Genomic DNA, 51,484 nt, shown 5'->3' with positions numbered 1-51,484 from the left:
CAGGGGGCCCTTGCCGATCAGGAACTCCGCGCTGTTTGTGAGCACGCCACGCAATGGGACCATCTGGCTGCCGGGTTGATCCAGCTGGCCGTTAACGAAAAGTGCGGGCGCCAATCCGTTGCTCCAGGCAAGCGTGAGTTGCTGCCAGCCGTTCGTGAAACGATTGCCGCTGCTGATGCGGCGCGTATCGCCGCGGTCCGACGCGAGCGTTGCCTCCATCGTATTTGTCGCTATTCCGCACGATGCCGCCGCGCGCATGGAGAGACTCAACGTGGGACTCGCGGCGCGATCTGCCGCGAATATTCCACGGTCAGCGACGGAACCAGTTGCGGAAATCCACATCGAAAGCGTGAATTGTTTCATCCCGTTGAACAGGCCTGATGCGACGGCTTCCTGGACAAAGTTGTTCGTTCCATTGAGGCGCAGCGCCCTTCCGGTCACGCCGTTCGTGGTCCAGCTTGCAGGGCCAACGATGACGCCGTGCCGCCCGTTCCCTGAGGCATCGGAAACGTTCGTGCCGCTGCCTTCGTCGAAACTCCAGCGCAGGACATTGCTGGACAGCACGCCCAACGTGTCCACCAGGACCGTGAGATCCACGTGGTTCGTCAGTTGATTCTCCTCCGCCATGAGTCGAAGCACATAGACGCCGCTATTGGTGAAGCTGGCGGTGGTGATCGCCTGGTCGGTGTTCGTGAAGGTCACGTCTGACGGTCCTGCCACATTGGTCCAAAGCAACGTCACGAGCGTATTGCTATCACCATCGTCGATGACTTCCGCTTCAAGGATGATGTTGGCATTTGTTCCGAGCAGAAATATCGGGCTGGCGGTCGGACTGGTTAATCGCACCTGCGGAGCGCGGAATGTCGCAGCGTCCGTAACGCTGATCACTGCATTGCTCGGTGAAAGGATGGTATAGCTGGCGTGCGGCAGGAGCCGTGCTGAAACCGTTTCGAGCGCTTCCACGGAAAGTTCATTGGTGGGATACACCGGCAGGTCCACGGCAATGACGCCACAGTTGAATAAAATGTTCGTGCCGAACGGAGGGTAATCAACGCCAAAGGTTGCCGTCCCTCCCAGTGCGATGCGTGCGGTCACATCGCGGAACGGATCCCCAGCGCGCAGGATTCGGAATGTTCCGGGTTCAGGTGCGCCCTCCGTCACGGATGAGTTTATCGCAACGATTGTGAATGCTGGCTCGTCATCCTGCACGGTGACGGTTGCTGACACAGGAGTGCCGAGTTGATAAGCCGCGTGGCTCTGGAGCGTCAACGTCACGGTTTCGGGACCTTCAACCAGGGCATCGTCCAACGGCAGGACCGGCAGTGTTGCGCTTAGGCTGCCAGCAGGGATGGTGACGGAGTTTCCGAGCGCCGAGTAGTCTGTTCCGCCACCCGCCGTTCCACCGATCGTGAAGAAAACCTGCACGGGCGTATTCGTGGTTCCAAAGCGTGTGAAGGTAAACGCCGCCGGGTCGGTGCCGGGTTCCGATCCTTCGAGGTCGCTTGGTTCCACCCGTACATTTTGTTCGTTATCCTGAAGTGTAATGGCTGCGCCGCCGGCGAAGGCGACCCGGTATTGCGGCTGGATGGTCAGGGTCAGAATCACGGATTCCTCGCCCTCCAGCAGATTGTCATCGATCGGCAGGACAGGAACGATCGCCGCCATCTGACCCGCGGGAATGGTAACTCCGTTGGTGAGAAGCTGAAAGTCACTGCCGTTTCCGGCCACGCCGCTCATCGTGAACGCGACGTTCAAGGGAGACGCGGTTGATCCTGTTCGCGAAATAATAAATTCGCCAATCGCGCCACCCTCCACGGCGTAAGGTTTGTTGGTCGACGACAAGGACACCACGGGCAAGGCGTTGGGGTCGTTGTCGATGATCTGCAGCGTCGCTGACCGCGGAGCCGCAATTCTGCAACCGCTTGCGCCAATGAGCGTAAATACCACAGTTTCATCGAGCTCCACCGTCCCATCATCAGCAGCGGCGACAGGAACATCCACGAACGTGAGTCCCGCTGGAATGACGACGTTGGTTCCGATGGGCGTGTAGTCACTCGGGGCGCTGGCGGTGCCGGTCACCTGGACCAAAATCGGCTGCGCGAGATTTGTGTTTCCCGTGCGTGTGATCCGGAATTTTCCAGCCACCCCGCCGGCTTCGAACGCATCACCCATACTGGTCACCGACAATGCGGCACCGTCGTTGTCCAGGATCGTTTGCGTATGAATCCTGTAGCCATCGTGCGTGGCACTCTCGGGATCGTAAAGCGTCAGGCGAATCGTTTCGTCGGCTTCCACGATGGTGTCATCGATGATTGACAGCGGAAGGGAAATCGCGCTCTCGCCGGGCTCAAACGTAATCTGCCCGCCACCCAGCGTGTAGTCGGCCGGCGTTGCTGTGCCTCCAAGAACGCGAAAGTTCACGGCGACAGGAACTGTCGAGGTGTAACTGAGAGCCACGCTGATGCCTGGTGATTCGTGTTCGAACGCCTGTGACGCAAGAAACGAGAAGCCAACCGCAGGAACGGCGAAGTCGTCGTTGTCCATGATCAGAACCTGGGCGCCCGTGTTCCCCACGTTGTAATTGGTGCCGGGCACAAGGGTGACAATCACCTGTTCTGTTTCCTCCCGATGCAGGTCGTCGAAGACAATCACGTCCAGGCCCACGGAACTGGAACCATTCGGAATCGTCACAACGCTGTCGAGTGGCACATAGTCGGTTCCAGGAATGGCCGATCCGCTTATCCTGATCGGCACGGCAAGATTCCCCGAAACGACAGAGCCCCGTGAGATCGTAAACGACGCGAAGTCGCTGCCGGGTTCGGACGCGGACGCAATGACAGTGTCGACCGTCACAGTCTGCTTCTCATTATCCATGATCAACACAGTGGCTGCAGCCGGGTTATCCACGTCGTACGACGGGCTTCCCGTAACCGTCAATGTGATCGACTCATCGCCCTCGACAAGCGCATCGTCGATGGTTGTGATTACAACGTCTGCCGTGGTCTGCCCCGCCGGAATCATCACGGCCCCAGTTGGGTTCTGATAATCCTCGCCCCCGTTTGCGCTGCCACTCAGGGTGTAGAACACAACAAGGTTTGCGGATTTGTCGCCATCGCGTTTAAGTGTGAAGCGGGCCGGCGTGGTGCCTTCCACGGCCCGAGACGCCGGGCTGGCGCTGACGACGAGCAGGTCATCGTCGATGATGGTCGTCGTTGCGGCAGCCCCGCCGCCCGTATAGGCGGGATTCGGAGACAATGTCACCGTGACGGTTTCGTCCGCCTCTACGTCCTTGTCATCATGTGGCTTGAACTCCAATCGCGCGCTGCTGCTGCCCGCGGGAATGACTAATACTCCAACGAGGGTGGGATAGTCCGTCCCGGCAGTTGCGCTGCCTGAGACGTTGTAGACGACCTGCAATGGGCTTGCAGTGGATCCGCTGCGCGAAAACACAAACGCGGCTGAATCGATGCCGTTTTCCACGATCTGGGAAACATGCACGCCAAGCGTCACCAGCGGAACAGCGGAGGAATCATCGTCGATGACGGTAATCCGCGCCTCGCCGGGCGCGGTCAGGGGGTAACTGGGATCCTCGATCAACGTGAAGCTCATCGTCTCGGTGGCTTCAGTGATGGTGTTGTTCACAGGCGAAACCGTGAAGGTGACATACTCCTCTCCCGCGGGAATGACGACAGAATTGCTGCCGGAGGTGAGTGCAGGATTGACGTTGATGTCGTTGCCCAGCTCGGCTGAGCCCGCCACCCACAGGGTCAAGGTTTGGTCCTCATTCGTGCTGCCGGTTCGCGCGATCCGCAACTCCGCATTGGTCTGCGCGTTCTCGATGAAGCGATTGGTTGTGACGGTGATGCGCAGCGTCGGCTGTGGGAGCGCCAGAAAGTTTACGTTGGTGTTCCCTTCCACGAACATGGGCCCGTCTCCATTCAAGTTCGTAAAGGAGTAACCGTATTTCGTTGCCGCCAGCATCAAATCTCCCGACAAGCCGGGCAGCACGAAATAGCCGTCACTGTCAGTGAACGAAAATTTGTCGCCAGGTTGCCCGTCGGCGCCGTTGTCAACGCGGACGCCTTCGATGGGATCGTCGTTGGCGTCCAGGATGATGCCGCTGACGCGGAAACCCTGGGGCTGGCCAACCGTCACCAAGGCATTGACGCTCGCGCGCCCGCCTTTCATGTCGCTGACTTCGCAGCGCACGACGTGTTCGCCCGGAGCTGACCACCCTTTGAGAATCCATGGCTGATTGTTCGTAGAAAACGTTCCGTCATCGAATCGCCAAAAATATGCCAGGGAATCGTTGTTCCGGTCTGTGGCGGTGGCATGGAACGAGACGGGTTGGTTGGGCGCCACGTTGGTCTGGCTGATCTCAACGGCAAGAAACGGCGGAAGGTTCAGCGGATCCGATCCAATCTGCACCCGAACATCGATCCACGGATCAACGTTCACCTGGCTGCGTCCAATTGGCGTGATGTGGACTTCACCCACAGGATCCGTGAACGTCCGGCCGATCACGACTGCGGAGTCGCCCAGGTTGGGAGTTTCGGGCGTGGTATCCAGCAGGTCCGTTCCGCCGTCGCTTCCCGACCACGGCGACCAATTCAACAACACGCCGTTGCGGATGGACACATTGTTGGTGAAGCGATGCCGCAATTCGAGCCAGTAATCCCGCTCGAAATCCTTGCGAATTCTCGCGGCATATTTCCGTCCGTTGATCCGCTCTGGAAGGTCGAGCGGGTACATTCGGAAAACGCCATTGGTGGTCACATCATGAACCGAGGAGGTGGAAAGCCAGTCCAGCTGGCCTTTGAACACTGCGTTGAAGTGGTTTGCAGGCGTTCCCGCGGCACCCATCGTATCGAACACGTTTCCATATTCACGGTTGGTACCCACGCCAACGACGCTGCTCAGGTTGGTCGTGGTGTCCCAGAAGTTCGCGTGCAGTATGCCGTAGTTGTGGCCAAGTTCATGCGCAGTCACGCGAAAATCGTAGGCCTGCAGCCAGGTGCCTTTTCCGCCCACAGCGCCCAATCCCGCCCAATCGTAGCCAGGCACACTGGTGTGGCTGACGATGTCGAGGTCGTAATTCGCCGTATCAAAGCCTGCCTTCCGCGCGGCGTCGCGTGCGTGGCTTAGCAGTGCCGACGGCCCGGCGGTGCTGTACCACGATCGTGTCTCCCGCACAGTGACCAGCGGCGTGACGGTTGTCGTGATCCACGTTTGATTGTAGGAACTCTCCGTGTAGAAATGGTTCACCGCATTCATCGTGTTGTAGGCGTCCGCCTCGGAAACCGGTTCCGTGAGGTCATCGGGGAAATTGACGCGAATGTAGAGAAGCGTTTTCCGGCCGAAGGTCCAGGAACTCCCACCGCCCGCAACGATCTGCGCGGCGCTTCGTCCGGCAAACGCCGCAGTTTTCCACTGTGAATTGACGACCTGCAGGTGTTCTGGACTGCAGAACCAGCCCACCTCGCCGCCCAGCTCAGCCGCGACACCGTCACCGGGGAACGTAAAGTACTCCAGGCAGACGCGGCAGCGTTTCACGCCAGAGGAAGAGTCGCGACGCGCCGCTTCTGAGGAGTCCAGCTTCCGCACAGGTTCGGAACTAACGGCCATCTTGTTGTCAAGAACGATGCCGTGCAGCGGCACGTTTGTTCGCGAAGGTTCAGTCCGAAGCCGGCCGTAAACGAAAGCGTCGTAGCGTTGCTCGCCGATGACGACCCAGCGATAGGTGCGGGTTCCGGTTTGCATTTGCGCCATTGCAACTTCGAAGGAACCCCGGCCATCCACCCACGTTTCCAGGTGCCGAGTGATCTGGGAGGGGAGTTGCTGCCGCCATGCGAACGGTGCGGCGTGAGCCAGTGCGCGTTCGGGATCGTTCTGGATCAACTGCAGCATTGCCTCGCGTCTTTTCCAGGCAAGCGCCTCGCCCTGGGCGTCTGTAGAGGCTGATGCGTTGGTCCGCCTCGTGGCCATCCAATCGTTAAAGACCGAAAACGCGTTTGTCTCGCGTGAACTGTTTGTGTTCAACGGCGGGGTTGCGACACGCGGCAGTGCAGAGGCGATGTGGGTTGGAGCGGAAGACGGTTGCTCCAGGTTGTCAGCAAGGGGCGCCGCGCTCGCGCGTGGCAATGCGGAAACAACCGGATTTCGTGGAGATCGCAGAGTCCATAGAACAGACAATCCGACGAGCAGAACGAGGGAGGTGACGAAGAGGATGCGTTTCATTGCAGATTGGGATCAATTGCGAACCTCTCAAAGGGTCGGAAGTCCGCCTCCATATTCATAATGATGAGTCTTACCGGGTCCGCCTGCTCTTGGGGCACAGGCCGTATTCGGGCAGGATAATGGCCTTCGATGGGAAACCTGTCGAGCGTGAAACGATCGGCGGGCTATTTTTCGGTGCAAGGATGGCGTCAGGCATCTTGCCTGACATAGTGGGCGTGCATCCCTGCCGCCAGGAAAACCGTTAAGCACGAGAGACACTCAGATCCTGTCAATTCTCACGGCTTGAGGTTCCTTCCACAGGGCTGGAAGCCCGGTTCCACCACGGGCAAGGATGCCTGCCGCCATGACATGGCCGTGGAAAAAAATCACCCGTTTGGGGGAAGCAATTTTCCTGCGTCTGTGATAGAACCGGTCCATTCAACAGCCACAACTTCCAGCCGAGGTCTGGAATTCGTCAGTCACGACAGGTTGAGCAACCCGCAATGCAGAAACAGCAGAACGTTTCAAGATTATGAAGCACTTATCCTGTTTGGAGTTTCCATCCCGCACCCTCCTGCCCATCGCTTTCGCACTTTGCCTGGGCGCGGCAGGGGTCGAAGCGCAGACGCACAATGTTGCAGCATGGGTTAACGATCCGTTCACACCAAACCCGAATTGGACTTTGACCGATGCGAACACCACGTCACCGATCTACACGCATACCGGAGCGGTGTTTAACGGGAATCTTTTCGGCAACAGCCCGTTCGGGACGACCATCACCCTCAACAATCCTGGAGACACCGCGATTGCCACGGGTCAGGTAAGCCTGACGGGTCCTGTCAATACGGCGGGTAACGTGCAGTTCCGGATCGGCCTCTTTCATAAGGGATCGAATCCTGCAGACACTGGCTGGGCCGGCTACATGATTGGCAATCCGACTGGCGGCGGCGGCGGAGGGCTTTATTTGCGGAGCATTCCAAACACGGGACTTTATGGTTCGGGAACCGGCACAACCCAGCCCGGGCTGGTTGGGACTTCGTTTGCAGCCGGCTGGGGCGAGGGCACCTACGATTTCTTCATCTCCGTAACCCGGCTCAGCGCGACTTCCACCTTGGTGCGCTGGAAACTGCAGGGGCTGGATCCCAGCACCTATTTGTTCGCGGGGCGTTACACCAACACGCAAGCCACAACCCAAGGCGGGTTCTCCTTTGATCAGGTGGGATTCCTGAGCGGCGGCAGCACCTGGACGGCTGCCGGCGGGGTTTTCACGTTCAGCAACGTCGCAGTAACCCTGGGACAGTTCTCAGATGGATCGTGGGTTGCCGATGCGGATGGCACGTGGAGTGTCACGAACAACTGGGCCGGTGGCCTGGCAGCCAATGGTGCCGGGTTTATCGCGGATTTCACGGGAGTCAACCTGACTGCCGATCGCACGGTGACATTGGATTCATCACGATCCATCGGACAACTGCGATTCGGCTCGCCGGCGGGATTGAACAACTGGAACTTGAACGCCAGCGGCGGGAGCATCCTGCGCCTGAACACCGGGATCACATCGCCTGCTGGAGCGCCCGTCCTTGCAGTAAACCAGAACAGCGTGACAATCAACGCACCTTTGGTGAGCTCGAATGGCCTCACGAAGACCGGTGGAGGCACTGCGCTCCTGCGCGGAAACAACACCATCATCGGAGCGCTGAATTTGAACGGCGGTGTTCTCGATTTTGCGTCGCTGGCAAACCTTCCGCTCGCTGTTGAAACCACGACCGCGGTGAATTTTGGCGGCGGCACATTGCGTTGGGGCAGCGGCAATACCTTCGATCTTTCTGGCCCGGGGATTCCGATCAATTTCAACGGCACAGCTGGAATCGATGTGGGTGCCAATAACGTGACGTTCGCAAACGGCTTCGGCAATGGCGGTACTGGCGGATTCATCAAGCTTGGCGCCGGCACTCTCACTCTCAACAGCGCCGTCTCATACACGGGTTCGACGATCGTCAGCAACGGCGTTCTGTCACTGGGCGCTGCCGGCTCGATTGGATCAAGCACAAACATTGTTGTGGGCGCTGGCGCGACGTTTAACGTCTCTGCCGTGGCTGGAGGACTCACGCTCGGATTTGGCCAGCAACTTGGCGGCTCAGGCACGGTGGTGGGGAGCGTCGCTGACGGTTTTGGCTCAATCATCGCGCCAGGCACCGGGGCTGGGACCCTGACTGTAAATGGAGGCCTGGCGCTGAATGGCGGCGGGACTTTGAATTTTGAACTGAGTGATACCACTGTGGCTGGCGGAGGCGTGAATGACCTGATCGCTGTTACCGGCAATCTCAACATCGCCGGGTCAACGACACTGAACGTGAACCTGCTTGCAGGCGCACCGGGTCTGGGAACCTACACTCTCTTTACGTACAACACATTCTCGGGCGCGGTGGAAAACCTGGTCGCGCCGCCCGGATTCGTGATCACCAACAATACGACCGCCAAAACGATCGGACTGATCGTGGCACACGTCCCCGCTGTCCTGACCTGGGATGGAGACGGCAGTGGTAACGCGTGGGACGTCGGCATCACGCCGAATTGGATCCAGTCCGGCACCAACCAGGTTTTCTTTACCGGCGATGCGGTGACGTTTGACAACTCGGGTTCGGCGAATCCGCCGGTTAATATCGCTGGGCTCGTATCGCCCGGGTCGGTCACAGTGAACTCGTCCCAGGACTACACCTTCATCACAGGCAACAGCGGCGGCATAGCAACGGGCCGCTTGACGAAGAGTGGCACGGGCGTTCTTACCCTTGAGACCGACAACTCGTATACGGGCCCCACGGTGATCAATGCAGGCACGCTGCAGGTCGGCGGTCCGAATCTTGGTGGTGCCAACGGCACGCTCGGATCGGGTCCCACGACGAATAACGCCACTCTGCTCTTCAATCGTTCCTCGGATTATACCTACACGAACGTCATCAGCGGTGCGGGCAACATCACCAACCTGGGCGGCAGCGGCGCAATCACGCTCTCTGGCAACGTCAGCGGCGGCGTCGTCAGCATCGCGGGAGCAGGCACGCTGGTCCTCTCGGGCAGCAACAGTTATACAGGCGCCACGATCATCTCTGCCGGTTCGCTGAATCCGCGGAACCCCAACGCGCTCGGAACGACCGCAGCAGGAACGATCATTGAAAACGGGGCCCGCATGTATCTCGATGCGAATATCGATTTCAATGGTGAGGCTGTGTCCGTGGCTGGCGGCGGCCCCGACAGCGCGGGCGCATTGCGCAAGGGCGGCAACGGCGTGACGACCTGGAGCGGAGCGGTGTCTCTCACGGCCGACAGCGTCATTGGCGTGGATGGCGGCGCGACGTTGAATCTGACCCATGCGAACGGCATTAGCGGCAACGGTTTCAGTCTCACCCTGGCGGGCGGAGGCAACGGAACCGTAGCAGGACCGATTAACCTTGGAATTGGTTCGCTGACAAAAAATGACGGCGGAACCTGGACCGTTGCAGCCACCAACACCTACACGGGCAAGACGTTCATCAACGGCGGAACACTGGCAATCCCGGCGCTTTCGGCACTTGGCGGCATCGCAGCCTTCGCGCCTGATTTCGTCACGTTGAATGGCGGCTCCCTCGGTGTCACCACGAACCTTGCATTCGCCGATGGTCTGCGCGGATTCACGGTCAGCGGCGCGGCGGGTGGATTCAATGTTGGATCAGGATTCAGCCTCGTGATTTCCAACGACATCACAGGAAGCGGAACCCTCACCAAATCGGGCGCCGGCACATTGATCCTTGCCGGTCCGAACACTTTCACGGGCATACTGAACGTGGACACGGCAGCAAACGGAGCCAGCGATGGCAGTCTTCGCGTGGCGCATCCCGGCGCGATTTCCGGCGTGCAAAGTCCAATTGCGATTCGAAACACCCTGGGGGGCAGCTCGACCCTCGAGCTCGACGGAACCCGCGGGAATATCACGGTCAGCCAGGAGATCACGATCGCCGGACGTTCCCCTGCGATTCCTGCAATACAGAGCGTGACAGGAAATAACACCCTCGCAGGCAACCTCACGCTGAATCCGGGGGGCACCCGGTACGTGATTCAGTCGGACGCGGGACTGCTCACGCTGGCGGGGAACGTCACGGCCACCACGGATGATGCGCAGGTCATCACGTTCCAGGGCAGCGGCGATATTTCCCTCACCGGCATCATTGCTGATGGGTTAAATCCCATGGGAGTTGCGAAGCAGGGCAGTGGAACCTTGAATGTAATGAGCGCAAACACCTATACGGGTGCCACGACCGTATCCGGCGGCGCGCTGGGCGGCTCGGGAACCATCGCGGGCCCGGTGACGATCTCGGCTGGCGGAACCCTCTCGCCTGGCGTGGGGATTGGAACGCTCACCATCAACAACAGCCTGACACTGAGCGGGAATGCATTTGTCGAAGTGAACAAGAGCACGGGAACCCGGGATCAGGTCGTTGGAGTGACGAGTATCGCGTACGGTGGGTCCCTGACAGTTTCCAACGTGAGCGGCACCCTGGCTCCTGGTGATAGTTTTCAGATATTCCCGGCGGTTTCATTCACTGGAAACTTCAGCAGTGTCACCGGAGGGGGTGTGAATTGGAATTTCAACCCGACCAATGGAACGCTGACGGTGATTGGCGGAGGTCTGCCGACGACCCCCACCAATATCACGTTCAGCGTGAGCGGCGGGAACATGACACTCTCATGGCCGGCGAGCTACACGGGTTGGATTTTGCAGGCGCAGACCAACACGCTTGCCGCAGGGTTGAGCACCAACTGGAGCGACCTTCCCGGTTCCGCCAGCGTGAACTCTATCATGGTGCCGGTGAATGCGTCGAATGGCGCGGTGTTTTTCAGAATGCGCCGGCCATAACGGACCCAGCCAGGCTGCGGCCTCCGCCAGTTGCGTTCATCTCGCGGCTGGAGGGGCCGTGGCGCGGCTGGTGTTGATCGCCGCAGGAGAGGGGGGTGCCGCAGTTCAATTGGGTTGCCAACCAGCCGTGATCCCCGTTCAATGCAGCACAACAACTGACACTGTGCTATGAACTGCCCGGCGTGTTCCCATCCTCTGACTCAAATCGAAATCGGTTCCTTATGCGTCGACATCTGCCGTGGAGGCTGCGGTGGAATCTGGTTCGATACCTTCGAACTGCAGCAAGTGGATGAGCCCGAGGAATACGTGGGCGAAGCTTTGGTTCACGTGCCGCGCGATCCCAACGTGCGGGTGGATCCCAGCCGCAGGAAAGAATGTCCCCGATGCACTCAGATGAAACTGAAGCGGCGCCTTTACAGTCCCCAAATTGCGATCGAAGTCGATGAGTGTCCTGCATGCGGAGGGTTCTGGCTGGACGGAGGGGAGCTTGAGCATATCCGCCTGGAAAAGGGACGGCTCGAGAAAGCGGCGAAGCAGCCCGCGGGGATGACTCCCGAAATGATCCGCGCATTGTACCGGATGCGCACGGCTCATCGCGACCGACTGTAAATTGCTTCACGCCGGTCGCGCCCATCCGAGTGAGGCAGACCGCGTGAGAAGCCCATTAATCGCAACGCCGGTGCGCGCCTCAGCTCGCACCGGCGTTCCAGTAGAGCCTACTTGGGCAAGAGCTCGCTAACCATTGACCGCTCTTCCTTTAGCTCGTTGACGGTGTTGTTAATCTTGCCTCGGCTGAATTCGTTGATCGGCAACCCTTGTACAATCTCGACGGACTTCCCATTGCTCCGAACCGGGAATGAGGTGATCAGTCCCTTTTCAATGCCGTAGCTGCCATCCGAGTAAACACAGAGGCTGTTCCAGTCGCCGGTGGGCGTGGGAGTCACGATTGAGCGGACACTGTCAACGACGGCATTGGCGGCGCTGGCAGCGCTGGACGACCCGCGAGCTTTGATGATGGCGGCCCCACGCTGCTGGACCGTGGCGATGAATTCGTTTTCGAGCCATCCATGGTGCCCTATGACTTCGGTCACAGGCCGCCCAGCAATCTTGGCATTGTGGAAGTCGGGGTACATCGTGGCACTGTGATTGCCCCAGACAGCGAGATTAGTGACGGCAGTGATGCCGACGCTTGCCTTCTTTGCGAGTTGCGTCTTCGCGCGGTTTTCGTCGAGGCGCGTCATTGCAAACCAGCGATCGCTTGGGATTGACCGCGCGTTGTTCATCGCGATCAGGCAATTGGTGTTGCAGGGATTGCCAACGACCAGGACACGGACATCGCTCGACGCGTTTTTCTGAATCGCGTTCCCCTGGCCGACGAAGATTTTTCCGTTGATCCCGAGCAGATCCTTTCGCTCCATTCCCGCCTTGCGCGGCACGCTGCCAACGAGGAGGGCCCAGTTCACATCGCGAAAACCTTCATCCAGGCTGGAAGTGGCAACAATGCCTTTGAGCAGCGGAAAAGCGCAGTCATCGAGTTCCATCACGACGCCTTGCAGCGCGGGCAGGGCGGGTTCGATCTCGATGAGGTTCAGGATCACGGGCTGATTCGGACCAAACATGGCGCCCGAGGCGATGCGGAACAACAGTGAGTAACCAATCTGGCCGGCGGCGCCGGTGACTGCGACACGGATGGGAGCTGTATTCATAATTCAAGATCGTCCAATTAAAGCCGCGATTATGTTGCGCGTTGGGAAACCACGCAAGTCTGATGCTGAATGCATGCGGCGCTTGGGTGATAAACCATGGGTGAGCTTCCACGCGAACAGATCTCGGCTTCATACATAGCGCAGACTTCCAGGTCTGCGCTGTGTCGCCGGTCCGTTGGCACCCTGCTGCGGAGGGGGGACAGGTTTTCTAACGTGCTCGGCTGATCCACAACCTGCCGGCTTGGAAGCTCGCGATATAGCAGGTTCGGAAAGCTGTGCTTCCCGCTCGCGCGGCGGCCAGAATCCTCGGGAAAAAACAACGGGCAACGCGAGTGGTCACGTTGCCCGTTGCTGTGTTCGTTCGGGTAATTATTGAACCTGCAGAATCAGGTAGAATCGCTGCCCTGTTTTGCTTGTGTCAGTCCAGGATGTCTGTGATCCCGTGGCTGTGATCGAGTTGGGCAGATACGTCCAGGCTGGATCACCCAGGCTGTTCTTGTAAGCGATGCGGTAAGCCGCGCCAGCCGTGCTCGCCCACGAAAGACGCGGTGAACCTGCCGTGACGCTCAATGCCGCCTGATCAACGGCGTTCCCGGCAATCACGACCGTCGCGTTCGCCGGTGTTCCAACCTGGTAGGTGCCGGTCGCTGCCACTGTGGCAGTGACGGACTTTGGTTCCACCAGGTTCGTCGCCGGTGTGGGATTCACCGTCAGCGTCGCGCTCGTCGCGCCCGCCGGAATGGTCACAGTCGGCGCTGCGATGATGCTGCTGGTGGCGGGTTGGCCGGCAGCGCTGAGGGTCTGCGTTGTCGCCGCTGCGGCTTGGGTCACTCCCGACGCAGCGGGTCCGCTCAGCGAGTACGTGATGTTCAACGGAGAGCTCGTGTTGCCGGAACGCGTAAACGTAAACCGGCCGGGTTTGTTGCCAAGCAGAGCGCCATCTGCGCCGGAGACTGTGACGACAGGCAGCGTTGAATTGGTGTTGCCTGGCGCATTCGTCGCCGACGGGTTGATCAGTCCGGCCGCGTCCCAATAGGCGCGCCCGCCATTCAGGGTGAACGCCATTCCTGACAAGGTCTTGCCTTCCAGGCCCACTTGGTTCGCTGGAATCCGAAGTTGAACCCATTGGCCGGCCGCGGGGAGATCCCCGATTCGGCGGCGACTCACGGTTCCGTCAACGCCGTAGGGGATATTATTGGCGCCCCAGTATGCTCGATATTCCCATGAGTTGCCGTCGTACCATTGCAGCATCGCAGAGGTTGGCGGATTAGCCGGGTCGAGATAAATGTATGCATAGAGCACCGATCCCGTCTCCACTTTCATCGTTGCGGTCGCATTACGGAAGAAGTGCTGGTGAATGGCGCCAACCACACCCGACTCGTGGGCAAGCGTGCCGGAAACCGGGGTCGGGCTGCCGCTGATCCAACTCCACGAATCGCCGCCGTCGGACGCCGGATCCGCTCCCGCGGGGAGTGCGTCGTCGATCCAAACCACATTCGGTGTGCGCGCAGTGAATTCCGCGGTCGCAAACACCCGGCGCCCGTCCGGCAATTGCGCTTCGGCTTCAATCCATTGTGTGCCGTTGTTCCGCGGCGTGAAGCTATAGGTGGGCCCAATGTATGGATCGCCATCGCGGGTTTCCCACACGATGCGCGCATCGCTGAGATCCAGCCCAGGCGCCTGCAGCGAGAACGTAACAGGACCTGTGATGGTTCCCTGCGGAATGACAATATGCGCCTGTGCGGACTTCCATGGCTGCGTCTTCAGGGACGTCTGTGCCGCCAGAAATCCGTAAGTGGCGAGGCTGCGCGCCTGCAGGAACGTCACATATTCCGTGCTGACGTTCCAGCTGTCCGCCCATCGATCGTAAAAAGGATGCGGAGCCACTGTGGCTTCGTCATGCGGGAAGGTGAGACCCGCAAGAGTTCCACGGTATAGGTCGAGGTAACTGAATCCCCATTGGATGTTTCCAATCGGCTGCCCCGTCGGAGGGATCAGGCGGCGATCATTTGCAGCGTACTGGCTGACCGCGTCGCGTTCACGTTTCCAGCCCATGCCAGTGACATACGAGACGTTTACGGGATTGCAGCCGCCTTCGAAGTTCATGTTCGCGAGAATGGCCGTGATGTAATCCGGCTTCGCCGTGATCTGATACGCCACGGTGAGATCGAACGTCTGTTCGCCTGAGAAATACCAGCCCGCGCCCCGCACACGTTTCGTGGCCTCGGGGAAACTGGTTCCATACGCGTTCTGCTTCGACCAGGTGACGTAATCATCACCCGCGGCGACAATCACCGATTCGCACTTTGCCATGTAGGCCGCGTTCACCTGATTCGGCTGGAGGCGTCCGCTGCGAACTGCGAAGGCGTAGTTGCGCACGGCGTTTCCATAGCACAGGAACAGGCGCCACCAGCCCCAGCGAAATGTCGAAGGGTGCGTGGGATCAGGCAGGAATTCCATGAGCTTCTGCTGATACTGGGGATCGCCCGTCGCGGCAAACAGCGAAGCCGCAGCCCAGGCGAGTTCGTCGTTGTCACCAAAGTCGTCACCGTAATGAGTGATCTTCTGGTAAATGCCATTGCGGCCGTGCTGTGCGATTGCGTTCATCAGGAACTGCCACCCGAGCTGCGCCTTTTGCATGTAGAGGGCCGCCGCGTGCGGATAGTGCGCCTTGAATGCCGGCGAGGAACCGATCTCGGCGAGTGCAGCCACTGATGAAGCGGTCGCCGTGGCGGTCTTGGGCCACACGAGCTGAGGATCGCCGTTCTCCGGAAGGACGTTGCCTTCGTATTCACGATTGTGCGGATACACGAGGAAGTAGAATCCGCCGTCGCTGTCCTGCATCTTGGCGAGGAAGTCCGCTTCCCATTTCGCTTCCTGAAGCATGTCGCTGATCCCATCACCGCTTTCCGGGATTCCGAGGTTGTCCAGGGATTTCACACCCGGCAGCGAATCCGCCGCGAAGGTGAGGTAATGAATCAAAGCCACGCTGTTGAGCGTGTACTTGCTGTAGTCACCGGCGTCGTGATGTCCGCCGGAGACGTCGATCTTGCCGGTGCGCACGAACGGATAGAGCTGCGCGTCAGGACCAGTCAGTTTGCGCGCGCTGGACTGCGGATTGTCGGGATTAATGATGTTCGCGTATTCCGCAATTTTGCTCCACGTGAACGGAAATTGCGCGGAAGACGCGGGCACATCCGCCGGCGCCACATGGCACTTCTCGTGAGTATGGCGGGTGAAGGGCAGGACATTATCGGCGCCGCAACGTTGATGATACAGGCCGAGCGCATATGCGCGCGCAAAGTTCATGGCTACGCCCTCGGTGATGTTGAAGGGCAGGGATGCTCCCATCCCGGGCACCACGAGCCGATACTCGCCAGGCACATTGAAGCTGGTGAAGTCAGCTTCATACACGAGCTGATACGGCTTGGGTGTGTAGCTGTAGCCCACGTCGGAACGCTGGGTCAGGTTTCCGTTAAAGACCGTTGCTCCCGTCTTTGCATTCACCAGCTTGAATCCAGCGGAGGGTATCACGTTCAGTTCGCCCAGATTTCCGATGTAGTAACCCACCATGGACTTCTTGGAATAGCCGGGCATGTAACCTTCATGGTTCACGTGAATCGCGGGGCTGTAGCGCAGCGGATCCACCGCGGCCGCGTAGGTCATGTTGGTGGTCCAGAGCGACGCCGTGGGATTTCTGACGACCACCGTCTGGTTGTCCGACAATGGCGCGCTGAGCTGGAGATACAGCGAGTTTTCGATGCGCAGGTCATAGTTGACGAGCGGCGCATACAGAGGGCGGCGTTTGAATCCAACGGCTGTGACGCCGACCGGCTGTCCATTGGCAGTCACCACAAACTCGTTCAAGCCAGGTGCGATGAACGTCAGCGCGCCGTTGACGAGGTTCCAGGTCGAAACGCTTGCCGCGTTCGGGTCCTTGGTGGTGAAGAGCTTCAATTCAAGGAGCGTTGGCGTAAGCACGTGCAGGCCGTAGTCGCCGACCTTCGGCATCTGCAATAGAAGGTTGTCGATCACGCTGGTGCCGGGCAGGAGCGGATTGGTGCTGGCCAGCGACACTGCAGGGAAATTGGTCGTGGTCGTTACGGGCTGATTGGTGTTGATCACCGGAACCGAATTGCTGGTTGCAGGAGGAACACTGGGCGTCGAGTTCGTGCTCGTTCCGTTCCCCGGGTTCGCCGGCGTGCTGTTGGTGACGGGTGGAGTAACGGGGGCCGAGCCGGATTTTCCCGCGTTATCCCAGGCCGCCTTGCCGCCAAACAGCGTAAAGGCCATTCCCGTGAGTGAACGGTTTTCCAGGCCGACTTTTGCGGCAGGCACTTCGAGACGTGCCCATTGTCCGGCCGCCGGAAGCGGACCTGCACGCCATGAATTCGCGGTCCCGTCCGTGCCCCACCACAAGTGGTTGTCGCCCCAATACGCGCGATGTTCCCACGAGCCGTCATACCATTGCAGCATGACCTGGCTGGGCGGATTGGCGGGATCGAGATAGACGTAGGTATAAAGCTTGTCGCCGGAACCCACCGCCAGCGGGCTTGCGGAGGTGAAGAAATGCTGGTGCAGGCCGGCACTCGCGGTGGACTGATGCGCCTTGGCTCCGAGTTGCGGAGAGGGATTGCTCGCCACCCAGTCCCATGTGTCGCCACCGCTGCTGTCCCCGACAGCGCCGGACGGCAGGGCGTCGTTGACCCAACTCACGTCTCCAATCGTTGACGGAACGTTGTTTGTGGCGGGAGGAGGCGTGGCGGTTTGCGTGGTTGTTGCGCGGCCCACGTAATCGAATGTGGCACGTCCTCCGAATAGAGTGAACGCCATTCCCGACACGGGTCGGCCTTCGAGTCCCACCTGGACTGCGGGCACTTCAAGGCGAACCCATTGCCCGGCTGGCGGCATTGCGCCCATTCGGCGTGAACTGGCGGTTCCGTCGGTTCCCCACCAAAGATGATTGTCGCCCCAGTAGGCGCGGTGTTCCCAGTTCCCATCGCTCCATTGCAGCATCAGCTGTTGCGGAACGTTGCTGGGATCGACGTAAACGTAAGCAATCAATCGGTCGCCTCCGGCAACGTTCATCGGTGTTGCGGCGCTGAAGAAATGCTGGTGCAGGCCGGACGCGATTGCGGATTGATGGGCTGCGGATCCCGAGAAGGGTGCTGGATTGCTTGTCACCCACGCCCAGTTGTCACCTCCGCTCGAATCGCGAATTGCACCGGCTGGCAGCGAATCATTGTACCAAAGCGCATCTGACGTTTCGCCCGTGGCGGAAAGCAATTCACCTGAGATTTCTGAAACGGCTGGCGTTTCTTCGACAACCGCCGGGACATTTGTCGCAACAGCAATTTCTTGCGGGGCACTGAATGCCGGGACGATTGCTCCCTGGCTCAGATTCACGTAAGTCCCGCTGGCGGAGGCCTGCAGTTTCACCGCGCGCACCATGTAGGCATGAGCGCCCAGGGCGGCATCGGCATCAATGAAGCTGTTGCCTTTAATGACTTCCTTGTTCACGCGCACGAACGGTTCGGACTCATTCGCGGCCCGATAGACGTTGTATCCTTCGATGGCATCGTCTGCAGCAGCAGCAGTCCAGCTCAAGATGACGGCGTTGTTGCTGAGATGCGCAGCAACTTCGGTCGGCGGCGCCACCACATGCATGCGAAGGGTGGGATCGCCCATAAGCGCGGTGTGCGTCCATCCCGCGCAGCTGTTTCGTTGATTCCTGTACAGGCCTGAGTTGCCATTGTTCTGTGTCAGCAAAGCGCTGAAGCCGATGGGTTGACCGAGGGCCATGTGATGCATGAACCAATGAGGGCGGCCGGACCAAACACTCGCCAAACCGTATTCGGGGGTCGCGAGCACCGCGCGCAGGATGTTGTCTTCAGAATCCCAGTCTCCGAGCCAGCTTCCGTAGAGCATGGCGAAAACGGTCTTCACGTTGCTGTTGACCATTTCAGTCGTGAGACCATCGGCATAACCGCCGACCCGGCCGATCCCGCCGATGCTGGTGTAGCTGCCGGAGCCGCAACCGTAAGCCCACAGGCAGGCGTTGCTGCTGAGAGTGGATATCCAGGTGCCGGGCTGGCGGAGAGCCTGAATGTTGGAAGGGCCGAAGAACGGAGCGAAATTTCGCCAGCCGCTTGCGGCAAACGCCTCGCCATCGCGAGCTCCAAAGTAGTCGCCGACAAATGCCCGCTCGGGGGCTCCAAACTGCGCCGTCCGAAATCCATGATTCTTGTTCAGGTAATTGCGGAGAAGTTCACATTCGTCGCGAAACGTCGGGGTGCCCTGCGCGCTCAGCCGGCCCGGCATGTTCGCCAGGTCCACACGGCCAATCATCAGTTCCAATTCAGACGGGAAGATCGATTGATCGAACTTTCCATCACCAGGCGTGTTGTGATTTCGGGAATCGTTCGCGATCCGCACATCAACCGTCTGATCCGTCCAGACACCGTCCATGTCAGCGTAATAACCGTCGCAAGGCCATGCGCCTTCGTGTTCGCGGTAATGGCCGTCGGGAACAATGTTGCCAGAGTAGGGAACCGGAACGTGTCCAAAGAGGAACACGGCTTTGACATTCGACGGATCGAGATCGTACTGCGCCTTGATTTGGCCTTTCACTGCTTCCACCGTAGCGGACCGATCCACGTCAATGCGGATCACAGTCCAACCATCGCCGGTGATATCCTGGCGCAATCGTTCGAGCTCGGTTGAAAGAGTGGCAGCATGGGTGTTGTCGACAACGAGCAGGAGCTTTCCACGATATTCTTCAACGGGGACGCGAATGCCGGCCTGGATGTATCCGTAGCCGGTGTAACCGCGGGTCTTCTTCACGATCTGGTATTCGTAAGCGCTGCCGGCTGAAACGCCTTCATCGACAAACGAGGTTTGCGAACCAGGAAGCGTGATGCCATCGCCCCACGAGTCGGAATTGGGCGAGCGGCGAAAAAGCGTATAGCTTTCCGGGGCAACGGCAGAGTCCTGAACCCAATCCAGCGTGATTTGCGCCGGGGTCATCTCGGTTCGGGCGCTCACCTGGACCGCATATTCCATGGTGTTGTTAACGTCGACGGCCGGTGCCGCTGCGAGGGAAAACGCCACCAGGCCAAAAATTGCACTAAATCTGTTCCACATAGCGCGCCCACGGTGCCGGTTGTGGTTCAGTGCAGAAATCGGAGAGAGGCGCATTATCCTGTCGGACATGCGCCATGTTTTTTTGTCAGTGTTCGGCTGACAGAAAAAAAGCGAAAAGCCCGCCTGTTTAGAGGCGGGCTTTTACCCAGTTGGTAGGGTTAGGGTTTAAGAGCTGTTGCGACGATTCGGAGCGGTTCTGAGACGCCCGAAGAATACGCAGACATTCCTAGAAAATGTTGCCGAAAAGTTCAGCCTGTTTGTCCAGCACCTGGTTCTTCTCCTGGATCAAGCGGGTCTTCTCTTCAATCAGTTTTGCCTGCTCACGAATCAGGCGCTGCTGCTCCTCAATGAGGCGCTTCTGATGATCAATCAATCCGAGATTGGCAACCGCAGAATTCAATTCCGGCTCAGCTTTGTTGACGGTGGCAATCGGAGCCGTGGCAACGCGGCGGGCTGGAATCGCGGGGCTCACCTGTGAGCGGTCTGAAACCTCAGACATGAGATCGGAATAAAAGCGCTGGTAGTCGAAGGTGCGGCGGCGGCGGAGCTTTCCATTCCCATTGGTTCCGTTCGAATGCCCATTTCCATTCGTGCTTCCGTTTCCGTTCGCCGAGCCATTGTGACTTCCATTGGTGTGGCCGGGATAGGAATACTCAAGGCGCCGCGATGCAGCTGCATTCAGCAAGATGCGGACGGGACCGGGACCAGACCGCACACGACGTGTGCGATGCCGCCGGCGTGCCACGATTAGCGCGCTGCATCCAATCAGCACCGCAGTGCCGCCTCCGATGCTTGGCCAAAGATACGAAAGCCGGGCGGTGTAGGGCGCGGGGGCCTCGGAGGCTGCGAGATCCGACAGCCTGTGCTGCGAAACGCGATCACCCTTGCGATAGTCGTTGTAAGCAAAACCCGGCTTGAATGTCACTCCCGCCAGCAACTGCTTCAGCGGAATCGCCGCGGCCGAACCGGAATTGTGAATTGCAATGGCGTCCAAGACACCTTCGCGGCCCAGCAGACGCAGCGTGTGATTCACGGATTTTCGCTGGCCAGTCGTTACCGCGACCGCCCATTCAAGGCTGCGGCGGGATCCATCGAAAATCGGAGCTTTTGCCCATTCAAGCGTGGCCGTGTTGCGTTGCTCCCGCAGGCTGTTCTGCAGCGCCGATAGTGCGCTCTCGGAATCCACCTTTTCACGGTCGCCAGTCTTTACGTAGCCGATGGGCGTGTACTCGAACACCACCATGTATCCCGAACTCGTCGGCATCAGCAGTCCGGCGAGAGTCGCCGGTGTGGGATTGCCGCCTGCTCGAAGAAGAATCGCGGCATCGGCGGCGTTCGCAAAGCGGAAACCTTGCGGAACCTGAATCTGGGCGGCAGGCCCGACGTCGGCCAGCCCGGGCCCATAGACCCAATTGACTAAATCTGGCTGGCCTGTTTGCAGCATCGCCGCATGAGCGACAGGCGCCGAGGGGTTAAATTGGAGGAAAGCCAAGGAGCACAGAAAAGCCCACCTTCTCACCGCCTTAAAATCTTGAGTCTTACGCATACGCCGACTAGACACCACGGTTAACTGGAATGTTGGCCTGGTTCGCTTGAGTGAAGCGAGTCTTCAGCAAAGGTGTAGGAGCGTCAATCCTGATTATTACCGAGATGGGGTATTTACTGTAGGGAAGTTTTACGTTTGTGCATTGGTCAAAAACAACTTCGGCCGGGCTTTTTCGAAGCGTTTAACAGAGTTCATCCGAGCCGTGCTCACTCCGGGGCATTGGAAGATGTACAACAAAACGGCGGCATCTTTCGGAAGCCGCCGGAGATTGAGACAAGGCGCGGTCACCGAATCGGTGGAGCCGCTGGCGGTGTGATCTGAATGCCGCTGCCGACGGGAATAAACACGCCCGCGCCAACCCCTGCTGCCGGGCGCGGTCCCAGCCGGGTTCCCGCATTGATGGCAACGGAATTCACAAACGTGTTCAATGCGATCTCTGCATACTTTCGCAAATAGCGATACGGCGAGAATGGCACATACACGATGTCATGGGGTTGCAGCGCAACGTCCGCCGCGCGTCCATTGACGATCGCTTTGTAGTCCACGACCGCAACCTCAGGCTGGCTGACGGAACCGCGCACCACCACCACGTGGTTCAGGTAAGCGTCACGAACCGTTCCATAAGCTCCTGCTACGGCGCCGGCCAGGGATAATCCGTCGTGGTAGATAACCGGCCTCGGCTGCACCACCGCGCCAAGCACATAGACCTCGCGCGCAAACGCGGGAGCGAAGTAAACGAAGTCGTCGGGTTGCAGGTAAATGTTCTGGGAAAGATCGCCTTCGGTGAGGAGACGGTCGAAATCGACGGGGAGAAGGCTTCCATTGCGGACGATGAAGCTGCGTTTCAAGTCTGCAAGATCCTCGCCCAAAGGCCCGCCACTCACTTCGCGAGCGCCGGCAAACGTCAGCGATCCGCCCGCGCCTGAAATAGCCTCCAGCAGCGTCATTGGACCTGACATGGTGTAAACTCCCGGCGCCTGAACGCGGCCGAGAATCCAGACCCTTTGACTCGCCACTTCGCGCAAAGTGATGTTGATGCGCGGCGTTCCGCGAATGTAGTTGGCGAGGTTCTGCTCAATCAACTGCTTCGCCTGACCCAGCGAAAGCCCCCAAACATCGAGGCCGGGAAGCAGGTTAAAATATAATTTGCCGTCGGGTCCCACGACGGTTGTGCTTTTCGATGCCGGCTCGTCCAGCAGTTCAATCTCAAGCCGGTCACCAGGCCCGAGCGTGAAGAGATTGGTCGGCGCCGCCAGCCACGCCGCATCGATATGATTCGTTACAGTCACCATTTCCGGAGCGGCAGCTTTCGGGGCCTCAGCGGAATCGAGCGAGTTGAACGTAGCGTTCCTGTGCGCGCAGCCAGCGAGGGAAGCCATCAGCACTGCGCTGGCGGCAATTGTGTACAGTGTTTTGTTCATAGACGGGTATGCAATCGCTTCAAATTAATCCACCGGCGACAGCACGTCGGCGCTTACCCACGTGGTTACAATCGATTGGATAAATGCGACTGTGGCCATATCGAGGAGATCTTCAGCCTTGTAGAACGGGCGATGGCTCACATAGACGATATCGCGCGGCTGCAACGTCATGTCTTTGCTGCGCCCGTTCATCACGCCCAGCGCGTCCACCACAAACGTTTCGGGGTTGTTCAGGGAACCGCGAATCACGAGCACGCGGGACTTGAATGCCTTCTCATTGAATCCGCCGCGATTCGCAATTGCGGTGAGGGTCGTGCTGTCAGGCCGATGGACCACCATTCCCGGCAGACCCACTTCGCCGACCACGTAAATTTCCTGCACGCTGCCTGATGGGAAGTAAAGGTAATCGTCCGGCTCGATCTGAATGTTCTGAGACAGGTCACCCTGGTTGAATAGCTTTTCGAAATTGAGAGGGATGCGTTCGCCGCGGCGCATCAGGAAACTTCGCGAAAGGTCCGCCAGATCGACTGTGTTGTTGTCCACCAGGCCGTTCTCAAGTCCCTTGGCCCGCGCGATGGCCTCGATCACCGTTGTTGGACGGTCGAGCGTGTACACGCCACGTTGAACCACCTTGCCAAGAACGTAATACTTTTTGCTCTTGAAAGTTACGGGAGTAATCATCGTCCGTGCAACACGCCGGAATTTGCCAAGTTCATCATCAAAGCGCTGCCGCAGTTCATCCACCGTGAGGCCAGTAACAAGGATATCCTGCGCTTCCAGGTAACTCACACGCCCGTCGGGCCCGACCGCAACTTCCATCCGGTTAAGCAGCGGCTCGCCATAAAGTCCGAATGATAAGACGTCGCCCGGCCCCAGCGTGAGGCGCTGCTGCCATTCCGCACGATGAATCGGACTGGTGACCGAGAATCCAAGATTTGTTCGGGTGACCAACGCCGGCGTGGCTTGCCGTTCCTCCGGAGGTGCCTCGACCGGGAGCGTGGACGTTTGCGCCTGGCCGGAAAAGTTCATCAGCATTGCGAGCACCGCAAGACATCCCATCCATCGGGGGAAGTGGCTCTTCAGCGATCCATTCGTCGCGCGATTCAGCACGGCTCCTACCAGGTTCGCGCGGGCGTCACGAAGGGTTTGAATCTGCGCCCGCGTTTCGGCAGCATCCGCGGTTCCGCTGTCAGCCAGCCAGATGACATTCGGCAGATTGGAGCCCAACAGCACAGCTTCGGGGATCGATGCCGGCGGCAGCTCGACAAAAATCACAAGGTTGTCGATTTGCTTCCACTGCTCCAGCGCATCACGCCATTCGCGCCGTCGATCCAGGTTCCATACCCAGCCGGGCAGGGGAATGTGGACAACTGGCTGAGAGTTGGGATCCGTGAGTTGCTCGGTCACCTGCGCGGGTGTGGCGAGCACGTTGCTCGAGATGGTTGCAACCTGATTCTCTTCGCGAGAGTTCATAGGAGCCGGTTCATTCGCAGGTTCATCCGTCAATTGGGGAGGAGAGCCAATATGAGTTGACGGCCGCGTCGCGATCGTCAGCACCCTGAAGCCGCTCAGGCTCGCGGCTTCCGACAACAACTTGATCCAGGTCGAACGGCCTTCGCCTTCGCTGGATGACGTGATGCCACACACGAGTCCATGGTTCTGGGAACGGCTGAGTTTGCCCTGCAGGCGCGTCCAGCTGCGGAAAGCCCACTGGGTGCGATCCTTCTCTGCCATCGAGTTCAAATCCCCGAGTGTGGTTAAGACAGGAAGCTTTGTGACGCGCTTGAGATCGTCCGCCGTTCGCAGCCGCCGATCGAATGCTTCCGTCAGGAGAATCAGGCCAAGGCTCAGGGCCATGCCCATGCAGCCGCCGAAGATGGTCACGATACCTGTTTTCAGACGGCGATGATTTGATTGCACGGTCTTCAGGTTGGCGGGTGCAAACACGCGGACCATGCCGGGAGGATTGCTTGCGTATAATTCCGCCTCACGCTGCCGATTCGCGAGTCCGATCCGCGCATCCTCGAGCGCCCGGAGTTTTCCATGAATGAGATCGCGGTTCGGATCGTATGCGTTTTGTCCGCCAGGCCCGATGCTTGCAAGACCGGTCGGGGAAAGCGGATCGGTGTTCTGCGCAGAGGATTTGATCTGCTCCTGCAGCAGGTTGATTTGATCGCGCTTCTGGACGACGGCGGGGTGAAGGTCGGTGTACTTGGACGTCAGCTCGGACAATTCCGCGAGGGAGGTTTGGAGTTTTTCGGAAAGGCGCAGCGTTAACAACGAGGGACGGGACGTTAACGCGAGGTTGGCGTTCAGCGCGTTCAGGTTTCCGCTGACCTCCTCGAGCTTGTTTGAAATCGGCGCCGGCATTGCCGACCCTTTGAACTCGTTCTGCAGCGCGCCAATGTCCTTGTCCATTTCAAGGACCTGTTGTTTCAGGTAATTATTGGCCAGCTCTGCCGCTTTTTTGGACTGCAGATCCTTCGTGTACGCCACTGTCCGCTCAGCATAAAGGTTGGCAATCTTCACCGCGGATGCAGGATCGCCGGCCGCAACGAGCACCTTCACGAGATCCGAGTCGGGCTGCGGATCAATCTTCATTTGTTTGACCAGCCGCTCCGGGGGGATCGGCGGCTGCAGCGCGGCGCCGACTTCGCGCAGGAGGTCGGGCGACGCAATGAGGCTGGCGAAGGTCTCCGTGCTCAGCGCCGATCCGGTTATGGCATCACTGCCGCCCGGCGGTTCGTAGCGAAGCAACTGCACTGTCGCAGTGAACTTGGGCTTGATGAGGTACACCCAACCCAGCGCGAAGAACGCCGCAGCACCGAGGATCCCGCCGATCACAAGCCAGTGCCAGCGGTGGGTTAAAATATCGGCAACGGTCCAGACATCGAATCCGCCCTGGACGGCCTGTCCATTGCGGTGTGCGTGTCCGTTTGTCCGTGCGTTTCCCGGCGCTGTGTTGCCGTTGTGCGAGGTATTTCGCCCGGCGTCTGTTTCAAATCCTTCGTTCATGCAGAATGGTCAGTGAGTCTTTCCGACAAAACCGACGCCAGCGTACAAACGAGGGCAACAGGTGTTAGTGGGTGAAAACCTGCTAAAGGGGTCGGAGAGTACCCACAGATTCCGAGGAGAATCCGCAGCTACGGGACCGTCACGCAACGGCTTTAATGTTCAATCTGGAAAGTGGTTGAACTTCAACCAATACGCGTGCAGGACATGGATCATTTCATCCAGGCCTTCGACGTTGTCGGGTTTGCGAAAGTACGACGTGGCCCCCATTTCGTAGGCTCGCTTGATGTCGGAAGGATTTTCTGAACTGGTGAGCACAATGACGGGCAGGTGCGTAAAATGAAGGTCGGTCCGGACGATCCTTAAAACCTCGAACCCGTCGAGGCGCGGCATCTGCAGGTCGAGGAGCATCAGCTTGGGAAACGGATGCAGCACGCGGTCGCAATAACCATCGATTCCCGCCAGGTAATCCACGGCCTGCTGGCCATCGCGCACCACCTGCAAGCTCGCGCGAAGTCCCGCGATATTCATCGCGCGGCGAACGAGCATCACGTCGGTTTCGTTGTCTTTGGCGAGTAGAATGTGCTCAGAGTTCTTCATTACGCGCTCATTGGTTGTGTTTCTCACATTGATGATGGCTTCCGCTGGTTGACTCGCGAGCGTTTACAAGAGCAGTGACACAATCGCCTGCAGGGCGGTGTTCGTCCTCTCGGGTAACAACCTTCCTCGGGCTTTTACCCGGATCGATGTGGATTGGCGCCGTGCGCGGATGATCGCGTGCTTTGTCCCTCTTCTGATGCCACCCGATTGCAAGCGCCTGCATCGTGTGATTACGTAAGGAGCAACGACCCGGTGAGAACTTTATGCGTCGCTTGATTATTCTCCAGGTGGAGGACAGTTACGAGGAAGCTGTGTTGCTGGCGCGGGCCTGCCAGGCTGCAGGCCTGCCCGCTGAGTTTCATGAAGCGTCCAGCGGCGCCGATGCCATTTCGTATTTGCTGGGGGAAGGCGCTTTCGCCGACCGCACGCAGCATCCGCTTCCCGACCTTATCGTTCTCGACCTTCGAATGCCGGGGATGAATGGCATAGAATTCCTGCAATGGGCGCGACGGCATCCGCGATTCAAAGAGATCCCGGTGCTGGTATTCACCGTCTCGCGGGAGCCGGGCGATCGCGAAATCGCCCTCGAACATGGTGCCTCGGGTTTTTATGTGAAGCCGTTCGGCTTTGAAGCGCTGGTTCGCCTGGCGGAATCCTTTGCGCAATTCGTCAGCGGGCCGCGGGCCAATTGATCATCGGGTGAATACCTGCTTGAAGGAACACCCCTCCTTGTAGTGATACTGTGTCGGGCACCGCTGTGCGTCAGAAGTGCGCGCGAGCCCTGCGGAATCCGATTGTTGTGGCCCGGCACGATTCAAAACCACTGGTTGTCCTGCACGTTGAAGACGACGACAACGATGCATTGCTGCTGCGCAAGGCGTGCGAACGCGCGTGCATTGCGGTGTCGGTCCAACGCGTGTCAGACGCCGAGGAAGCAATGCAGTATTTGGCCGGCGGAGGCGCCTTTGCGGACCGCGCCGCCCATCCGCTGCCGAATATCGTCATCCTGGACCTGCGGCTGCCCAGCTTGAACGGTTTCGATCTTCTGCAATGGGTGCGCGCCCGCGCGGAATTTCAGCGACTTCCCATCCTGGTATTCACGTCATCCCTTTCCCGCGATGACAAATCCCGCGCGATGGCTGCGGGCGCGAACTCGTTCTTCGTGAAGCCTGCCAGCTTTGAGTGCCTCGTCCAACTGGTCGGGTGTTTCCCAGCCGCCAGCCAGCCAAAGCTCATTTAGAAACGTGACGCAGGGTTGGAGAAGATCCGGCCTGCGCTTGGTCTCGCAGGCCGGTTTCGAGGAGGAGCCCGGATGGGCCGGCGTGTTAATTTAAAAGACTTCTGCCCTCAGGCCGGAAGCCTGTCGGACCGTCTGCGCAATGCGCGACAAAGTCCGCAACGGAAGATGTCCGCATGCTGAGTTCGGCGTTGGACGCGTTGCGGAATAAATCTGGACGAGAGATATCTGGGCACCGTTGGTCCGCAACTCCTTCAATCGCTGCGCATATTGTTCAATTTCTTCGAGCGGCGGTTCCTCACCATTGATGGCAGGGAAGAGGCTTTGAATCACAACAGGCCTTTCCCGCCCGATCAAAGCGATGTTTGTCAGTATCCGCTCGAGCGGCACACTTAGCCTGTCCACCTTGTTCAGGTATGCCTGCGTGCCTCCGTCGAGTTTGATCCAAATCTCGTCTGAGCGCGTGAAAACCTTCAGCCCTCGCCGCACATAGGGATCGTGAAGGCCGGTGCCGTTGGTAATCAGCACCATTTTAAAGAATGGAAATCCGCCAAGCGCGCGGACGTGCACGACCGCTTGAACGGCTTCCACAAAGTTCAACGCGAACGTCGGTTCCCCATCGCCACTCAGCGCAACGTGGCGCAGCTGCAGAAGTTCATCCGGCAACGTTCGATACCACGGCCGTTCCCGCAGGCGCCCGGCGAGGACGAAGGCTAACGTGCGGCGAAGTTCGTGGGCCATCACGTCGGGTCTCAACGACCGCTCGCGAGCGGGTTCGTTCCGGTGAACTTCACAGTAGACGCAGCCGAAGTTGCACTGCTTGTCCGGATTCAAGTTGACCCCGACAGTCAGGCCGCGGGCACGGGACGAAACGACGGTGTATACAAAACGGTTGTCAAGGAAGTCGCGCGGACAGCCGAAAGTCGTCTCGTGAGTGCGAGCAGCGCGAACGGCTTGAGATCGCTTTGCTTTTCTCGGGTAACCCAGCTCCGCACCGGACTGTCGGTTGATTTGTTCCACGTTGAAATCACCGTAGGCCTGCAGTCACGCACTTACTACACGAGCCTTGCCAATTGATGCGCGTTTTTTGCGTGCAGCTCGAGCAGCGCGTCCACATGCGTGCCGTTGTTGCCGATGTTATGCGGATACTTCGTTGAATGGTGCGCCGCTTCTCTCGATCTCTGAACGCTCAGCTCCGATCCTGCAAATGCGGTTGAGTTCGAATTCGTCGACGTTCAGAAGTCCGGCCGCGCAGCGCTTCAAGCGGATTTTGGAACGGCAAGTCAAAATGCGGTGACTGTTAGCCAATGGTCGCGTAGTGCCCATAAGACCGTTTGCCGATGCTCACCTCGTAAACGCCATTCACTATTCCTAAAGAAAAATGTTATGAAAAAAATGATCCTGATAGCCGGTCTCCTCTGCGTCTCCCTGCTGAACAGTTCAGCTGCTGATGGCAAGGAAGTATGGACCAAGAGCTGCGCCAAGTGTCACGGCGCGGAAGGAAAGGGTGAAACCAAAATGGGGCAGAAACTCGGGGTGAAGGATTACTCATCCGCCAGTGTTCAGGACGCCCTTACAGATGCGGCCGCCGTCAAGGCTGTCAAAGAAGGTTTCGCTGACAAGGACGGGAAGGTTGTCATGAAGCCGAGTGAGGGACTTAGCGACGACGAGGTCAAGGGTGTCGTGGCGTATCTGCGCACGTTAAAGAAGTGAACGCCTTTGGAGAAAGGTTTCACCGGCGTTTTGATGCCTGCAGAAGCCCCGGTGTCGGTGATCCGCCGCCATCGGGCTCGGCTCCTGCCGGTTCATTCTGGACGCTGGAAAACCTGTGCGTCGCACGGCTTTCCCAATAGATGTCCAGCGTTTGACAAGAACGGCAATGCTGCCCTCGCGATCCGCCAATAACAATCTTTGCACGAAACTGGCGGGCCTCCTGGACTCGAAGCTGGGGAAGCGGAGAGCGATCCGGGACAGCGCTGGGATCGTATTCAACCTATGAAGAAAATACTCGTGCTAGCGATCGCCATGGCGTCGCTCACCGCCTGGACTGCCAGCGGGGCGGATGGGAAGGCCATGTATGACGAACAGTGCGCCAAGTGCCATGGCAAAGAGGGCAAAGGCGACACCAAAATGGGCCAGAAGCTGGGCGCCAAGGATTATTCCACGGCCAAAGCTCAGGGTGAATTCACTGACGAAGCAGGCGTAAAAGCCATCAGGGATGGGCTTAAAGACAAGGACGGCAAGGTCCTGATGAAGCCATCGGAAGTGACGGAAGCGGATGCGAAGGCAATGATCGCCTATATGCGGACGCTCAAGAAGTAGAAGCCGGATTTCCGGCACCCACTCAATGCGGGACGTCCTCAGCGTCCCGCACCCAGAAATGAACAACCCAACTCACCCAACCCAAACCCGATATTTCAAAAACTGGCTGAGCTATGCCGGCGCCGTCGTGGCGCTCGGAAGCTTCTTTGCCTTTCTCCTGTTGTTTGCTCTCGATCTCGTGGATCAGAATGGAAACCCGTATCTTGGAATCCTTGCTTATGTGATCGCTCCCGGGTTTCTCTTTCTCGGGCTGGGAATGATGGCCGCAGGAGTTTGGTGGCAGCGCCGGCGCTCGCGCGCCGCCAATGCAGGCGACCCGCCGAGCCTGCTCGCAGTCGATCTTTCGCGGCCGGCTGATCGCCGCAAGTTGCGGATTTTCTTTGCCTGCAGCGTCGTATTTCTTCTCTGCACCGCAATTGGAAGTTACCAGACTTATAACATCAGTGAATCCAACCAATTCTGCGGCCAGGCATGCCATGTGCCGATGAAGCCGGAATTCACTGCCTATCAGAATTCACCGCACGCCCGCGTGTCGTGCGTGGAATGCCACGTCGGCCATGGAGCGCATGCATTCGTTCAAGCTAAAATGAACGGGATGCACCAGCTGATGGGCGTGATGACGGGCGACTACGATCGGCCCATCAAGACGCCTATTCGGAATCTGAGGCCGGCCCGCGAGACCTGTGAGCAATGTCACTGGCCGAACAAATTCAGCGGCAATCTCGATCGCGTTTACCAGCATTACCTGGCGGATGAAACCAATACGGCCTACGCGGTGCGGCTTTCCCTGAAGGTCGGAGGGGCAGATCCCGCCCACGGAACGCCCGGCGGCATTCACTGGCACGTAAGCCAGGACAATAAGATCGAATACGTCGCGAGTGATGATCGCAGGCAAACCATTCCCTGGGTCAAGGTCACAGATCCGCAGGGTAACGTGACGGAGTACCGGCTTCCGCGCTTTACGAACGACGTGAGCGCCATGGAAATCCGACAGATGGATTGCATGGACTGCCACAACCGTCCTTCGCATCGTTATCGGTCCCCGAACGATGCAGTCGATCTGGCGATGAGCATTGGCAAGATTGATCCCGCGGTTCCCTGGGTGAAGTCGAATGCCGTGAAGGTTTTGGCGGCAAAATACACGAGCGAAAACCAGGCGCTCGAAGCGATTGCCGCGTCTCTGCGTGCCAGTTATTCAGACCGCGCAACGGCGGACCGCCTCGTTAAGGAAGTCCAGACGATCTACACCCAGAACTTCTTCCCTGACATGAAGGTGGATTGGCGCGCCTACCCGGAAAACATCGGGCACAAGGACTGGCCGGGCTGCTTTCGCTGCCATGACGGCAAGCATGCCTCAGCCGATGGAAAGAGAAAGATTCCAGCCAGCGATTGCGTCTCCTGCCATACGATCCTCGCGCAGGGAGCGGGCGATGAATTGAATCTGATTTCACCAAACGGGCAGCCGTTTAAACATCCTGGCGACGAGGTCGACGGCTCGTGCAACGACTGTCACACAGGCGGACCATAGTTCCATGTCCTTCCCACTCCAATGCTAGCCTGCTATCTCCCTCCTCTTGTTATAGCATCGTTTAACATCGCGGCGCGGCTTCGTGCCGAGCCAACGAAAGTGCTCGTCAAACTGGTTTCGTGCGCCGCCGTCCTCTTGTTCGCCGCTGGTACCCCAGCAATGGCGGCCGAGAAGATCTCGAACGCTGACTGCCTCGACTGTCATCTGGATCCCACGACCACGCGAGTGGTGGCCGGGAAAACAGTTTCGCTCGTTTTCGCCACCAACACATTTGCGAAGTCCATTCACGCAGGGCTCGATTGCATCGACTGTCATGTTGGCATCAAGGATCTGGTTCACGAAAGCAAGCTGCCGCGGCCTGATTGCGCAAGCTGTCACGAAGAAGCCGGGAAACAGTATGACCTTAGCATCCATGGCCTCAGCCACCAACTGGGCGCATCGGACGCCGCCGATTGTTGGGACTGCCACGGCAGCCATGACATTGGACCGGTGAAGGCAACGGATTCGCCGGTCTTCAAGATGAACCTGCCGCAGACCTGCGCGAAGTGTCACAGTAACGCCGGATTAACCGACGAATACCGGATGAAGAACCCGGAAGCTGCCGCGCATTACAGGGACAGCATCCACGGAGTTGCGCTGCTCGAAAAGGGGTTGATCGTCGCGCCTTCCTGCAGCGATTGCCACGGCATCCATGACATCAAGCGCGGCGTCGATCGCGATTCGCCAATTCATCATGCGAATGTTGCCGGCACGTGCGGCAAGTGCCACGTCGGCGTGGAGGAGGTATATAACAAGAGCGTCCATGGCCAGTTGCTCATGAGCGGCGATAAGCGCGGGCCGGTTTGCACGGACTGTCACACGGCGCATGAGGTGGAGACTCCGAAGAGCGGGCACTTCAAGATGGTAAGCGACCAGCGGTGCGGCAAATGCCATCAGGATCGCTTGGAGCATTACCGCGACACGTATCACGGCAAGGCGATGGCGCTGGGCAAGCCAAACGTCGCACCCGATGTGGCGGCGTGCTATGACTGCCATGGCCACCACGACGTTCTTCCGCACTCGAATCCCGCGTCGCGGCTGTCACAGACGAACATCCTCGCAACCTGCCAGGCGTGTCATCCCGATGCCACAATGGGCTTCACCGATTACAAGCCGCACGCAAATCCGCTGGATCGCGAGAATTATCCTGTCCTGCATGTCGTGTTCCTTGCGATGACTGGCCTGTTGATCAGCGTCTTCGCGTTTTTTGGGCTGCACACGATTGTCTGGCTCTTTCGCGCGGTGTGGCTCTATCTGCATGACTCGAAAAAATTCCGCGAAGCAAAGGCCAGCACGCAGACAGGCGACGAATGGTTCACGCGATTCGTGCCGTTCGAGCGCTTCCTTCATTTCCTCGTGGTCTCGAGTTTCCTGCTGCTGGTCATCACCGGCATGCCGCTCAAGTTCTATTACACGGATTGGGCCAGGTCGCTGTTCAATGTCATCGGCGGCGCCGAAACCGCCCGTACTCTGCACCGATTTGGCGCTGTCGTAACGTTCCTGTACTTCGGCCTGCACGTCGCGTCGCTGATCGCGAAATCATGGAAGGGGCGGCACAAGGTGTGTGATCCTGCCACTGGCAAACTCCAGTTCAAGCGTTTGATTGCGGTCCTCTTCGGACCGGATTCCATGATGCCGACCTGGCAGGACTGGAAGGACTTCGTCGCGCACAACAAATGGTTCTTCGGCAAGGGCGAGAAGCCGCAGTTCGACCGCTGGACGTATTGGGAGAAATTCGATTACTTCGCAGTGTTCTGGGGTGTGTTCATCATTGGCTCCTCAGGGATGATCCTTTGGTTCCCTGAATTCTTCACACAGTTCCTGCCGGGCTGGACCATCAACGTCGCGTTGATCATTCACTCGGATGAGGCGTTGCTCGCGTCAGGCTTCATCTTCTCCATCCATTTCTTCAACACGCATTTCCGGATTGAGAAGTTCCCGATGGATACCGTGATCTTCTCCGGCCGTGTTTCGAAGGCGGAAATGCTGCATGAACGCAAACGCTGGTATGACCGCCTCGTCCGCGAAGGCCGGCTTGAGCAGCATCGCGTAAAGGACGAGTGGGAAAGCTGGAAGAGCATTGCGCGCTCGTTCGGATACTTTTTCTTTGGGCTCGGGGTCATCCTGCTGCTGCTGATCATTTACGCCATGGCGACGCGATTGCTGCACTAGTCGCGCAAGGTGGGGAGCGGCTGTCCCCGGCTTTCAGGCCGGGGGACAGCTGTCCGCTCAAACTATTTTGCTTCGCACGGTTCAATCCGCGGGTTGGTTTTTTGCAAATTATGGGAAGCATAGGGCAAGGGCAGCCGAGAGGATTACTCACCGCTCGCGCAGGGTTTCCACGCTATGGTTATCCGGTTCAGACTTGCAGTGCTGTTGGCGTGGTTCGCAACGCTAACCTTCTCAATCTCATCCAGTTCTTTGGGGGCTCTCAAGGACAGCGACTGTCTTGACTGTCATTCAGACCAGACGCTGTTCAGGACGAACACCGCGGGGCGGGCAATCTCGTTGTTCGTTGACCAGTCGAAACTCGCACTGTCTGCGCACACCACGAACTCGTGCATCAGTTGCCACAGCGACATCAGCGGTGATCATCCCGACGACGGCAAGTCCGCCAGGCCGGTCGATTGCGCATCTTGTCATGCGCTCCAGACGGAGAGTTATGGAGCCAGCGTCCACGGCATTGCCGCGCGGTCAGGAGATTTGCAGGCGCCGGGCTGCACCGATTGCCATGATGCGCACAACGTGCTGCCGCATACTTCGGTTCATTCGCCGCTGCATTTCTCGCGGCAGGGCGAAACCTGCGGTGCCTGCCATGAAAAGGAGGTTGCGGACGTCTCTTCAAGCATTCATGGAAAGGCCGCGGCGGCCGGTGAACGCGATGCCCCCACCTGCACTGACTGCCATTACGAACATCGCATCCAGGGATTGAAGCAAACTTCAGGGCTTACCATTTCGCAGGATATCTGCAGTAATTGCCACGCGTCCGAACGCCTGAACACCCGATACAACCTTCCGAAGGATCGCGTTCGCACATTCTTTGACAGCTACCACGGCCTGGCAGTGCAATACGGGTCGACATTGGCAGCGAACTGCGGGAGCTGCCACGGGTATCACAAGATCCTTCCGTCCTCCCATCCTGACTCAACGATTCATCCCGATCACCTGGTGGCCACGTGCGGCAAATGTCATCCAGGCGCAAATCAGAAATTCGCACTCAGCAAGATCCATGTTGATATCGCGTCCGACACCAGCGCTTCGGACATTTCAAGCCAGGCGAACTGGTGGGTGCGAAAAATCTACCTGATCATGATCTTCGTCGTGATCGGCGGGATGGTCGTGCACAACGGGCTCCTCTTTTACAGGAAGATCGCTGCCCACCTGCGGGGCGGCGGCCGCCCGATCACGCGAATGACACTGTCGCAACGCTGGCAGCACGCGCTTCTTGCCATCAGCTTCATCGTCCTTGCCTTATCCGGATTCGCGCTCAAATTTCCGGACTCATGGCTGGCACGCATGATGGGTTCCAGCGAACCGGTGCGCCGCTGGACTCATCGCGTCGCGGGTGTGATCATGCTGCTTGTCGGGCTCTATCACATCATCTATCTCGCCACAACCCGCGACGGGCGAAGGCTTGTCAGGGATCTGTTTCCCACGATGCGTGACATTTCAGACGTTTTCGGTTCGGTCCGTTATCTGTTCGGCTTGAGCCGCTCCAAGCCGCTCATCGGCCGATTCGGATACGCTGAGAAAATGGAATACTGGGCCGTCGTCTGGGGCACCATCATCATGGGAGTGACGGGATTGATGATCTGGTTCAAAATTGATGTGACGCAATTTCTGCCGCGCTGGCTTGTCGATGTGGCGCTGACGATCCATTACTACGAAGCGATTCTCGCCTGTCTCGCGATCGTCGTCTGGCACTTCTATCACGTGATCTTCGATCCCGAGGTCTATCCCGTGAACCTCGCGTGCTGGGACGGGAAGGTTTCCGAGCATTGGCAGCAGGAGGAACATCCGCTGGATCACGACGCCCTGCAGGATTCGACGCCAGCAGGAGATCGTCCGGTACCGCGCGTTCCCGATTCACTCCCTCACTGAGCGTTTCCGCGAAGCAACAGGATCTCCGGCCGAAACTGCCCCACGACCTGGCGCGGCAGTTTCCGGTCAATGGAATCCGGCACCGGGTTTTCCATGGCGACGTGTCCATCAACGAAAACGCCGTTTGCGCGGCGACTGTGACGGAAGTGCCCATTCGGGTAATAGGCCGCCGCGGTCATGTTCGACGTGTAACTCAGATAATACCATTCCTCGAGCATCGGGTTTGTCCGCGACGCGGGAGGCTGGAAGTCGTTGACCTGGGCTGCGTCCCCGAACGCGAGGAACTCGGACGGGCGCGTGATCTGCAATATGCGGACGTCCGCGCGCGCAGGCGAATCCTCGGAGAGCGCGCGGTTGTAGCCGTACCCGTAAGTCAGTTCGCCTGCCTTTCGTTTGAATTCAGGGAGGCAATCCTGAAGCGATGGGCATGCTTCCACTCCGCGCCCCTTTAGATAAGGAAAGAGTTTGCCCGGGCGCGGATCAAAAGGACGTTCGCCTTCTCTGCCTGATCCAATCGAACCGATCCAGTAGAGTTCACTGAGAGGCGACTCGCGCCACCGAAAGCATCGACCCTGGTGGTCGTCCCAGTAGAGCTGCGCCGCGATTCCGAGTTGGTGAAGATTGCTGATGCACCGCGTGCGGTGAGCGGCCGATTTTGCGCGTGCCAGCGCGGGCAGAATCAGCGAGGCAAGAATCGCGATGATTGCGATAACCACAAGCAGTTCAATCAACGTGAACCCCTCAAACGTTCTCCGTTGGTTCACCCCGGGTACGACGCCGCGCGTTGGCGTTCTGTTCTGGGTCGTCATGGCCGGACCGCGCGCACGCGGTAGAAAGCGTGTATTGTTTCAACAATCTCGTCCTCCAGTTGCAGCCACCCGCCAGTTCCTGGTTTTGACACGCCCGTCGGCGACCAGTGCTGGAGATCCGTCGTCCGTTCGAGCGTGTAGCTGAAATTTGTCCGGCTCATGAATGTCACGCCCGCCGTTTCATTGCTGGTGAAACTGCTGAGGTGTTGAACCGGCGGGGTTGGCGTGATGACCAAGATGTTATCCACGCTTCCGCGCGCGAGAATGGATCCTTCAAACCCGGGAAACTGGCCCCCATCGTTGTAGCTGCTGATGGAGAATGCTCCCACGCGAAAGTCGGTGAACGTTTCGTTCAGCGGCTGCAGCACCTGCACGTGCGAGTTGTCGGAACTGCGAGTGATCTCCAGCAGGATCGCCTGGCTCGAAGCGCTGAAGGTCATCTGAATCCGATGCCATGTATCTAGTGCAATCGTGTAGTTCGTGGAGTTTTGCAGGCCCGGATTGTAGTTAAACACCATATTCGACGAGATCGCTGTCGGAAAGGCCGTGTCCGGAAAAAACGCGTCGGCCCGAAAATAATCAAACTCCACGAGGTTCGGCGAGTCGAAGCCACTGCCGCGCAGAAAACCTGGCTGTTGCGCCTGGTCGATGTTCAGCATGCCGAGCGCAAGCTGAAATGCGGAGACGTACTCACTGGCTGGCCCGACCTCCCGCAGCAGGAGATCAAACGCAAAGGAAAAATCGTCGTCGCGGTTCAGAATGGTGCCGAGCGGATGCCAGAAGAAGCTGTTGGATTGGGAGGAGTTCCAGGTGACGTCGAGGCTTTGACTGCTTGGATTCCACTGGAACAGGTTGGTGTTCCCAAACGCGGCCCACCCGCGTTGGAATGGATCGGAACCGAAGTTTTCGGACAACGTTTCCGCGTTGGCTGATGCGACGGCAACTGTGGCGATTACGGCAAGAACGAAGGAACGGTTTTTTTTCATGCGCTGATCTTTCAAATGTCCCTGGATTGATCCGGGGACGGGTTGGTGTTGAGAGACCAGCGCGGGGAGAAATCGATTTGTCTTTGTCTTGTTCGCGCTGCAACACGGATCGGAATGACACGTGTGCATTGAGAAGGATGACGAAAACAAAAACGCCTTCAACCCCGGCAACGGAGAATGAAGGCATTCAGCGACCCTGAACCGCACCAGCGTTTCAGGACTGGCCTCATCCTTCTCTTTGTCGGAGAAGTGGCAGTTGCTGAGTGTGGTCAGGCAGTCGTGGACGACTGCGATCACTTCAGCAATATGCCGGACGAGCATAACCAGGCCGATATCCTGACTCCGGGTATTAACCTGGCTCCCGCCTTCCCGATCGAAGATCAGTGGCGTATTGGGAGTTCGTAACCCGTTACAGTGGCGCAACCGTCCCCGAATCTCACGGGGTTCCCTGCGCCTGGCTATGTTACTGGTGAGCAAACGCCCACCGTGTCAAAGAGCACGGACGTTTTAGGCGAGCAGGGGAGCGATGCCAAGAAGAATCGCGGACAACAACGCGCGAGGCCGCGCAGGACGAACCGGAAACGCAGACAAAAGGTCTGCCACGAAACAGACGAATCACACGAAAATTGGGCCAGCAAAGAGATGCCGTACGGCGCGCCCTTTGGAATGACGCCGTGCGGTCCCATTCGAACTCCCTCTCTTCCACTCGGAGTGGAGGAGAGGGCCGGGGAGAGGAGGAGCCTTTGAAATTGGAACGATGCCGCGCCAGCAAGACGAATCAGAGCACCCTCTCCCCCGGCCCCTCTCCCGCTCCTGCGTCGCAGGCGAGGGGAGAATGATGCGGTGGGCCGAGCGCCCAAACAATTGCCTGTGCGGTCCCATTCGAACTCCCTCTCTTCCACTCGGAGTGGAGGAGAGGGCCGGGGAGAGGAGGAGTCTTTGAAGTTGGGAACGATGCCGCGCTGCAGAACGAATCCGAGCACCCTCTCCCCCAACCCCCCTCCCGCTCGTGCGTCGCAGGCGGGAAAAAGGTGGTGCTAGTCGCCCCCATGCGACTTCTGCTTTGCCCGAGGGTAGAATAGGTTGACCCGCGCGATTTAGTGCCAACACGTGTGGAAATCGCAATTGCCATCCGGAAGTTTCGATTTCCATGTCGTACAGAACAATATCGATAAGGAATTTACGATCTCTCTCCAGGAATTCACGATATCCATCTCGCTTTTGAGATATCCGTCCTGGTTTTTACGATTTCCACATTGGAATCGTGATTGCCGTGCCGGAAATCGTGATTTTCAGATTGGAAATGAAATTTCACGGAGGAATAACCGAATATTCAGATTGAATTCCTGATATTCGCGTCGGAATCACGATTTTACAGCACTCCTCGAATTCTCTCTCGCGTTTTTAGGATTATGAGACCGGCATCCGTTTATCGGGGCTCGCCACGCATTGGACGCTCTGGGATGTGGAAATGCCGCTGTGTCTCACAATTAAGCCCAGGCATCTACCACTGAGTCAGGGTAACTCGAAAGCCCCTCTCGGGCTGACATCTTTCCTCGAAACCTCCCAACTGGGTCAGGAACCGAATAATGAAGTTCAAGTCTTTGTAACAAAAACGGTTGCGACGCGCTATAACTCACGTTTTATGACCCCACCATTTAGGGATATAATGCACATGATTCGCATATTTATTCTGGCACAGTTGATGCCTTCAGATTCGCCGGTCGTCTTCAATAAAGACGATATAACGTCAAACTAGAAGGCAGGTGATAAACATGGCTAAAACACGCATTAACATTCCCAAACAACCCACCGCAATCATTGCGCTCTCCCAGGCAATTGCCGGCGGGCACAAGGAAAACGGCAAGCAATCGCCTCTGAACATCCTGGAGTGGGACAAAATCGAACCGCTGATCAAGGAAGCGAAGGAGGTGGACGACAAGATCAATCAATTGTATGTCGAGCTGGACAAGGTTCTGGAACGACGCCGCATTCTGATTGAGAATCCAGCCGGAGTGTCGGACTTCGTGCGTCGTTCGCGGGACATCCTTGTCGGGATGTACCGCAACGAGACTGCGAAGCTCGGCGACTATGGATTCGAACTCACCGGCTCTCGGCCCAAGAAGGAAACCGAAGCGCCGGCATCATGATGGATGGCGCGGAACTCACGCTGGAACCTTGAACAAGGATGGCTTGTCCTGGTTCCAGCCTTTCCTTTGCTTCGCATCCTGCGCTCGGCAGAAAGAGCCTGAGTTGCCGGGCGGAAATCGTCTTTGGCAGGTAAGAGAGGGTCTGAAAAACAGCACCCCTCTTATTTTTTCGCTCGGAAGTCAGATGGTTTCATGTGCAGGTGGTGAATCACTGCGGGCGAATTGCTCGAGGCTTTCAGTTCCCGACGCATGCTTGCGCAACGCGAGTGACGCTTGCCGTTCAATCCGCGGGAACGAGACGTCCGGGATTCTCATGCGTTGTGTATTCCGAGCCCTGCTCTTCGTCCTCGCTCGTCAAAGCCAGTGAAGATCGTTGTTCCAACGCGTTGCGGTGAACTGGAAAGTGACGATTTTACAGAAAGCTCTTGCACTGCGGCAAACCTGAGGCAATATACAGCTCCCTTGGAACGCGGGGTGGAGCAGCCCGGTAGCTCGTCAGGCTCATAACCTGAAGGTCCTAGGTTCAAATCCTAGCCCCGCAACCAATTTCTGGCCCTGAAACTCACGTTTCAGGGCCGTTTTTGTTGGGGTTGTTGAGATTGGACGGTTTTTCGGTCTTCGTTTGAAACAAGGTGAAACAGGGCGAGAAATGGCGAACAAGAACCAACACAACCACCAACACAAACAGGTGCGAAGGGCTGTTGACGAGGAGCAGGGCGTTATGAGTTGACTCACGGCATTTCAATCCGCCCTTTGCATTCGATATCAATTTGTTTAGCGTTCGCCGGGCTTAAATGATGACCTCGCCATTGAGTTTTCTCGGTCCTGCAATCGAACTTATCGGTTCGAACGCAAGTGTTTTGCCTGCCACTGGCGGCGCCTTTGAGGACATGGCAAAACCCGACGTCGAGGAAGCAGACGACCGATTCTTTGGCTCAAAAACTGACGCCCAGGATGGTTTCCAAGATTTTGCGGAGTCTCCCGTGCCGGATTGGAGGAACCTCTACCGAAAGACGCCCCCGGTTTACCGCGACGAAAAGCATGTCTTCCGGTATTTCTGCGATGGTTCAATCAAAACGTATTTTCTTGGCACAGTCATTGAAGGGGATCGCTCCTATCCGCTGGAGTTGACTCAAATCGGTTCGGCCATCGTGCACCGCAAGCAGGACGGGTCGTTGGAGGTCGCGAAGTTTGAAAGACAGATTCTTCTGCTCGTCCCTCACACTGGCGGGCGCGGCATTTCTGAATCCCTGCTCGCCGAACTTCGCAAGCTGGAAAGCAAACTGTTCCGCGTCATTGACGTCGAAGTGCCGGACGATTTGAGCAAGACGCGCCAAGACCCCCGCGACAAGGCTGGCGCGAAGGCGCGTTTTGAAATGCACTTGCTGGAAACTCGTCTCATCACTGAGTTTGCGGAGCGTCGAGGGCCGGACGAATGGACCATTATTGACGGCGGCGTGCGACGCGGCGAGTTCATTGAGTTGCCCCGCACGGTTGGCGTCGCCAAGTCGTTTGACCGCACTCCGACTTTTTCAATTCGTAAGGGCAACAAGGGCACGGAACGCCGAGACATCAGCCGACTGCTGATGAATCTCGAATACGGCTGCCGCACGGCAGCCTTTTTTGCGCACGGCGGCAAAGTCGCGTTCTGGTATGTCCGGCTGCGCCAGCAAGGGGAGGTAGATTATCCGTTGATGGGTGTGGTCAAAGTTGAAGTTCCTACACCTGATGGCAAGCCGGTCCCCGCCGAGCTTGCGGACAGCTTGAGTTCCGCGTTGGTCGCCGAGCGGAACGTCACACCGCACGGCTTGGACAAACGCTGGCACGCCCACCTTTATCCCGTGTTCACCGCTGAGCGCGTCATCAAGGCCAATTTTTTCACAGAAACTGTTTTACTAGCCTCCATCCGCTGGCCGAAGCGCAAACCACTGACGTAACTTTATGGCTGACGAAAAAGACCAACCCCAACCCGTTGTGATCGGCAAAACGTCCGCGACCGAGCGGGACGCCAATTCCAGCGACAAATTCAATTTTTGGCTCGCACCGGAGAAAATCGTCAACCCCTTCGACATCGTTCAGGTGAAACACATTGGCCGCGCCATCGTCGATGGCAAGCCCACAGAAAATCCGTCACGCTCTTACGGCTTGGTCACCACGATTGAGCACAAAACCGATTCGCCCAATCACCTCGCCAATTTTGCTTCTTCTAATTTCGGCGACGTGAACGACAACAACATCAACACCCCGCGCGTCGGCACAAACGTCGCGAAGGTGAACATCCTTTCCAACAACGGCGAAATCTACATGCCGGTCCAGAACGACCAGCTTGTCGAGTTCGCCTCGCCGGATGGCATTCACGAGGCGCTTGGCATTGACACGATGGCCGAGAAAAACCGAATCCCCGCCGGTCTGATCAAAATGAGCAACGGCGCGTCCACCGTCGCCTATATTGACCAGGAGTTTATTCTCGGCCCGGAAGGCGCGCACATCAACATGTCCGGCATCAGCGGTCTGGCGACCAAAACCTCGTTCGCCATGTTCATGCTCCAATCCATTCTGCAAAAGGCGGAGAAGTCGAAAGACGAGGATGGCGTGCCATTGAGCGATAAGATCGCCGTCATCATTCTCAATGTGAAGCAGGGCGACTTGCTCCAGATTGACCAGCGCCCGGATAAGAATCCCACTGTCGAGCAAAACGAAATGTGGGAAGCAATGGGCATGGAAGCGCGGCCCTTCAAGAACGTCCGCTATCTCTTGCCGCGAAGCAATCAGCCGGGAATGCCGAATAGCTTTATTGAACCGGCGTCCGGCTATCAAACGTTCGCCTATTCGTTGCAGGACGCAGCCGATAAGCTCGATTTGATGCTGTCGGATATTTCCGACCAGTCGGGCTCGATGGATGCACTTGTTGGCGATGTCATGCAGGGTTTGATGAATCGTGAGCCATCGTTCAAGAACTGCAACAGTTGGGACAATTTACTCAATGGCGAGCCGCTCGTGAAAGACGGCAAGACGGCGAAGTGGGGCGATCACTACGCCTCCACGATCGGTAAACTTCGCCGCCACTTGCGCCGCATTATCCGCACCCGAAGCACGGGTTTGTTCGCTAACGCCCGTGCCCGGAATGAGCTCAATCTTGCCGAGCAGATTCGCGAAATTGAGGGCGGCAACACTTACGTCGTGGACATCGCCCGTCTCAATGATGAGGAACAAAAGCTCGTGTTCGGCGACGTCTTGCGCACCGTTTACGAACTCAAGGCGGAAGACCCGGAGAACCGCACAAGCAAGAAGCCGATCCCGGAAAAGGTCATCTTCTTCGTGGACGAGCTGAACAAATACGCCCCCGCTGGCACACGCGGTTCGCCGATCCTTGAGCAGGTGCTCGACATCGCAGAACGCGGGCGCTCGCTTGGTGTTGTGCTGTTCTCCGCCCAGCAATTCATGTCCGCCGTTCACTCGCGTGTTACGGGCAACTGCGCTACCAAGATTCTCGGCCGCACCGGCGCGAGCGAGATTGCCACGCCAGACTATCGTTTCCTCGACGACGATTTGAAAATGAATCTGACTCGGCTTGGCAAAGGTGAGTTGATTGTCACGCACGCCGTCTATCGGCAGCCCGTGAAAATAGTTTTTCCCCGGCCCGCCTATCTCCAACGTCAGCGGGGGACTTGATCAATGGCAGCACACGACATCTCGTTTCAGGAAGTCGCAAAGAAACTCGCCGAAAAGACTCTCGCCGCAGCCGAAGGCGCTGCGAACGAGGCCGAGTTTCGCATCCCTTTTCAAGCGGCTATCGCGGAGGCAGCCCAATCCATTGGCGCACCCATCCAGCCGCGTGACGAAGTCACATTGATCGAAGGTCGCGCCGACACGGTCTATAACCGTCTCGTCATTGAATACGAGCGCCCTGGATTCCTGAAACCATCGAACAAACACGGAAACAACCGGCACGCGATTCAGCAGGCAAAAGATTACATCGGTGGATTGCACCGGCGCGAACGCCACAAGATGGAGCGTTACGCCGGCGTCGTTTGCGACGGTGGTTACTTCATCTTCCTCCAGCAACGTGAGGGGGTCTGGCATGTCGAGCCGCCTGTTCCTGTGGATGTCTATTCCTGCGAACGATTTCTAAACTATCTCGCCGCACTTCAGACCGAACTCGCCACTACGCCGGAAAACCTCTTGCGCGACTTCGGTGAAAATACTCCCGCGTCACGTAAATGTGTCGCTGCATTTTATCAAGTTCTCACCACATCAAAAAATCCAAAGATCAACGCCCTTTACCAGCAATGGGCGCGCACGTTCAGCGAAATTTGTGGCTACGAGCCTAACTCCCCTAAATTGGATGTAGAAGCCCTGGCCCGACTCTACGCCGTTCGTGCTGGAGCACGCGACAAGCTGCAGCCGTTCAAGCTATTCTTCGCCATCCACACCTACTACGCCACGTTTATCAAACTGTTGGCGGTGCAGATTGTCAACTTTTATGCCCGAGGCAAAGTTGCGCGGATCGCCGCACAAGAACCGGTCACGCTCGCGCAGGCCATCGGCATGGACTCCACAGGTTTGCAAGGCTATCTCCGCAACATGGAGGAAGGCGGCATCTTCCGGCATCTCGGCATCCGCAATTTCCTGGAAGGTGATTTCTTCGTCTGGTATCTCGAAGACTGGACCCATGAAGTTGACCAGTCGTTACGCGGTGTGATGCACCAACTCGCCAATTATTCGTTCGTCACGCTTGACACCGATCCTGACGGCACGCGCGACTTGCTGAAGAAGCTCTACCAAAACCTCATGCCGCAGGAATTGCGGCACGATCTCGGCGAATACTACACCCCCGACTGGCTCGACACGCAGTTGCTCAATCAGTTGCACGGTGGCCCGCCGGATCGCGCCCCGCGTCTGCCGACGGAGCGGCTGGCGGATATTTCGTGCGGTTCAGGCACGTTCGTCGTTCTCCACATCCGCGACATTCGCCTCTATGCGCGGGACGTGCTGCTGCCGCAGAAGAAAATCACCCGACGGCAGCTTTTGGATTACATCCTCGCCAACGTCGTCGGCTACGATCTAAATCCACTCGCCGTCATCAGCGCCCGCACCAACTACCTGCTCGCGCTGGGCGATTTGCTCGATGAAATCCAAGGCGAAATTGACATCCCGGTTTATCTCGCCGACTCCGTGCTGACGCCGTCCGCTGGTGAGGAATTGGACAAGGTTGGCAAAATTCTGTTCATGACTTCCGTCGGGGAGTTCGCCTTGCCGCGCACTCTCGTGAAGGCGGACTACATTGACGAACTGGCAAACCTGTTGGAGGAACATGTCAAAAACGACTCGCACCAGGGCGCCTTCACCGCTGCGCTCTGCAATAAGTTTCCGCTCGATCCCAAAAAGGACGCCCGCGACGTTGCTATCGTCGAGGAATTGTTCGTCCAGTTACGCGAGTTGGAACGGCAGAAGATCAACGGCATCTGGGCTCGCATTATCAAGAACGCTTTCGCTCCGCTGTTCCAGCCACAGTTCGACCGCATCGCCGGCAATCCGCCTTGGATACATTGGTCAAATTTACCTGACGAATATAGGCAGCGGACTTCTTCGGTTTGGACGAAATACCGACTGTTTGAACACAAAGGATTACGCGCGCGGTCCGGGGCAGCGATGATGACTTTTCGGTGCTGCTTCTCTATGTGTCAGCGGACAAGTATCTCAAACCCAAAGGAAAACTTGGGTTCGTTATAACGCAATCCATCTTCAAAACGGAAGGTGGTGGCGAAGGGTTTCGACGACTTCAGCTTGGTGACGGCGAACACCTGCGCGTGCTCCAGGTAGATGACTTTAGTCGTGTGCAATGCTTCGAAGGCGCAACGAACAGAACTGCAGTCCTTATACTTCAAAAAGGTGCGGCCACTGAATACCCCGTCCCATACAATTTTTGGAAAAAGACTCAGCGTGGGAACATCCCAACGGAAGCCGATCACGACGAGGCGATGGAAAGATTGACGTTTTACCAATGGGTTGCGCGCCCACTCGACCTCAAGAAGCGCACATCTCCTTGGATTACGGGGCGACGCAAAGCTCTCGCACATGTCGAATGCATTGTCGGACCTTCGACCTATAAGGGCAGGAAGGGGTCATGCACCTATTTGAATGGCGTTTACTGGGTTGAAGAAGTTTCCCGGAGAAAGGATGGACTCGTCGTAATTAATAACTTGCACGACGGAGGGAAGATTGATGTGGAGAACGTCAGCATGGCGATTGAGCCTGACTTCCTGTTTCCGCTTCTGCGGGGTGCAGATATCAAAAGGTGGAAATCTTCGCCAGTGTATCAGGTGCTAATTCCACACGATCCGGAAGATCCGGCCAAAGGATTTCCTGTCACCGAGATGCAGGCGAAAGCCCCGAAGACTTATTCCTACCTCAAGAGGTTCGAAGAAATTCTTCGTGGTCGGAGCGGGTTCAAACTCTACTTTGACACAGATCGCGCACCGTTTTACTCCGTTTACAACGTCGGCTCTTACACGTTCGCAGACCATAAAGTCTGTTGGCGGGAAGTTGCCAACGAACTCATTGTGGCAGTCAGTTCTCCGATCGGCGAAAAAGTTCCCGTCCCTGACCACACGTTGGTTACTGTTGAATGCGCCTCTGCTGACGAGGCTCATTACCTCTGCGCGCTGCTCAATTCTTCACCCTCAAATTTCATTGTCAGAGGCTACGTTGCGCTGCATCCAAGCCCACACATTTTGAAATACATCCGCATCGGGAAATTTGACCCGAAGGAAAATTTGCATCGTTCACTCGCCGCCAACAGCAAGGCGTTGCACGAGGCAACCGCAGCGGCCAACACCGACGCGCTGGCCGCGTTGGAGGCCGAGAACCTAAAACTCGCCGCCGAGTATTGGGGCTTGGAAAAATCCGAAGTCGCCGACATCAAGGCGTCCCTGGAAGAACTCAGCTGAACACCAAGCAGAAGATACAACCCATGAAACAAGTCAAAAGGCAAGAACAGCACTTCGCTTACGGGTCGGTACTGGAAGCATTGAGTCACGGCTTGTATCCCGACCGAAAGCACATCCTGCGGGAGTTCGTGCAAAACGCCTATGACGCCCTGGCGGATTTGAAACGCACGCACAAGGGAGAGACACTCCATCCGATCGAGATAACCTCATCGCCGGCATCATTGATCATCGCGGACAAAGGTGTGGGAATGTCACGGAATGAAGTCGAACGCTACCGCTACCTCGGCTATTCGGAAAAGAAGTCCACAACGCATGCTGGCTTTCGCGGCATTGGGAAATTCTCGGCGATCAGCGCTTGTGACCGCCTCATTGTCACCTCGTCGAAAATTGGCGAGGCGAAGACGTATCAAGTAGAAATTGACGCTGCGGGCATACGGGCGCGTCTGAGGAAAGAAAAGAACCCGCCTCTAGAACCACTGCTGCGCGAGCACAGTCGCGTGACCGAACGGGCCGAACGACCCGACGCGCATTATACGGTAGTTGAGTTGCACGGCGTTCACAAGGACGCGCAGCAACTTGTCGACCACAGCGTGATTCGAGGATACTTGATTCAGACCGCTCCGATTCCGTTCGATCCAGGGTTCTCGTTTGGGAAAGTGATCAGCGAGCGGTTGCACCAAGTCGATCCACGCTTTCTCGAAATCTCGATTTTAGTGAACGGCAGCCCCATCTACAAACCTGCCCTGAAAGACACGTCGCATCCACAGTTTGAACTCATCCTAGCCAAAGAGGGTTCATCTGATGAAGTGATCGCATACGGTTGGTTCTGTGAACATTTGAAAAAGGGGCAGTTCCCGAACGATGGAACAGATATGGGTAAAGGTAAACGGCACCCGCACAGCGGTCTCCACTTTCGCACGTCCAACATCGCGATTGGAGACAGTATGCTCGTGCGCAAAGCAGTGTGGCATGCTGCGCCAGAACGCGCCTTTTACTTCGTTGGAGAAATTCATGTGCTGGATGCCGGCGTCGTACCGACGGCGGATCGAACCGATTTTGAGGATAACGAATCGCGGAGTCGTCTTTACGACCGATGCGGCGGTTTGGTAGCCAAACTAAATCTGCAAGCGGACTTGAACAGCCAGCAACATCCGGTTTCGTGAGGTGGTGGACAGCAGCGAAAGACTGCTCGCAAAGACAGAGCAGGAATTAAGAGATCGCAAACTGGAAAACGCGCTCAGGGAGGACAAAGACTTCCAAGTGCAGAAGGTACTGGAAGATTTAGCGAAACGGCTGGCGAAGTCACAACGGGCGAAAAAGAAAGACGGCGGTGTGATCCGTCGCGCCACACGGTTGGTTCGCCGAGCACGCAAACTGCATCAGGTTTTGAGAGCCGGAAGTAATGGTCATTCCCTCTTTGTGGACATTGGACAAGACCTCGCAATGGACGAGAAAACCAAGAAGGTATACGAGGTAGTTATTTCGGTTCTTCGGGAGGAATTTGCGAGAGAAAAGGATCGTTTCGAGGCATTAGTGCATAAAATCAACGAGGCGTTGCGCAAAGCGGTTTCATGCTAAAGCGGCCACAGACATTTACGCCGAACAAACAGGTCGTTCGCGATCTTCAGTGCGAAGCAATTCGCAAGCACTTGGGGCCACGTCTTGGTCGCTTGAGTTACTTTGGGTTGCCGTCTTCGTCGCTCCAGGATGTTGAACAATGGAATCCTCTGTTGGAACGCATTACGGCAGTTGAGCGCGGTGAAGCGGGCCGTGAATGGATTCTCCAAAATGAGCTTTTGGTCAACGCCTTCAAACTAGGGATTTCCAGCAAGTTGAGTTTGTTGAGGGGGGATATCGACCAATTACTCATCGCGGGGAAAGATCACTTCGGCAGCACCCCAACCTGGCCGTATGACATCGTGTCGCTGGATTATTCAGGCGGTCTCTTTTACCGAGATGCCGGCCAACTCCAACGCTTGGAGGCGATCCGGCAGGTGTTCGTGCGACAGTCCGGTGCTGGAGCAAGCGAGTTCTTGTTCCTCTTGAGTTTCAACTTGGATCAGGTGGACCAGCACGAGGTTCGGGAATCGTTAATGACAATCCGAAGAGACTTGAAACGGTTTGGCCGTTCTGCGGACAGCGTGCTCGACGCATACCTGAACCACCCGAAAGAGCAAGCACGGCTCAAACTTTACGTAATGAACCTGATTGCACAACTGGCAGCGCAGTCACAATTTGACTCGGATTCCGAACCGCCGATTTTTTATTCCGGGAATAAGGGAACGGAAATGATGGCGTTCAGGTGCTTTTTGAAAAGGTCCACTAGGACATTTGTTCCGCGAGCACCAAGAGAACGTCTGCACCAAATCGTTAACCGCCGGATGATCGAGGTTGTGGACGGGAAGCAGGTTCTTACGAATCTTGGTTTGCCGCTAATTAAATCAGAGGCCACAAATGAAAATTGATCGTCAGTTTCAATTAAGTTCACTGGACGGCAATCCGCGCCGGAAGACTGCATTGCTCATCAACCCTCCAGTTTATGACACGCAGTATTGGGCTGAGTGGTCGCAGCCGTACGGGTTGGTGCGCATTGCGGCACTGCTGAAGAAGAACCGTTACAAGCATATTGATTTCTACGACTTCATGGAAGCGACGCCCGTCTCCGGCGATCCCGGCGACGCGGAAAGCAAGCGGATCGTCCCCAAGCATCGCATCCATTGCGATGAAGCCTACGGCGAGCAGTCTGGCCCGACGTCGAAGGCGCGGCCGTATCGCATCGAAAAGGACGGCGAGGCGTTGGAGCTTCACAAATATCATTTCGGCAAAACGTGGGATGCGTTTGAGCGCTGGGTAAAGGCCAAAGGGCTTGCCAAGCATCCGCCGCACGAAATTTACATCGCTTCGGTGATGTCCTACTGGTGGGAAAGCACCCGCGACCTCATCACAAGGCTTCGCCGGTTGATGGGAAAGAGGCCGCGGATTATTATCGGTGGCATTTACCCGTCCATCGCTCCCGACCATGCTGCCCGTTATACCGGCGCGGACGTCGTCGTGGCTGGCGAAGTTCACGAGGCCAACGATCTGTGGACCGACCTTACGGTTTATCGCAACATACCGACTTACGCCATCATCACGCCGAGTCGTGGTTGCCCCTACAACTGCCACTACTGCGCGGCCAAGACCATTAACAACGGAATACAGCAGGTTCGCTTCCGGTCTGTGGATGACATCTTTGCCGAGATGAAGGACAAGCATGAGCGGTTTGGCATCCGCGACTTCGCTTTCTATGCGGATTTCCTCTTGATTAAATTTCAGGATAATCTCATTCCGTTGCTCCGAAAAATCGTGGATGCCAAGAAACCGTGGCGGCTCTACGCGCCGGAGGGTTTGGATACGCGCTTCCTCGCCAGCTCGCAAGAGTTGTGCGACTTGCTGAAAGCCTCACATTTTCAAAAAATCTACCTGCCCGTTGAAAACGTGGACGACGACATTCTCGTTAGTTTGAACCGGAAACACGTCAAGCTGAAGCACGTTGTCGAAGCGGCGAAAAACATTGAGCGCGCGGGTTTCGAATTGCGCCATCTGGACGTGAACGGGTATTGCCTTTACGGCCTGCCAGGCGAGAGCATCAGCAACGTGGTGCAAACGGCGTTGTTCGTATCCGATGTGATCGGCTCGATCATCCCAATGCTGTTTGCGCCCGTGCCATCTACACAGCTGTTCGACAAATACCGCGACTACTACAAGCAGCGGGGCTGGTGCGAGCCGGACGGCATGGTCCGCGATCTCCATTTGCTCAATGGCAAACTGTTCCCCTTCCTCCCAATGAATGACGGCTCGGTGGAGGACTACATTGATTTACAGCGCATGATGTTCATGCTGAACCAAAATTATCGCAGCAAGTCCTTCAGCGTGTTCGGCGAGAGCGCCGTGGCAGACTCATTCCGCAAAGTCGTGGCAAATTTCAAGGAGATCGAGGACGAAGCCACCCCGATCAATGGCCGCCGCATCGAGGCTATAGCGCGAATGGCTCCAGATATCACACTGCGACGAAAGCCTGACCTTTTCCAAAGAGATAGTGATTTGCTCCCGAAGGGCAGCAAAGTTATTCGTTAAGTCCCTGCCTCTGGTCGCGCAATTTCTATCATGAAAGCTCGTAATCGAGCTGTTCTTCTAAAGGAGTTGTCTTCATCTCGGCGATTTTATCGATGATCTCAACGATTTCCCGAGGGACGTCGCTTCGTTGCATAGCATCGATGATGGATAACGGCGTTAGGGCGGGCAGGCCTACACTCTGAAGATAGCGGTTAAGCATCGTGAGCACTTCTTTTCCCGATACTAGCTTTACCCTTCCGGCCCAAACGCTCCACTGAGCGTCGAATTCATTCATGGCGGCTTCGGAAATATTGCTGGGATGTGTTCCAGGATGGATTCGCCGTTCAAATGCTTGACGAGCGGTGACAAGCTGAGATTGCACTTTGTTCTTTAATCCTTCAGTCAACTCAAGGAGCAAAGGTTCGATGCGATCCTCAGCGAAACCCGCTGATCCCGAGTCCAAGCGTTCTGCCGATTTTTTTGTGATCGCGCGGGCTATAGCGGCTTTGTGAAGCAAATAATTCTCAACTTCTTTTCGGCTATGCACGACGGCGTGCCAACAAAAGCAATTTAGTTCATCTGTCAGTGCTGATGCTTCGTAAGCGGTAAGCGGCGGGCGTCCTTCTTGAGCGAGCCGGGATGGGTTAAGGTTGCGGTCAATGCAAAGATCAACAAAAACAAGACGGGCCCGTTACAGTGCAGAGGAGCGGCGAAGCTTCGTGACAGAGTGGCGGCAGA

Annotated in this window: 29 protein-coding genes, 1 tRNA gene and 1 riboswitch; of the genes, 19 read left to right on the top strand and 11 right to left on the bottom strand. The window is 57.4% G+C overall.

The annotated features are described in order from the left end of the window. The coding region (locus VEH04_15105; protein HYG24106.1) for a Calx-beta domain-containing protein at positions 1 to 6,237 on the bottom strand (6,237 nt) is incomplete at its 3' end. 511 nt (positions 6,238 to 6,748) lie between these two features. Here VEH04_15105 and VEH04_15100 point away from each other — a divergent pair. Together VEH04_15100 and VEH04_15095 are read left to right on the top strand one after the other, a co-directional pair. Continuing rightward, positions 6,749 to 11,101: an autotransporter-associated beta strand repeat-containing protein gene (locus VEH04_15100; protein ID HYG24105.1), complete on the top strand. Its 4,353-nt coding sequence runs from the start codon at positions 6,749 to 6,751 to the stop codon at positions 11,099 to 11,101. Between the two features lie 168 nt (positions 11,102 to 11,269). Further along, on the top strand, positions 11,270 to 11,710 hold the full coding sequence (locus VEH04_15095) for a zf-TFIIB domain-containing protein (protein HYG24104.1): 441 nt from the start codon (positions 11,270 to 11,272) through the stop codon (positions 11,708 to 11,710). A 107-nt stretch (positions 11,711 to 11,817) separates the two neighbouring features. Here the strand turns inward: VEH04_15095 and VEH04_15090 are convergent, their stop codons facing one another. The 6 genes from VEH04_15090 to VEH04_15065 all read right to left on the bottom strand — a co-directional run bounded on the left by VEH04_15090 (position 11,818) and on the right by VEH04_15065 (position 26,529). Then, a complete protein-coding gene (locus tag VEH04_15090) occupies positions 11,818 to 12,807 on the bottom strand; it encodes a malate dehydrogenase (GenBank protein HYG24103.1) in 990 nt (329 codons plus the stop codon). Between the two features lie 369 nt (positions 12,808 to 13,176). After that, on the bottom strand, positions 13,177 to 19,917 hold the full coding sequence (locus tag VEH04_15085; GenBank protein HYG24102.1) for a glycoside hydrolase family 9 protein: 6,741 nt from the start codon (positions 19,915 to 19,917) through the stop codon (positions 13,177 to 13,179). Positions 19,918 to 20,176: 259 nt separating this feature from the next. After that, positions 20,177 to 21,442, bottom strand: a complete 1,266-nt coding sequence (locus VEH04_15080) for a DUF2167 domain-containing protein (protein HYG24101.1) — start codon at positions 21,440 to 21,442, stop codon at positions 20,177 to 20,179. A 338-nt stretch (positions 21,443 to 21,780) separates the two neighbouring features. Continuing rightward, a complete protein-coding gene (locus VEH04_15075; GenBank protein ID HYG24100.1) occupies positions 21,781 to 22,917 on the bottom strand; it encodes a polysaccharide biosynthesis/export family protein in 1,137 nt (378 codons plus the stop codon). Positions 22,918 to 22,941: 24 nt separating this feature from the next. Next, the gene (locus tag VEH04_15070) at positions 22,942 to 25,932 is read right to left on the bottom strand and encodes a polysaccharide biosynthesis/export family protein (GenBank protein ID HYG24099.1); all 2,991 of its coding nucleotides are present in this window, start codon (positions 25,930 to 25,932) and stop codon (positions 22,942 to 22,944) included. A gap of 159 nt (positions 25,933 to 26,091) precedes the next feature. Then, a complete protein-coding gene (locus VEH04_15065) occupies positions 26,092 to 26,529 on the bottom strand; it encodes a response regulator (protein HYG24098.1) in 438 nt (145 codons plus the stop codon). A gap of 263 nt (positions 26,530 to 26,792) precedes the next feature. On the opposite strand from VEH04_15065, the gene VEH04_15060 reads away from it, so the two are divergent. Beyond that, on the top strand, positions 26,793 to 27,221 hold the full coding sequence (locus tag VEH04_15060) for a response regulator (GenBank protein ID HYG24097.1): 429 nt from the start codon (positions 26,793 to 26,795) through the stop codon (positions 27,219 to 27,221). Positions 27,222 to 27,271: 50 nt separating this feature from the next. Next, a complete protein-coding gene (locus VEH04_15055; GenBank protein HYG24096.1) occupies positions 27,272 to 27,769 on the top strand; it encodes a response regulator in 498 nt (165 codons plus the stop codon). A 90-nt stretch (positions 27,770 to 27,859) separates the two neighbouring features. On the opposite strand, the gene VEH04_15050 is transcribed toward VEH04_15055, so the two are convergent. Then, positions 27,860 to 28,507 carry a hypothetical protein gene (locus VEH04_15050; GenBank protein HYG24095.1) on the bottom strand — a complete coding sequence of 216 codons (648 nt, stop codon included), beginning with the start codon at positions 28,505 to 28,507 and terminating at the stop codon, positions 27,860 to 27,862. A 645-nt stretch (positions 28,508 to 29,152) separates the two neighbouring features. Between VEH04_15050 and VEH04_15045 the strand changes: the two genes are divergently transcribed. The 5 genes from VEH04_15045 to VEH04_15025 all read left to right on the top strand — a co-directional run bounded on the left by VEH04_15045 (position 29,153) and on the right by VEH04_15025 (position 35,756). Then, a complete protein-coding gene (locus VEH04_15045) occupies positions 29,153 to 29,479 on the top strand; it encodes a cytochrome c (GenBank protein HYG24094.1) in 327 nt (108 codons plus the stop codon). A 282-nt stretch (positions 29,480 to 29,761) separates the two neighbouring features. Beyond that, positions 29,762 to 30,088 (top strand): cytochrome c, encoded by a 327-nt coding sequence (locus VEH04_15040; protein HYG24093.1) that lies wholly within the window; start codon positions 29,762 to 29,764, stop codon positions 30,086 to 30,088. A 58-nt stretch (positions 30,089 to 30,146) separates the two neighbouring features. Further along, positions 30,147 to 31,616 (top strand): NapC/NirT family cytochrome c, encoded by a 1,470-nt coding sequence (locus VEH04_15035; protein ID HYG24092.1) that lies wholly within the window; start codon positions 30,147 to 30,149, stop codon positions 31,614 to 31,616. Positions 31,617 to 31,637: 21 nt separating this feature from the next. Continuing rightward, entirely contained in the window at positions 31,638 to 33,827 is a 2,190-nt protein-coding gene (locus VEH04_15030; GenBank protein HYG24091.1) for a cytochrome c3 family protein, read from the top strand. Positions 33,828 to 34,076: 249 nt separating this feature from the next. After that, positions 34,077 to 35,756 (top strand): cytochrome b/b6 domain-containing protein, encoded by a 1,680-nt coding sequence (locus tag VEH04_15025; protein ID HYG24090.1) that lies wholly within the window; start codon positions 34,077 to 34,079, stop codon positions 35,754 to 35,756. Here the strand turns inward: VEH04_15025 and VEH04_15020 are convergent. Further along, complete coding sequence (locus VEH04_15020; GenBank protein HYG24089.1) at positions 35,750 to 36,565, bottom strand: prepilin-type N-terminal cleavage/methylation domain-containing protein; 816 nt, start codon at positions 36,563 to 36,565, stop codon at positions 35,750 to 35,752. The two genes, VEH04_15025 and VEH04_15020, sit on opposite strands and share 7 nt — an antisense overlap. After that, positions 36,562 to 37,551 (bottom strand): hypothetical protein, encoded by a 990-nt coding sequence (locus VEH04_15015; GenBank protein HYG24088.1) that lies wholly within the window; start codon positions 37,549 to 37,551, stop codon positions 36,562 to 36,564. Before VEH04_15015 ends, VEH04_15020 begins: the two co-directional genes overlap by 4 nt. Before the next feature lie 308 nt (positions 37,552 to 37,859). Further along, positions 37,860 to 38,055: riboswitch (cobalamin riboswitch) on the bottom strand. 1,271 nt (positions 38,056 to 39,326) lie between these two features. Here VEH04_15015 and VEH04_15010 point away from each other — a divergent pair. The 10 genes from VEH04_15010 to VEH04_14965 all read left to right on the top strand — a co-directional run bounded on the left by VEH04_15010 (position 39,327) and on the right by VEH04_14965 (position 50,767). Further along, a complete protein-coding gene (locus VEH04_15010) occupies positions 39,327 to 39,701 on the top strand; it encodes a hypothetical protein (GenBank protein ID HYG24087.1) in 375 nt (124 codons plus the stop codon). 468 nt (positions 39,702 to 40,169) lie between these two features. Beyond that, positions 40,170 to 40,246 (top strand) — tRNA-Met (locus VEH04_15005). 582 nt (positions 40,247 to 40,828) lie between these two features. Continuing rightward, entirely contained in the window at positions 40,829 to 41,638 is an 810-nt protein-coding gene (locus tag VEH04_15000) for a hypothetical protein (protein ID HYG24086.1), read from the top strand. A gap of 334 nt (positions 41,639 to 41,972) precedes the next feature. Further along, positions 41,973 to 43,373, top strand: coding sequence for an ATP-binding protein (locus tag VEH04_14995; protein HYG24085.1), 1,401 nt, complete (start codon positions 41,973 to 41,975; stop codon positions 43,371 to 43,373). 177 nt (positions 43,374 to 43,550) lie between these two features. Further along, positions 43,551 to 45,434, top strand: a complete 1,884-nt coding sequence (locus tag VEH04_14990; protein HYG24084.1) for a hypothetical protein — start codon at positions 43,551 to 43,553, stop codon at positions 45,432 to 45,434. Between the two features lie 248 nt (positions 45,435 to 45,682). Beyond that, complete coding sequence (locus VEH04_14985) at positions 45,683 to 46,651, top strand: hypothetical protein (protein HYG24083.1); 969 nt, start codon at positions 45,683 to 45,685, stop codon at positions 46,649 to 46,651. A 23-nt stretch (positions 46,652 to 46,674) separates the two neighbouring features. Then, positions 46,675 to 47,814: an ATP-binding protein gene (locus tag VEH04_14980; protein HYG24082.1), complete on the top strand. Its 1,140-nt coding sequence runs from the start codon at positions 46,675 to 46,677 to the stop codon at positions 47,812 to 47,814. A gap of 4 nt (positions 47,815 to 47,818) precedes the next feature. Then, positions 47,819 to 48,229, top strand: coding sequence for a hypothetical protein (locus VEH04_14975; GenBank protein ID HYG24081.1), 411 nt, complete (start codon positions 47,819 to 47,821; stop codon positions 48,227 to 48,229). Further along, positions 48,223 to 49,116, top strand: coding sequence for a hypothetical protein (locus VEH04_14970; protein ID HYG24080.1), 894 nt, complete (start codon positions 48,223 to 48,225; stop codon positions 49,114 to 49,116). The genes VEH04_14975 and VEH04_14970 overlap by 7 nt, the downstream gene beginning before the upstream one ends. Further along, positions 49,106 to 50,767 (top strand): B12-binding domain-containing radical SAM protein, encoded by a 1,662-nt coding sequence (locus tag VEH04_14965; protein ID HYG24079.1) that lies wholly within the window; start codon positions 49,106 to 49,108, stop codon positions 50,765 to 50,767. The genes VEH04_14970 and VEH04_14965 overlap by 11 nt, the downstream gene beginning before the upstream one ends. A gap of 28 nt (positions 50,768 to 50,795) precedes the next feature. Here the strand turns inward: VEH04_14965 and VEH04_14960 are convergent, their stop codons facing one another. Further along, positions 50,796 to 51,293, bottom strand: a complete 498-nt coding sequence (locus VEH04_14960) for a hypothetical protein (protein HYG24078.1) — start codon at positions 51,291 to 51,293, stop codon at positions 50,796 to 50,798. Between the last annotated feature and the right edge of the window lie 191 nt (positions 51,294 to 51,484).

It is taken from the genome of Verrucomicrobiia bacterium (assembly GCA_035629175.1).
Taxonomy (GTDB): Bacteria; Verrucomicrobiota; Verrucomicrobiia; order Limisphaerales; family DASXHY01; genus DASXHY01.
Note: the sequence above shows the minus strand (reverse complement) of the source record. Positions and strands in the feature narration are given on the sequence as shown.

Coding starts and splice junctions, on each gene's coding strand:
- VEH04_15100 (HYG24105.1), top strand. CDS start 6,749: ATGAAGCACTTATCCTGTTTGGAGTTTCCATCCCGCACCCTCCTGCCC.
- VEH04_15095 (HYG24104.1), top strand. CDS start 11,270: ATGAACTGCCCGGCGTGTTCCCATCCTCTGACTCAAATCGAAATCGGT.
- VEH04_15090 (HYG24103.1), bottom strand. CDS start 12,807: ATGAATACAGCTCCCATCCGTGTCGCAGTCACCGGCGCCGCCGGCCAG.
- VEH04_15075 (HYG24100.1), bottom strand. CDS start 22,917: ATGAACAAAACACTGTACACAATTGCCGCCAGCGCAGTGCTGATGGCT.
- VEH04_15070 (HYG24099.1), bottom strand. CDS start 25,932: ATGAACGAAGGATTTGAAACAGACGCCGGGCGAAATACCTCGCACAAC.
- VEH04_15065 (HYG24098.1), bottom strand. CDS start 26,529: ATGAAGAACTCTGAGCACATTCTACTCGCCAAAGACAACGAAACCGAC.
- VEH04_15060 (HYG24097.1), top strand. CDS start 26,793: ATGCGTCGCTTGATTATTCTCCAGGTGGAGGACAGTTACGAGGAAGCT.
- VEH04_15050 (HYG24095.1), bottom strand. CDS start 28,507: ATGGCCCACGAACTTCGCCGCACGTTAGCCTTCGTCCTCGCCGGGCGC.
- VEH04_15045 (HYG24094.1), top strand. CDS start 29,153: ATGAAAAAAATGATCCTGATAGCCGGTCTCCTCTGCGTCTCCCTGCTG.
- VEH04_15040 (HYG24093.1), top strand. CDS start 29,762: ATGAAGAAAATACTCGTGCTAGCGATCGCCATGGCGTCGCTCACCGCC.
- VEH04_15035 (HYG24092.1), top strand. CDS start 30,147: ATGAACAACCCAACTCACCCAACCCAAACCCGATATTTCAAAAACTGG.
- VEH04_15030 (HYG24091.1), top strand. CDS start 31,638: ATGCTAGCCTGCTATCTCCCTCCTCTTGTTATAGCATCGTTTAACATC.
- VEH04_15020 (HYG24089.1), bottom strand. CDS start 36,565: ATGACGACCCAGAACAGAACGCCAACGCGCGGCGTCGTACCCGGGGTG.
- VEH04_15015 (HYG24088.1), bottom strand. CDS start 37,551: ATGAAAAAAAACCGTTCCTTCGTTCTTGCCGTAATCGCCACAGTTGCC.
- VEH04_15010 (HYG24087.1), top strand. CDS start 39,327: ATGGCTAAAACACGCATTAACATTCCCAAACAACCCACCGCAATCATT.
- VEH04_14985 (HYG24083.1), top strand. CDS start 45,683: ATGGAAAGATTGACGTTTTACCAATGGGTTGCGCGCCCACTCGACCTC.
- VEH04_14980 (HYG24082.1), top strand. CDS start 46,675: ATGAAACAAGTCAAAAGGCAAGAACAGCACTTCGCTTACGGGTCGGTA.
- VEH04_14970 (HYG24080.1), top strand. CDS start 48,223: ATGCTAAAGCGGCCACAGACATTTACGCCGAACAAACAGGTCGTTCGC.
- VEH04_14965 (HYG24079.1), top strand. CDS start 49,106: ATGAAAATTGATCGTCAGTTTCAATTAAGTTCACTGGACGGCAATCCG.